At 69.4% G+C, this 57,671-nt stretch carries 38 protein-coding genes (1 of these 38 running past the window's edge); 19 read left to right on the forward strand and 19 right to left on the reverse strand.

Features of this window, described 5'->3' with window-relative positions:
• Positions 1 to 560 precede the first annotated feature (560 nt).
• The gene (locus tag ACH4EB_RS33360) at positions 561 to 2,708 is read right to left on the reverse strand and encodes a hypothetical protein (RefSeq protein WP_398351992.1); all 2,148 of its coding nucleotides are present in this window, start codon (positions 2,706 to 2,708) and stop codon (positions 561 to 563) included.
• Between the two features lie 340 nt (positions 2,709 to 3,048).
• Positions 3,049 to 4,164, reverse strand: coding sequence for a hypothetical protein (locus ACH4EB_RS33365; protein WP_351879705.1), 1,116 nt, complete (start codon positions 4,162 to 4,164; stop codon positions 3,049 to 3,051).
• A 1,130-nt stretch (positions 4,165 to 5,294) separates the two neighbouring features.
• Between ACH4EB_RS33365 and ACH4EB_RS33370 the strand changes: the two genes are divergently transcribed.
• The 4 genes from ACH4EB_RS33370 (at position 5,295) to ACH4EB_RS33385 (ending at position 9,258) form a co-directional block, all read left to right on the forward strand.
• Positions 5,295 to 6,422, forward strand: a complete 1,128-nt coding sequence (locus ACH4EB_RS33370; RefSeq protein WP_398351993.1) for a DEAD/DEAH box helicase family protein — start codon at positions 5,295 to 5,297, stop codon at positions 6,420 to 6,422.
• Positions 6,304 to 7,203: a DEAD/DEAH box helicase gene (locus ACH4EB_RS33375; RefSeq protein WP_398351994.1), complete on the forward strand. Its 900-nt coding sequence runs from the start codon at positions 6,304 to 6,306 to the stop codon at positions 7,201 to 7,203. The genes ACH4EB_RS33370 and ACH4EB_RS33375 overlap by 119 nt, the downstream gene beginning before the upstream one ends.
• Positions 7,145 to 8,467, forward strand: coding sequence for a hypothetical protein (locus ACH4EB_RS33380; RefSeq protein ID WP_398351995.1), 1,323 nt, complete (start codon positions 7,145 to 7,147; stop codon positions 8,465 to 8,467). The genes ACH4EB_RS33375 and ACH4EB_RS33380 overlap by 59 nt, the downstream gene beginning before the upstream one ends.
• Before the next feature lie 98 nt (positions 8,468 to 8,565).
• A complete protein-coding gene (locus ACH4EB_RS33385; RefSeq protein WP_398351996.1) occupies positions 8,566 to 9,258 on the forward strand; it encodes an AbiV family abortive infection protein in 693 nt (230 codons plus the stop codon).
• Between the two features lie 69 nt (positions 9,259 to 9,327).
• Here the strand turns inward: ACH4EB_RS33385 and ACH4EB_RS33390 are convergent, their stop codons facing one another.
• Both ACH4EB_RS33390 and ACH4EB_RS33395 read right to left on the reverse strand, forming a co-directional pair.
• Positions 9,328 to 13,593: a hypothetical protein gene (locus ACH4EB_RS33390; protein WP_398351997.1), complete on the reverse strand. Its 4,266-nt coding sequence runs from the start codon at positions 13,591 to 13,593 to the stop codon at positions 9,328 to 9,330.
• A 181-nt stretch (positions 13,594 to 13,774) separates the two neighbouring features.
• Positions 13,775 to 13,960 carry a hypothetical protein gene (locus tag ACH4EB_RS33395; protein ID WP_388841739.1) on the reverse strand — a complete coding sequence of 62 codons (186 nt, stop codon included), beginning with the start codon at positions 13,958 to 13,960 and terminating at the stop codon, positions 13,775 to 13,777.
• A gap of 373 nt (positions 13,961 to 14,333) precedes the next feature.
• Here ACH4EB_RS33395 and ACH4EB_RS33400 point away from each other — a divergent pair, with 373 nt between their 5' ends.
• The gene (locus ACH4EB_RS33400) at positions 14,334 to 15,320 is read left to right on the forward strand and encodes a PIN domain-containing protein (protein WP_398351998.1); all 987 of its coding nucleotides are present in this window, start codon (positions 14,334 to 14,336) and stop codon (positions 15,318 to 15,320) included.
• Positions 15,321 to 15,623: 303 nt separating this feature from the next.
• On the opposite strand, the gene ACH4EB_RS33405 is transcribed toward ACH4EB_RS33400, so the two are convergent.
• From ACH4EB_RS33405 to ACH4EB_RS33415, 3 genes are all read right to left on the reverse strand, one after another.
• Positions 15,624 to 18,062: a Helicase associated domain protein gene (locus tag ACH4EB_RS33405; RefSeq protein ID WP_398351999.1), complete on the reverse strand. Its 2,439-nt coding sequence runs from the start codon at positions 18,060 to 18,062 to the stop codon at positions 15,624 to 15,626.
• A 156-nt stretch (positions 18,063 to 18,218) separates the two neighbouring features.
• Positions 18,219 to 18,863 carry a hypothetical protein gene (locus tag ACH4EB_RS33410; protein ID WP_388841730.1) on the reverse strand — a complete coding sequence of 215 codons (645 nt, stop codon included), beginning with the start codon at positions 18,861 to 18,863 and terminating at the stop codon, positions 18,219 to 18,221.
• Positions 18,864 to 18,911: 48 nt separating this feature from the next.
• Positions 18,912 to 21,287 (reverse strand): Helicase associated domain protein, encoded by a 2,376-nt coding sequence (locus ACH4EB_RS33415; protein ID WP_398352000.1) that lies wholly within the window; start codon positions 21,285 to 21,287, stop codon positions 18,912 to 18,914.
• Positions 21,288 to 21,463: 176 nt separating this feature from the next.
• On the opposite strand from ACH4EB_RS33415, the gene ACH4EB_RS33420 reads away from it, so the two are divergent.
• Complete coding sequence (locus tag ACH4EB_RS33420; protein WP_398352001.1) at positions 21,464 to 22,501, forward strand: TniQ family protein; 1,038 nt, start codon at positions 21,464 to 21,466, stop codon at positions 22,499 to 22,501.
• 41 nt (positions 22,502 to 22,542) lie between these two features.
• Here the strand turns inward: ACH4EB_RS33420 and ACH4EB_RS33425 are convergent, their stop codons facing one another.
• The 5 genes from ACH4EB_RS33425 to ACH4EB_RS33445 form a co-directional block, all read right to left on the reverse strand.
• Entirely contained in the window at positions 22,543 to 23,373 is an 831-nt protein-coding gene (locus ACH4EB_RS33425; RefSeq protein WP_398352002.1) for a hypothetical protein, read from the reverse strand.
• Between the two features lie 298 nt (positions 23,374 to 23,671).
• Positions 23,672 to 24,247, reverse strand: coding sequence for a transcriptional regulator (locus ACH4EB_RS33430; RefSeq protein ID WP_398352003.1), 576 nt, complete (start codon positions 24,245 to 24,247; stop codon positions 23,672 to 23,674).
• On the reverse strand, positions 24,248 to 25,804 hold the full coding sequence (locus ACH4EB_RS33435) for a helix-turn-helix domain-containing protein (protein ID WP_398352005.1): 1,557 nt from the start codon (positions 25,802 to 25,804) through the stop codon (positions 24,248 to 24,250). It abuts the gene before it with no gap.
• Positions 25,801 to 26,088, reverse strand: coding sequence for a helix-turn-helix domain-containing protein (locus tag ACH4EB_RS33440; protein ID WP_356865570.1), 288 nt, complete (start codon positions 26,086 to 26,088; stop codon positions 25,801 to 25,803). The genes ACH4EB_RS33435 and ACH4EB_RS33440 overlap by 4 nt, the downstream gene beginning before the upstream one ends.
• 128 nt (positions 26,089 to 26,216) lie before the next feature.
• Entirely contained in the window at positions 26,217 to 26,618 is a 402-nt protein-coding gene (locus ACH4EB_RS33445) for a hypothetical protein (protein WP_388841712.1), read from the reverse strand.
• A gap of 234 nt (positions 26,619 to 26,852) precedes the next feature.
• Here ACH4EB_RS33445 and ACH4EB_RS33450 point away from each other — a divergent pair, with 234 nt between their 5' ends.
• Positions 26,853 to 30,755 (forward strand): hypothetical protein, encoded by a 3,903-nt coding sequence (locus ACH4EB_RS33450; protein ID WP_398352008.1) that lies wholly within the window; start codon positions 26,853 to 26,855, stop codon positions 30,753 to 30,755.
• Positions 30,756 to 30,865: 110 nt separating this feature from the next.
• On the opposite strand, the gene ACH4EB_RS33455 is transcribed toward ACH4EB_RS33450, so the two are convergent.
• The 4 genes from ACH4EB_RS33455 to ACH4EB_RS33470 form a co-directional block, all read right to left on the reverse strand.
• Positions 30,866 to 32,356 carry a UvrD-helicase domain-containing protein gene (locus ACH4EB_RS33455; RefSeq protein WP_388841706.1) on the reverse strand — a complete coding sequence of 497 codons (1,491 nt, stop codon included), beginning with the start codon at positions 32,354 to 32,356 and terminating at the stop codon, positions 30,866 to 30,868.
• The gene (locus tag ACH4EB_RS33460; RefSeq protein ID WP_398352010.1) at positions 32,353 to 32,808 is read right to left on the reverse strand and encodes a hypothetical protein; all 456 of its coding nucleotides are present in this window, start codon (positions 32,806 to 32,808) and stop codon (positions 32,353 to 32,355) included. Before ACH4EB_RS33460 ends, ACH4EB_RS33455 begins: the two co-directional genes overlap by 4 nt.
• A complete protein-coding gene (locus tag ACH4EB_RS33465) occupies positions 32,805 to 33,665 on the reverse strand; it encodes a DUF6083 domain-containing protein (RefSeq protein ID WP_398352012.1) in 861 nt (286 codons plus the stop codon). Before ACH4EB_RS33465 ends, ACH4EB_RS33460 begins: the two co-directional genes overlap by 4 nt.
• Positions 33,666 to 33,834: 169 nt before the next feature.
• Positions 33,835 to 34,098, reverse strand: coding sequence for a helix-turn-helix transcriptional regulator (locus ACH4EB_RS33470; RefSeq protein ID WP_014043978.1), 264 nt, complete (start codon positions 34,096 to 34,098; stop codon positions 33,835 to 33,837).
• A 192-nt stretch (positions 34,099 to 34,290) separates the two neighbouring features.
• Here ACH4EB_RS33470 and ACH4EB_RS33475 point away from each other — a divergent pair, with 192 nt between their 5' ends.
• The 4 genes from ACH4EB_RS33475 (at position 34,291) to ACH4EB_RS33490 (ending at position 40,118) form a co-directional block, all read left to right on the forward strand.
• Positions 34,291 to 35,301: a hypothetical protein gene (locus tag ACH4EB_RS33475; RefSeq protein ID WP_388841696.1), complete on the forward strand. Its 1,011-nt coding sequence runs from the start codon at positions 34,291 to 34,293 to the stop codon at positions 35,299 to 35,301.
• A 408-nt stretch (positions 35,302 to 35,709) separates the two neighbouring features.
• Positions 35,710 to 36,468, forward strand: a complete 759-nt coding sequence (locus ACH4EB_RS33480; RefSeq protein WP_398352015.1) for a hypothetical protein — start codon at positions 35,710 to 35,712, stop codon at positions 36,466 to 36,468.
• Positions 36,469 to 36,486: 18 nt separating this feature from the next.
• Positions 36,487 to 38,841 (forward strand): transposase, encoded by a 2,355-nt coding sequence (locus tag ACH4EB_RS33485; protein WP_398352017.1) that lies wholly within the window; start codon positions 36,487 to 36,489, stop codon positions 38,839 to 38,841.
• Positions 38,842 to 38,966: 125 nt separating this feature from the next.
• A complete protein-coding gene (locus tag ACH4EB_RS33490; RefSeq protein ID WP_388841687.1) occupies positions 38,967 to 40,118 on the forward strand; it encodes an AAA family ATPase in 1,152 nt (383 codons plus the stop codon).
• Positions 40,119 to 40,186: 68 nt separating this feature from the next.
• Here ACH4EB_RS33490 and ACH4EB_RS33495 read toward each other — a convergent pair whose 3' ends face one another.
• Positions 40,187 to 40,561 carry a hypothetical protein gene (locus ACH4EB_RS33495; protein ID WP_398352019.1) on the reverse strand — a complete coding sequence of 125 codons (375 nt, stop codon included), beginning with the start codon at positions 40,559 to 40,561 and terminating at the stop codon, positions 40,187 to 40,189.
• Between the two features lie 81 nt (positions 40,562 to 40,642).
• Between ACH4EB_RS33495 and ACH4EB_RS33500 the strand changes: the two genes are divergently transcribed.
• From ACH4EB_RS33500 to ACH4EB_RS33535, 8 genes are all read left to right on the forward strand, one after another.
• A complete protein-coding gene (locus ACH4EB_RS33500) occupies positions 40,643 to 41,458 on the forward strand; it encodes an SAVMC3_10250 family protein (protein WP_388841680.1) in 816 nt (271 codons plus the stop codon).
• A gap of 647 nt (positions 41,459 to 42,105) precedes the next feature.
• Entirely contained in the window at positions 42,106 to 43,476 is a 1,371-nt protein-coding gene (locus ACH4EB_RS33505; protein ID WP_388841677.1) for a Wadjet anti-phage system protein JetD domain-containing protein, read from the forward strand.
• Positions 43,469 to 44,749 carry a hypothetical protein gene (locus tag ACH4EB_RS33510; RefSeq protein WP_398352022.1) on the forward strand — a complete coding sequence of 427 codons (1,281 nt, stop codon included), beginning with the start codon at positions 43,469 to 43,471 and terminating at the stop codon, positions 44,747 to 44,749. The genes ACH4EB_RS33505 and ACH4EB_RS33510 overlap by 8 nt, the downstream gene beginning before the upstream one ends.
• On the forward strand, positions 44,739 to 46,016 hold the full coding sequence (locus ACH4EB_RS33515) for a hypothetical protein (protein ID WP_388841671.1): 1,278 nt from the start codon (positions 44,739 to 44,741) through the stop codon (positions 46,014 to 46,016). Before ACH4EB_RS33510 ends, ACH4EB_RS33515 begins: the two co-directional genes overlap by 11 nt.
• Positions 46,013 to 49,165 carry a hypothetical protein gene (locus ACH4EB_RS33520; protein ID WP_398352024.1) on the forward strand — a complete coding sequence of 1,051 codons (3,153 nt, stop codon included), beginning with the start codon at positions 46,013 to 46,015 and terminating at the stop codon, positions 49,163 to 49,165. Before ACH4EB_RS33515 ends, ACH4EB_RS33520 begins: the two co-directional genes overlap by 4 nt.
• Positions 49,166 to 50,072: 907 nt before the next feature.
• On the forward strand, positions 50,073 to 52,535 hold the full coding sequence (locus ACH4EB_RS33525) for a hypothetical protein (protein ID WP_398352026.1): 2,463 nt from the start codon (positions 50,073 to 50,075) through the stop codon (positions 52,533 to 52,535).
• Positions 52,532 to 53,062, forward strand: coding sequence for a hypothetical protein (locus ACH4EB_RS33530; RefSeq protein ID WP_350871727.1), 531 nt, complete (start codon positions 52,532 to 52,534; stop codon positions 53,060 to 53,062). The genes ACH4EB_RS33525 and ACH4EB_RS33530 overlap by 4 nt, the downstream gene beginning before the upstream one ends.
• A gap of 117 nt (positions 53,063 to 53,179) precedes the next feature.
• Positions 53,180 to 54,835: a hypothetical protein gene (locus tag ACH4EB_RS33535; protein ID WP_398352028.1), complete on the forward strand. Its 1,656-nt coding sequence runs from the start codon at positions 53,180 to 53,182 to the stop codon at positions 54,833 to 54,835.
• Between the two features lie 165 nt (positions 54,836 to 55,000).
• Here ACH4EB_RS33535 and ACH4EB_RS33540 read toward each other — a convergent pair whose 3' ends face one another.
• Both ACH4EB_RS33540 and ACH4EB_RS33545 read right to left on the reverse strand, forming a co-directional pair.
• Positions 55,001 to 55,672: a hypothetical protein gene (locus tag ACH4EB_RS33540; RefSeq protein WP_398352030.1), complete on the reverse strand. Its 672-nt coding sequence runs from the start codon at positions 55,670 to 55,672 to the stop codon at positions 55,001 to 55,003.
• 141 nt (positions 55,673 to 55,813) lie between these two features.
• Positions 55,814 to 57,671, reverse strand: the 3' portion of a protein-coding gene (locus ACH4EB_RS33545; protein WP_398352032.1) for a Helicase associated domain protein. 560 nt of this gene lie beyond the right edge of the window; 1,858 of the gene's 2,418 nt are visible here — the last part of the coding sequence; the start codon falls outside the window, past its right edge; it ends in the stop codon at positions 55,814 to 55,816.

The raw sequence follows: 57,671 nt of genomic DNA on the forward strand, positions 1-57,671 counted from the left end.
CGCGCGGTCTGCTCCGCAGACACGACGCGCCGCTGCTACGCAGCGGGAGGCAGCTGCTCCGCAGCTGCCCGGCCCACTCCGTGGGCCGGGCACTCCACTCCGTGGAGCGCAGTGATAGGTCGGTGCGAGAGGAACCCGATCGCTCCGCGATCGGGTTCCTCTCGCACCTTGTCTCGTTGATTCTCTTCAGCTCAGATGCCCCGCTCCGCGGGACACCTTCTGGCTGGCTACGGGTCAGGGGGATCCCGGCGCTTGAAAGAGGTGACGGGTCCTCGGATGGCTTCATTAGGAAGCAAAAAACTATTCGAGTTTATGAGAACTCGTCATCCTGCTCTCGATGCCGCGAAGCGATCACGATGGGTACGCCAGTCTCCGGACAAACGATCCGTTGATGCTCTGAGGGGCCGGGCTGGTTGCGCCTGTCGGACAAGTACGGCAACTGTCCACGGTGGCTCAGCTTGCCGCTCTGCAGCGGCACTTGACCGAGCGTCGGGACGAGCCCGCTGGCCTGCTGTCCGCCTTGGGGCATTCTCACTAGGGCGTTCGTGATGCACAGCACTTCACGTCAGGCCGATCTGCCCCAGCAGGCGGCGGGTGTCGGGAGACGTGTCGTTGAGCGTGTGGCCGTGTTCGAGGCTCTTGAAGATCACGGCGTCCTTGGGGGCGCGGTCGGCGTGGAAAGTGGACCAGGTGCGGCAGGTTGGGCAGTCTCGGCCGATCAGGAACGGGCGCAGCAGGTGCAGTGCGCCGTCGGTGTCGCGGAGGTAGAGGCTGTTCGTCTCCAGGTCGTTGCTGGGGTAGGTCGTGGTGCGGGTGGGGACGACGGGGTGGTCTCCGGCCAGTTCCCGGTATTCCACGTGCGCCGTGCGGGCAAAAGCGTCCCAACGGACGTTGGTGATTTCCAGCAGGGCCAGGTCAGCGAGGAATCTGGCCCGTTCGACCAGGAGGGTCAGGTCGGCGAACGCGACGTCGATGGCGTGGGGCAGGTCGATCGGGTCGACGCGCCGCAGGTGGGCCTGGTTGTTGCGGCGCTCGCTGAGGGCTTGGCGGGCTTTCTCGGCGTCCTGGTGCGCCAGCAGGGTCCGGATGTCGTTGAGGGGGTGGGCTTCGGGGAGGTTGTTGAGCTGCCGGCTGGCCGCGGCTTCGTTGAGTACGTTGGCCCAGTCGCCGAAACCCGGGCCGCTGCGTCCGCCGGCGAGCTTGTCCCGGATCGCCGTCACCGCCCCGAGCGTGATCTGCCGGGCGTGGGTGAGGGCGAGGACGAGTTGGGCGACGTAGCAGAGGAGTTCCTCGGCGGTGTCCAGGATCGCGGCGTAGGCGGCGTGGTCGTCACCGGCGCTGATCCGGGCTTCGGTCTCGCGCCAGCAGTAGGCGATCGGGTAGGGGAAGCGGGTGCGGACGCTGTGGCCGAGGTCGTCGAGCAGTGAGGCTGCTTCGACGCGTAGCCGCAGGGCGCGGCCGGAGTCGATGACGCGGACGCGTGCCAGGGCCGCGGTCTTTTCCAGGAAGACGGACTCGATCACGGAGTCGGCTTCTTGCTCCCACCGTTTGAACTGCTGCTTGGCGGACGTCAGTTCGTCAAGGGCTTTGGTCAGCGCCTCATCGGGCTGCGGAACAGGCAGCTTGAACAGCGTTTCCATGCTGGTGATGGCCAGTCGTGGCCCGGCCAGCGTCAGAGCGAGCGGGGTGCGCAGGAACATGGTGATCAGGCGGGTCTGCGGCCTGGAGAGCGGCTTGATGGGCCGTAGGACCACCACGTGGTCGGATGCGGCGGCAGGGAGGTGTTCGTCGGTGACTTCGGCGGTGAAGAAGCCGTACGGGGGGACCGTGACCGGGGCGACCATGCGGCGGATCACGAGGTCCCCGGCGGCGAGTTGCAGTTCTGGGGGAATGCTCGCCCACAGGGTCTCCTCCGACGGCGGGGCGATGGTGCCGTCTCGGCCGATGTCACGCGGCTTGACCATGCGTACAGCGCTGGGGTCCTTCGGTGACGTCAGCTGGTTGTGTCTCTTCAGGGCCGCCTCGCTCAAAGCGGTGCGGTGGAAAGTGAAGAGATCACCGAGCGCGTTGACCGCGCCGAAGCCGGCCAGGTCCTCGCGGCGTTGAAGAACGTGTGGGTCAAAGCGGTCAAAGTACAGGCCCTGGTGCGGGCCGGGCGGTTCCCGTAGCACGTAGCCGTGTTCTGTCCTGCCGCCCTGACGGGCCAGCAGTCGCTCGAAGTCCTTGACGACGTCTGCGTCATCGGAGCGGCGCGGGACCTGGAAGACCTTGAGCACCGGTCTGGTCTGTGCCCGGGCCCGCAGGAAGACGAGGACCGATGTCGCGCTCCAGTGAAGCTGGGTCAGCGCGCCCGGGCTGTAGACGACGAGCTGGGTGTCCCAGCGCTCGGCCACCTTCGTTCGCATCTCGGCGTACCAGGGCTGATCGGACTCCCACGCCTGCGCCGGCAGCAGCACTGCCATCACGGCGTCAGATGACGGCGGAACGCACGCGGCCAGAACCTCGGCAAAGTAGTCGGAGGGACGCGCTGGACGGCGCTTGTCCGGTGTCGCCTCGCGCTCCCACGTCGGCACCAGAAGCAGCGGCCCCTCGGCAAGGATCTCTTCGGAGCGCGTGGCCAGTTGTTCCCATGACGGCTCGCGCACGCTCTTCCAGCCCTTCGGCGCGCCGAAGGGCAACTCCCCCGCGAATACAGAACTGCTCAGCACGGTCGGCGTCCTCTGGGCAAGTCGCTCGAAACCGATGCCAACCAGCTGCTCGCTCAACGACGACAGCTGCGCGGTCTTTGCCACGTTCCCCCCAGCCCGGCATGTTCTCGTCTGCGGAAGGAAGCCTAAAGGCTTGCAGATCGCCGGATCTCTCATCCTCAGGTTCTGGCCCCGGGGAGCTGTGGGGAGTATGCGTCTGCTCCACGAGCAGAAACCGCTTCGCCCCGGCTCCCTTCTCGCTCTGAGGCCACGGTGACAGAGCCGACGGGCGGCGGCTGAACGGCGGTGAGATCGGTGGGCCCTGAGACGGCTCGACGTGAGCGAGCGGCCTCCAGACCAGTCATCGGTATTCCCGTAGCCGGGTGAGGAAGTGTCGGACCAGAGCGTCCAGCTCAACGTCGGCACTGGTCTCCTCGACCAGGATGCGTTCGATGTGGACGATCCCGCTGTTGCGCCAGTGCCGGTCGCGTGTAGTGTCCGCGCCGAAACGCTTACGGTGGTGCGGGCCATCAACCTCGATGATCCCTACCCGTCCGGCCGCGGTGATGAGGAAGTCCGGTGTCCAGGAGTTGCCGACGCCGACGCGGCCCATCGGCAGGGGGAAGATGGAGATCGTGGAATCCTGTGGCAGCTTGGCCTGGGCCCTCTTCAGTGCCTCGTAGACAAGTACTTCTTCCCGGGAGTCGAAGACGAAGCCGTCGGTGCTGAAGGTGGGGACGGCTTCCCTGGCGCGCGTCCTGGATGCCTGGTTGGACGCTGTTCCCTTGGCCAGTCGTTGCTGCAGGGTCTGCCGCCAGTCGTCACCGATGTCGGGCAGCGCGGGTGCGGCAGTAACAGCACCGATCTCCAGGCCGTGCCGTCCGGCCACATGGTCGAAGACCGGCTGGATCGCCGCGATGACCTCGCTGGTGAACCGGGGAACGAGGTAGGGCGGCACGATGAGGACGGCGTCCTCCCAGTCTCCGAACCGGTTGCCCGGGACCAGTTCCACGTCTTCGACGTCTGTCAGCAGCGCGGCGGCCTGGCTGTTGCCCTGCTCAAGCATCAAGAACGCGGTCTGGGCCACAACGAGGTGCGCGGTGTCCGCCGTCGGGCCGGGCTTCTGGGGAGCGGGGTCGGCGGCCGTGACAGCGACAGACACCTGGACCTGTGCCGTCTGGCCGTCAGGCGCTAAGCGGTCAGGAGCGGACGGCGGCTTGCCGTCCACGAGCAGTTCGACGGCAGGACGGGCGTCGAGGACGTGTGCGAGCGCCTCGTCGAGGACCGCGGGGGCATCCGTGGACACGAAGTTGTCGTAGACCCCCTGGTTGGCCATGCTCAGGGTCAGTGTGGTGCCGTCGTAGGCGAACACCGTCGCGTTCTGGCTCAGCAGGATCCAGGTAAATCGCCGCCGTTTCTTGACCGCGTCTAGCAACTGGGGCCACAGGCTTTGCATGGCCGCTGTCTCGTCCGTCATTGCGCCCCGCCTCCCCGGATGCTGCTCCTTACAGCAGCGTAGGAGCCGGCACCGACAGCAGGCTGGAAAACGGACCCCACCGTCCATCACCGCGGCCGGGCTTCCTGAGGATCGGTTCCCGCCGCGAGCCGTTGCCCAGCCGGGCGACGATGGACTTCACGGCTGTTCTTTCGGCCGGCGCCGGGGGCGTGCTCGGAGTCCGGCGTGCTCCGCGGCGATCGGGACCGGGTGCGTCTTGGTCCGTGTCGCTGTGACGTGTGCAGGCAGCAGTCGCCTCAAGTGCTGCCTGCCGTCCCAAGGCACCGTGCCTGGCGCTGGTGTTGTGCCCGGTTCGCGCTCTACGCATACCCCCGACCGCTGCGGACTCTGATCGGTATGGGGGTTTTCGGCGAGGGGCCGGTGCTGCCGGAACAGCAGCCGGGTGAGTCGGGCGCGGAGTATTGGGGCGAGTGGAGCATCTGACGGATCGGGCGCAGGCCCCGGGGGAAGGGGCTGATGCGCCTGCGCCTCTGGCTGCGATTCCCCGGGGCTGGCACCGCCCGGAGCATGGCAGTTACGGTTGCTGTGCACCCACTTGCCGTCCTGCCAGGTGACCGTGTCCATCAGTCGCCCGTAGAATCTGTCTATCGGTACGCCGTAGCGGCCCAGCAGCCCCACCAGTACCGCGGCTGATGCGTTTTGCATCTGCCTCAGAGTAGAGTTGTGCGTCGTTGGAGGCGGCGAAGCAGCGACAGACTTCCGTTGCCGGCCGGCCCCGGCGGCAGTGCCGAAAAGCCCGCGTGCTTGGTCGGACATGAGGTGTTCCGCAGGAGCGTCTTGAGCAGCGCGGGCCTGGCCACGGACGGACACGAACCGCTGTGGAGCGCAGGCTACCGGGAGCGTTTCCGCTCACATGCGATCGTTCGAGAGTCTTGATGCGCACAGTTCGGCAGCCTCAACAGCCAATTCTGAGCATTTTCCGCGTTTGATCTTTATATCTGTTGTCACATGTGGACCATGGGGCAGCTCCTGCGCATGCGTTCGGCACCTCCCCCACGGCCCCCGCAGCTCACAGGGCCCTGCCGTCGCGCGCTCCGGCACCCGGCCTGCGGCGGTGTACCGGAGCGGGGTGCTGTCGAGGAAGCAGGTCGATGGTGGGGTTGCAGACGCCGCAGCTGTGGGCGGTTCCGCAGCAATGGGAGGGCAATACGGCCCGTCAGCTTCTGGTGCCAGCCGGGCCGCTACAAGCGAGCGAGAGCCGTGAGGGCCGCTGCGTGCACAACGCCTTCGGGCGCTGGGAGGTCGGCGATGCGGGGGCGGCGGTGCTGAGCGCGCGCCTGCCCGTGGACGGTGAGGGGGCGGTGAGCTGGTGCGGCCCGCAGGAGTTGCTGGCGCCACAGGCGGTGCCCGAGTCGTACGCGGGCGCGGTCGAGCTGCATACCGCGGTCCGCGAGGGGGGTTTGAGGCCGCCTCAGGCCGGGGCCCTGCACGCGGTGATCGGGTACTGGTACTCAACGCTTCCCGAACCGGGCCTGGTGGTCATGCCGACCGGCACGGGCAAGGCGGAGACCATGCTGGCCGTGCTGGTGGCCTGCCGTCCTGAGCGGCTGCTCGTGCTGGTGCCCAGCATCGCGTTGCGTGACCAGATCGCGGCGAAGTTCGAGTCGCTGGGCATCCTGCAGCGGCAGGAGGTGGTCTCCCCTGATGCACTGAGGCCGTGCGTGGGGCGGGTGACCTGCCGGTTCACCGAGGCCGCCGAGGCGAAGGCGTTCGCTGCGGCCTGCAACGTGGTCGTGACCACGCCGCATGTGTTGCACCACTGCACGCCGGAGGCGCGCGACGCGCTGCTGTCGGAGTTCAGTCATCTGATCGTCGACGAAGCGCATCATGCCCCGGCCTCGACCTGGACGAGTGTGATCCGGCAGTTCGAGGGCCGCAGGGTGCTGTTGTTCACCGCTACCCCGGTTCCGGGAGGACGACAGAAAGATCCCCGGACGAACCATCTTCCGCTACCCGCTGCGCCAGGCCCAGAAGGAGGGATACTTTACGCCCGTGGACTACCGGGCGGTGCTGAGCCTGGAGAACAACGACCGCACGATCGCCGAACTGGCGGTGCAGCGGCTGCGCAACGATCTCGCGGCCGGGTACGACCATCTCCTGATGGCGCGGGCCAACACCGTCAGGCGGGCGCGGGAAATCTGCGAACTGTACCGGGAGGCGGCTCCCGACCTGAATCCGGTGGCGTTGTACGACGGGCTGGCGCCGGCCGCCCGCAGTAAGGTTCTGGCAGGCATGCGCTCGCGGGGGTGCCGGATCGTGGTGTGTGTGAACATGCTCGGCGAGGGATTCGACATGCCCGAGCTGAAGGTCGCGGCGGTGCACGACGTCCGCAAGAGTCTCAGCCCGATGATCCAGTTCATCGGCCGTTTCACCCGCGGCGCATCGGCCACGTCCACCCCGATCGGCACCGCCTCGGTGTTCGTGACCCGCGATCCCGCCTCTGCGCTGTCGCCGCTGCGTGACCTGCTGAAGGAGGACGCGGACTGGAACGTCCTGCTGCACGACATCACGGAGCGGAGCACGGAGCGCGGCGAAGAGCTCAGCGAGTTCGATGCCTCCTTCGCCAACGTGCCGGACGGCATCGCGGTCAGTGTCCTGGAACCGAAGATGAGTGCCGTGCTACACCGTGCCCCGTCCGGCGTCTGGGACCCGGACGCCGCGATCGCCCGCTATGGCGAGGACCGGGTCCTGGGGCAGAGCGTGGCCACCGGCGCCGACAACCGTGTCGCCTGGTTCGTCGTGGAGCACCGCACGCTGGTCGACTGGGGCGCACCGCAGTTTTTGGAGCAGACTCTTTACGAACTGATCGTCATGTACTTCGACGGTCAGCGGCGGCTGCTGTACGTGTACGGCTCCCACAAGAGGGGCGACTACACGGAGTTGGCAAAGGCAGTGCTGGGCGACGGCAGCCGGCCCGTCAAGGGCATGGACACGTTCCGGGGTGTTCGCGGGTCTGGAGCGGGTGGTGGCCACCAACATCGGCCTGCTGGATTCCCGTGACCACTTCAACCGCTTCTCGCTGCTGGTGGGCAGCGATGTCTTCGAGGCCCTGGACTCGGCCGCCCGCAGGAACCGCAGCCAGACCCACATCATCGCCTCGGGACTGGACGACGGCACCAAAGTCACCATCTGCGCGGCCCTGTCAGGCCGTTTCTGGTCCCCGCGTACCGCCCCGAGCCTGCTGGCCTGGATGCAGTGGTGCGACGAGCAGGGCGCAAAGATCCTCGACTCGGGCGTGGACCTCGAACACGTGCTGGCCGGCTTCATCATCCCCGTCGAGCAGACCGAGCGCCCGCCGATCGTGCTGCTCGGCCTGGAATGGCCCTGGCAGTGGCGCGCCGGCCTCGGCGATGGCCCGCCCTTCGCCTACAGCGGCCGGTCCCACCCGGTCACCGACATCGGTTTCCGTGTCGACGACTTCTCCCCCGACGGGCCGATTCGCTTCTGCCTCGTCTCCCCTTCCTGGGAGATCCCCTACAGCGCCGGCTTCACCGACCAGGGCCTGGTCTACACCCCCGTCGGCGACGACGCTGTGGTCCACTACCAGCGCACGGCACTGCCCGCCGCCGACTGGATCAACCGGAACAAGCCGTACCTGTACTTCGCCGGCGACCGCATCCTCACACCGGACGACCGGCTGCACGCACCCCGCACCGACCTGCCGCCCTTCGACCTGTCCCTGCTGGCCCCACTGGAGTGGGACGGCGTGGACATCCAGGCAGAGTCCATGGAGGCCGAGCGGCTGCCGCACACCGTGCAGCACTACATGTACCGCCATCTGAGCGAGCAACAGAACTTCGACATCCTGCTCGACGACGACGGCCCCAACGAAATCGCCGACCTCGTCGGCATCACGGCCGACGGCACGGACATCACCATCACCCTCGTGCACTGCAAGTACTCCAGCGAACCGTTCCCCGGCCACCGCGTCGCCGACCTGTACGAGGTGTGCGGCCAGGCCTCCCGCGGCGCGAAATGGCGCGAGTACGGCATCGAGGCGCTCCTGCGGACCCTCTACAGCCGGGCGGTGAAGTGGGCCGCCCGCAACCCCGGCAAAAGCCCGTACCTGATCGGCAACATCGACGAGCTGTACCGGATGCGCGAACGCGCTCCCCAACTGCGGCCTCATATCAACACCGTCATCGCCCAGCCCGGGCTGTCGGCGGCCGTCTGCAGCGCCGAGCAGCAGCATCTGCTGGCAGGTGCCTGCTCTTACGCCAGGGCCCTGACCAAGGGGAGCTTCACGGTGTACTGCAGCCCGTAGCCTGCTACCGGCAGGCCTGGGTGCTTCGAAAGTGACATGGTGGCTGGCGTGGCCTGGACATGGGCCGACTGGGCACGGAAGGGCAGGACACGCGAACCATGGTCGAGATGAGTCCACAGCAGGCGCGGGAGTTCTGGAAGGCGTTGATGGACAACGCCTCCTGCCTGATCACCGACGCCCACACACTGCTGTCCGCCAGCTCTTTTGGGCGGGCTCGGTCTCTCACCGTCTTGGCGCAGGAGGAACTCGGCAAGGCGCTGTGGATCTATGATGCCTTCCAGATCGCGTGGAGCCAGGGCGACGGAGCTTCTCGAACGGTCGACGCGCTGACTCAGCGCGGGCGAAGCCATACGAAGAAGTACCTTGAGGCGGTCGTCTTCGGCAGCGAACTCGCTGAGTTCTGGGGTGACTACAGTGCCGTACCCGAGGTGGGATCAGGCTATGAGGTATGGGAGGAAGCACACAGACGGCGGCAGGAGGAAGCCGAACTCGCCGCCGGGGAGGCCAACCTCGCCAAGCAGCGTGGTTTCTATGTAGACCGCGACGCGAACGGCACCGTCCTGTCTCCCACGGCCATCGAGGCCGGGACGACGGCGGACGACCTGCAAACGGCCGCACGCGTGATCGAGATGCTGCTCATCAACGACCACACCCGGATGAAGGCGGCCGCCACCCCGTACGACAGCACGCATGCACAGCAGTTTCGGCTGCTGCCGGTCTCGCACCCTGAGGACTGGGCGGCGGCCGCGCAGTCATCAGTGGACCCGCCGGCCGAAGAGGAAGGCCGCTAGCGTCAGTAAAACCCGCCGCCCTGATGGCCTTCTGATCGCCCGACTTTCCTAAGGCAGTGCCGGGCGTATTCAGGGCGAGGAGTCGGGCTGTGTGGGTGTTCTGCGGCGCGACCAGGTGCTGGGGGTCGGCAGGTTGCCGTTGACGACGATGGCCGCGACGAGGGACGGCGCCTCGGGGTTGGTCAGGCCGTGGAGCGCCGGCTGGAGGGTGAAGAGGTAGTTCTCCGGGACGCCGACGGGGGATGTCTTGCGGCTCATGTCCAGGATGCACAGGATCGACAGGCGTGCGCCGTCGGCGGCTGCGTACTGGGTGGGCTGCCCCATGTACTTGGGGGCGCTCTGCTCGGTGACCGGGGTTTTGCGTTCCACCTTCAGTTCGGCGGTGATGCCGTCGTGGCGGGCATCGAGGTAGCCGAGCGCGAGGGGGCTGCCGCGCTCCAGGCGGCCGCCGAGTTCCGGCTCTGCCAGCAGTTCCTTGTAGAGGTCGTCGTGGAATTTGCGTTCGGTCACGTGGCTGCCGCGTTTGTACTGCTTGTTCCACGTCATGGTGAGCCCGGTGCGGCAGATGGCGGTGAACAGGCGGCAGAAGGCCTGGAGCTGGTCTTCGTCATAGCCGGCGTGGTGGAGACGTTCGTAGAGGGCGAGCAGCCGTTCGTCGAAGACGGGGAAGTTGGTCAGGAAGTCGCGTGAGGCGTCGAAGGGTCGGCAGCGGATCTGGCGGTGTCCGGCGACGTCGAGGTTCTGGGTGACCGGTTTGCCGTCCCGGCTGCCGCGCCAGCGCAGATTGACCGAGAACGGTGGGGCCGGGCTGCCGGCGGGGAGGCCGAAGCGGAGGATGAGCGTGCCGGTGGCGCTCAATGTCACCGGGTCGTCCGGGCGCGGTGGGCGCGGCCAGAAGTAGGAGGGCGTTTCCGCCTCGCTGGGGGTGAGATGGCTGAGGAGTTCGGCCTCGAGAGTCTCGGCCCACTCCGGCCAGGGGCCGGTGCGTACGTCCAGGCGGAGTTCATAGACCGTCGAGGGGCGCAGGACCTGCGGGCCGGTGATAAGGCGTCCGTCGACGCTGGCCAGGGCGACGGCGACGGTCGATTCGTCCTCCGCGGGCCCGGCAGGTTGGGCGTTGTCTGCGGCCGTGGCGCGGGAGGCGCGGCGTGTGCGGCGCGGGCCGTGGGCGATCACCAGCGGCAGGGGCAGAGCGGCCCAGTCGGCGAGGAGGTCCGCGACACCGTCGGCGCCGGTGAGAGCCTGCACCCGTTCCAGGGCGGCCGTCAGCTCTCCGGCCAGCGGGTCAGTGTCCGTGAACCGCTCTTGAAGCTCGGCGGTGAGGGCGGCTGCGCGCCGCCGGGCCGCGGTGGCAAGTGCGGTCATCTCGGTCGTGTCGGCGTCGAGTTCGGCCGCGTCGAGCTTGATCAGGAAGGCGGCCACCTCACAGAGCTTGGCGAAGCACCGCACGTAGGCAGCGGTGGCCGTCACCTCCTGAGCCTGGTCGGTGAGCGTCTTGGCCGCGGTGTGCAGCCGGGTTGCGCGGGCGCGCAGCGCGGCCGGGTCGTCGCCGCAACGGCTGCGGCGCTGGTCTGCGTCGTACTGGTCCGGGCCGCCGACCGGCACCAGTTCACGGCCCGCGAGAAGGCTGCGGACTGTGACACGGATGCGGGCCTGTTCCGCCAGAGCATGGGCGCGGCCCTCCCCTGTGATGGCTTGAGCGGCGTGCGTCAGCGCAAGCGCGGCCGCACCCGTGTCGCCCCGGGCCGCTGCGGCTGCGTCGAACGCGGCCGCAGCGGCGACCAGCGAAGCCATCGCCCGGTGGACGGCGAAAGCGGGCTGGTCCGGGAGCCGGTCGAGGACAGTATTCATCACGGCTGCGGCGTCAGAGGGGCGGGCTGCCCGCCAGGCGACTTCGGCGTATTCGGCCGCGCCGGGCACACCGTGCGGCCCGAGTTCCAGGGCGGCCGCGCGCAGGTCCGCAACCGGCAGGCCGGCCAGGCCCGGCCCGCACTCCAGCAGCGCGCACAGTTGCCGGTTGTCGTGAGCGTTGAAACGGTCGTTGATCGCCGGGTCGCGTACCTGGCGCAGGCGCAGTGTTGCCATGGCCACGGTGGTGACGGTCTGGGGCAGCCAGTCACGGCTCAGGGCGTCGCGCAGGTGGTAGCGGTCCAGGTCGGCGGCGCGCCCGAGAATCGTCTGTTCCGTGCGGGCCCTGAGGGTTTCGCTGCTCCGGGAGAGCCTGGAGGCGGCGGCCATGGCTTTCTTGACGGTGTCCGGGAATCGGTCGGCGTCGACGTGTTCGCAGACAAACAGGGCGTAGGCCAGCAGCGCGGCGGTGTCCTGGGGGCTCCATTCCAGCCTCATGGCGGTATCTAGAACACCGTCGATGACACCGAGGTAGGGATCGGCGAGCAGGGCCGGCAGGAGGTCGGACAGGCTGGAGGGCAGACGGTGGGCTGCGCCGATCTGCGCCCAGGCGCTCAGCGCGGCCGACCGGGAGGCGACGTCGGAGTCGACGACGTAGGTGTACAGCAGGGGGAGGAGCAGCCGCAGGAGGCCGGGGTGGTCGCCGTGGCGTCGGCCGAGTTTTCCCAGCAGCGGCAGCAGTTGGGCCACGATGACCTGCTGGCGCTGGCTGTCGCGTTCGTCGGCGATGGTGTCGATGACTGCGCTGCTCACGGCCGTCGCGTCGAGGGCGGCGATGTGTTCGAGAGCGTCGAGGAGTCTGCCAATGCTGGAGGCGAGCGACTGGCGGTAGGTCATCCGGTCGAGGAACCGCAGCTCCGGCGAAGCTGTTTCGGGGGTGGCCAGGAGCGGGGCGGGGGCGGTGTCCGCCGACTCCAGGGTGTCGATGGCGGTCAGGGCCGTGCCCAGCAGAGCGGTGAGGTGCGGCTGGGCCCAGGCGGGGTGGGTTTGGGCCAGCTGTTCGGTCAGGATTGCGGCCGGGACGCGTACGTCGTCGCCCCAGTCGCCTCCGATACGGGTCAGGCAGGTGGAGAGCAGGTATTCGAAGACGGCCCGCTGCCGGCTCTCATCGGGCTGGGGATCGCTGGCGGTCCGGAACCTGTCCTCGGGGTCGATGAGGCGGCCTGCTTGTTCCAGGGCCCCGAACAGGCGCCTGCGCACGGTGTCCGCGGCGGCTCGGCCGGCCCGCTCGAGGTGGGCAGGGACATCGCCCACCTCCAAGACGAGCAGTGCGGCCAGGGCCTGCTGGATGGTGCCCACCGGCGCGGGGTCGTCGTGATGGCCGTCGTCGACGCCCAGGTTCAGCAGCATGGGCGGCACCAGCTGGCCCGCCACGTCCGCGTGTGTGAACGCCAGAGCCCTCACGGCGGCCGCGGCAGCGCGCCGATCGGTCTCGGCCTCGCTTGGCGTCCGGGGTGTCGGCCCCACTCCGGCAGGCAGCACAAGCGACTCGGGCGGCCGGGGAGCGGGCAGCATGCCGGCGAGCACCGCGGCCACGGCCCTGGGGGCCGCTCCCGCCGCCGCGCGCAGAGCACTCGCGTCTCCGGTTCCGCCTTCGTAGACCCCGAAACGCCGGGTCCGCGGCTCGGCCAGATACACCAGGGACCGGATCACTGCCTCGTCGAGCCGACCGGCGTCGTTGGGGGTCAGCAGGTCGGTCACACAGCGGCCGGCCTCCTCAACAGGGCCGCGCCTCAAGGCATTCAGAGCCGCCTCCAAGACGTCCGCGGCGTACTCGCCACGGACGCGGGCCACATGACGCAGCGGCGTCAGCAACGCCGAGAGGCGCACCTCGGCCACCAGCACCAGGGCCAGCTCGATCACCGCGACGCTGAAGGTCTCCGGTGCCCGCTCCGCCAGCGCGGTCAACCGCCGCAGCGCACCATCGAATGCCTCGCCGTCCCGCTCGACACCAGGCTCCCGGTCCAGGACCCCGATATCGTCGAGAGCACTCGCCATCGCCGTATCCGAGGACGTCTGCGCACCACGGCGGTGCTCGACACGCTGCTCCCACTCGCGGCGCCGGCGTGCCGTTTCAGCACGCTCGGCCTCCTCGGCCCTGGCTGCGGCTTCCTTCTGCTCCTCCATCATCGTGGCAAGATTCGGCACATCCCCCGTGGGACGGCGATGAACACACCCCACGCAGTGCTCCGCATAGAACTCTCCGGCGATCCAGGCCAGATTCCCGCTGGCACCGCCATGAGCCACCAGACAGCCCACCTGCCGCATGTTGATCGGCAACCCGGTGGTTCCCTCAGCCCACCCCCGGCCACCGAACTCGGTGAACGTCATGTTCAGACAGTGACGCCGGGCCATTTCCACGGTATGGGCGTTCTCGCGGCCGGTCCTCACCGCGTCTTCGAAGACTCGCTCCGCATCGCTGGGCATACCCCCACTGTCCCAGGCACCACTGACAACGCCGACTTCGTCCACCTTGCCTCGCTCCCGGGGGCGTGCAGTGGCTGCACGCGCGCCAGAGCCCCTATCCGCTTCCCCCCTGCCACCGCGTGATCACAAGGTTCCCTCCGCGCTGGGACGCGACAGCCGCCGCCCCACCAACAGCACACGCTCACCCCGGAAGGCAGAACACGAACCACTTCACAAGATCAACGATCAAGCATTCCCCCCTCCCCCAAAGCCGGGGAATCCTCCTAGTTACGACATTCTCCGCGTATCTCCAAGCGGCGAACTGGGCGAACTCACCCTCGCCACCGGTCCAGACGGCGATCCGCTCGGCCGCTTCGGCGTCGTCCATTCCGCACCCGCTGCCGCGCGAGAGCATCGCGCACTCGCGGAAACCCGCCTTCCAGGCGTGATACGGGGACTGGTTGATCCGGGCGGTGTCGGCGGTGAACTCGCATCGGCCGGCAGCGTGGCCAGCACGTCGACGGCCTCGCCCATCTGCCGCAGGTCCGAGCGGCGGATCAGCTTCAGCCCGCCGTAACCGTAGAATCCCGCTCCAGCGCGCCGAGCTGCTCAAGGAGGCGGTCTTGGTAGGTCGGCGGGAGGGGCTTCTTCTGGGGCATTCTCCGATGATGGCCTGCCCCACTGACATCGCGCCCCGGTTGGGTGCTGCCATCGCGGAAAACCTGTGAGCCAGGGCCCTGTGAAGGGCCTACGCTCCCGTCATGTATAGCAGTGCCTATACCCTGCCGTTGCCCGGCGGCTTCCGGCCCGGAGTCTTCGACACCTCGGTGCTCACCCAGGACATCACCGCGGCGCTGAAGCGGGGGCAGCCGTCCTCGATCCTCGCCGGAATGCAGCACGGGACGCTGCGCGGGTTCATCCCGCACTACGTGTGGGCGGAGGTGCCCCGGGTGCTGGCCGACCGCAAGCGTGAGGGCGGCAGCTTCGATCTCGTCCGGGCAGAGCGGCTGTGGTGGCAGCAGTACGTGCCTGTGCTGCACGTCGTCTGCGTGAACGGGCTGCCCATGACGCCGGCCGCCGACAAGCTCGCCCACGAGGACCTGAGTGACGTCGGCATCCTCCAGCTTGCCGGCGTACTCGCCCCCGTCGTCCTCTTTGCATCTGACCGTGACCTGATCCGCCAGGGTGTCGCCGTCCCGAACTGGGAAGCGGTACGAGGTGTGCTGGGGAGGATCGGCAGAGCGGAGGCGGGCATGGAGGGCAGCACCGCCACCATCGTGGCAGCCGGATACGGCCTGGCCGGAGCGGTCCGGATCGCACGGGCCCACCCGGTGGCCGCCGCAGCGGCGGTCACCGCCGCCGGCGTCTACGCGTACCGCAACCGCAGCCGGTTCTCCAGCGATACCCGCGCAAAGCTCGTCCGGTTCGGAGCGGAGGCCTTCAAGATCCTGGGCGAGCCGTTCGTCCAGCACGAGGTGCACGGGCGTGAATGGGCCCAGGCGCGGCGTGGCACTGGTGGGGATGACCTGTTGTCGCGGGTCGCGCGTCTGCTCGCCCGTTCGCCTGAGCCGATGACACGCACCGACATCCTCGCCGCGCTCCCGGCTTCGGTGCAGGAACCGCACCGTCGGCAGATGGAGGGGCTGCGGCGGCTGTTGCACCGCTTCCCCGCCTTCCACCAGGCAGCGCCCGGCCGATGGCAGCTCGGCAGAAGGAACATGCAGATCACCGCTCCGCCGTCGGCGTAGGTGGGGTATGTAGGGCGGTGTGCCGCAACGGGCAGGTGGCGCCGGGTGCGGTCGGCGAAGACGTTGTGCCCTCGCCGGCGGTCAGAGGCTCGCGTTCGCTCGGCGTCATGCGGGTCTCGACGTGTTGACCGTCACGAGCCGGGCGGGCGGTCCGTCGTGCGGTCGCGGAGCCTGTCAGTGACCGCAGGTGTCGGCTTGTGGTTCTGTTCCTGTGCGCTGCCCCTCAGCCCGGCCTTCCTTCCATGCCTTGCACGGGAAGCTCGTGCTCGAACGGGGTAGTCGTCGGCTTCGGGCCGGGCGCTGTTACTCGGTTGTGGGGGCGGTCCAGTCCGCCTGGAGGATCTGCGCCATCAAGTCGTCCTGTTCCTGAGTGAGTTGGTGGGCGTTGCGTCGGGTGCGGGCTTTGCACAGCCACGGTCCGATCATGATGCGTTCTTCGTCGACGTCGATCCATTCCCGTGCGCCGGGCGGGCGGTTCCAGTGCTCGACGAAGAGCCGCAGGATCTGCGCGTTCTGTTCGAAGGAACGGCGGATCCGCTTCGCCGCGGGCGGGCTCGCCCGCTTCACGGGCGGCAGGGGGGTGGCGGGGGTCAGCTGCAGGCGGGTGAGGAGGTCGCGTTGGGCGGGGGCGAGGCGGTCCCAGATGGAGAGCTGGCGGTGCAGCCAGCTTCCCATCTTCACGTCGTCGATCACTGTGCCGCGGTGCAGCGTGCCTGGGCTGTAGCCGGCTTCGATGTGGCGTCGCAGGAGGTGGTATTTGCGGTGCCAGTCGGGGCCGTGCGGGAGGGTCCAGTTGGGGTCGAGGGCGGCGAGCCGAGCGAGGCGGCCCGGGTCAAGGCGGTTCTCGCGGGCGAGGGCGCGCTGGACGACGAGGAAGCGGCCTCCGGGCAGGTGTTCGGGAATGGCAAGGTGGCCGTGCTCGGCGTGGAAGGCGGTGACGGTGGTGAGGTTGCCCTGCCAGGCGGCTTCGTGGTCGTCCCAGATCATGTCGAGCGCATCGAGTTCGGCGACCCAGTCGTCGGTGAGGAGACCCTGCCTGCGGGCGGTGCGCTGGCCGGTGACGAAGGCGCCGAGCCGGTATCCGTAGGCGTCCTCATAGTCGGCGGGCACGCGCAGGTGGCGGTGTTCGGCATGGAAGCGGGTCGCGGCCGCCAGGCCCGCCCGGCGGGGGGCGGAGAGAGCAGCGGCGTCGGCGGGCCAGGCGATCAGGTCCATGGCCCGGGCGATGCTGTCGGGGTCAAGGGTGAAGTCGAAACGGAAGCGGCGGGCCAGGAGTGTGCGGGTGCTGTGTTCGAGGCGGCGTTTGGTGGTGGTGCGGGGAGCGCGGGCGGCGATGGTCTGGTCGTGGTGGCGTAGGGCTGCGGTGACGAGCCAGAGAGCTTCGTAGGGGGTGCCCAGGAGGTCGGTGGGGTCGGCGCCGCGGGGGATGTAGGCGGGGACGACGAGGCTGGCGGTCTTCGTGGCCTGGGTGGGGGGTTTACGCAGGGCGCGGCCGAGGGCCTGGACGATGCGGCGGACGCTGGCGGTGCGGTCGGCGAAGACGACGGCGTCGACGGCGGGCAGGTCGACGCCCTCCCCCAGGACCTGGGCGTTGGTCAGGACGGCGCGGTCTGCGCCGGCGAAGTCCGTGAGGATGTCGTGGCGCTGGCCGGGCCTGTGGGTGCCGTTGATCGACTGGACGACCAGGTCGTCCGCCCACGGGGGGCGCTGGTCGTCGGTGAGGGTGCGCAGTGTGTGGGGGAACTGGCGGGCGAAGTCGGTGGCGTCGGCGACCTGCTGGAAGTACACGATCACGTGATGGAGGTCGTGTTCGGTCATCGCCTTGAGGACCGCCAAGTGCAGTGCGGTGGTACGGCGGGCGGCCGGTCCGAAGCCGGAGTGGACGTCGGGGGTGGCGAGGACGGTGCGCAGGTGGGTGTCGGTGATGGTGGGGACGACCAGTTGGTAGTCGGCGAGGACGCCGTCGTCGATGGCGTCGGCGTGCGAGTAGGTGTGCAGGCGTGGGCCGAAGGTTTTGGTGTCGGCCATGGAGGCCACGAGAGCGGGGGCGTCCCAGGCGGGGGCGGTGACTGCGGTGCGCTTGGGCTGAGGGCGGGTGGTGGGTGCTTCCGTCAGGCGCGGTGGGTCCCATTCGTAGGGGGTGGCGGTCAGGTAGAGGCGGCGGTCGGCTCGGATGCGGGTGTGGTCGTGCAGGACGGTCCAATCCTTGTCCCAGCTTCCCGCGGTGCGGTGTGCTTCGTCGACGATCACGAGGTCGAAAATAGGGACGGGAGCGCGGGTGTGCAGGGTTTGCTCGATCTTCGGGAGGGAGTCGAGGGTGACGAGGACGGTGGCGTGCTCGTGCCGGGCCAGCCAGGTCGCCAGGAACTCCGGGGAGTTGGTGCTGTGGACGCCTGCTCCGGCCAGGACCGGGTGCTTGGCCGCAGCCAGGGACGAGACGGCCATCATCGGCTCTGGGCGTCCGTCGTTGCGGGCTGCCTGGGCCCACTGCGAGATGAGGTCTAGGCTCGGCACGGCGATCAGCAGGTGTCGGGCGTCGAGGGCCTCGGCGGTCCGTAGCGCGGTGAGTGTTTTTCCTGTGCCGCAGGCCGACACCATGTGCCCGCGGCTGTGTGCGCGCGCGAGGTGACGTGCCGCGCTGTCGACGGCCCGCTGCTGGTCCGGGCGTAGTGCGTGCCGGGCGGGGCGGGTGCGGGAGGCGGTGACGGCGGTGATCTCGGCGATGGGCTCCTCGGAGGGCATGAAACAAGATCCTCAGTGCGCGATGGAGCGGTGGCCGGCGGGATCCATCGTGTCGGGTGTCCTTCGCTGAGTGGTGTTGCGGGAGGAGTGGGCCGGGTCGGTGGTTGCGGGTCGTGTCCGTGCAACGTTAGGGGATGTCGTGGGGCTGGTCTGGGGTTAGGCGAACAGGGCTTCTACCAGGACTGCTTGGAGCCTTCCTTCTTTTAGGGCGGTCGTGATTTCGGCTGCAGAGGGGTCTCCGGTGAGGCCGGTGCACAGGATCGCGCAGGGCTGCTCGTTCTGGGTCATCTTCCACATCGCGTCGGACAGAACGGTGGCTGGGACGCGGAAGGTCTGCGTCTCTTCAAGGGTGGGGCCCTCGTAGTAGATGCCCCTGAAGGTGCGGTCCTGGGTAGCAAAGACGGCCTTCCACTTCTGGTGGGCCTCGGGGATGGTGTCTCCCTGCCAGGTCGGCCAGATGAAGCGGCTTGGATCGACGTCGGTGTCGGCCAGGTGGGTGGCGGGGCTCACCACGATCACGATCACGTCGGTGCCCAGAGTGACTTCGTTGATGAGTTCTGTCAGGCGGTTGACCTGTACCTGTGAGGTGGGGAGTGTGACGTGGGTGAGGCCGATGTTGAAGGCAGGCAGCCGGCCGGGCGAGTGGGGCGGTGTCGTCATGATGCCGTACTCCTGGTTGAGGTCGTTCGGTTCTTTCGTGGTTTGGGCTGCGGTACGTCTGGTGATGTCAGCCGGGCTCGGGTTGCGGGTCTGTTGGACGGGCGGCGGGCGCTGCCGGGAGGATCCGATGCAGCTGTTCATGCGGGGGCGGAGCGCCGTGGTCCCGTGGTCTGCCGGTTGGTCGGCGGTTCAGGGTGTGCGGTGCCGGTGGCGTGAGATCCAGCGCATGTCGAGGGCTTCCAGGGCGTCCAGTTGTTCTCGCGAGAGGGCCTGCGGAAATCGCCGTTTCTCCGCGAGCCACCTTCCCAAGGCGAAGCCGTCTTCGCAGGTGTAGTTGTAGGGAACGTCCAGGTGATGGTGGCGGCAGCGGTAGGCGTAGGCGGCCTTCAATCCTCGGGCGAAGGCCCGTTGGGAAGCGCCGCGCGGGCGGCGCAGCAGGAGGGCCAGGGGGTGCTCGATGGGGAGGTCGCCCATGAGGTGGCGCTGGTAGTCCTCGAGCTTGTCGAGGTTGTCGATCTGCTCGGCCAGCCATTGGGTCAGCACAGGGGCGGCGCCGGTGAGTTGGTGCGGTCCGGGGAAGACCAGGGTGTTGTCGCGTGCGGCCGCGTGGGCGCGGGCGTAGGTGCGTTTCCATTCGGGTCTGCCTTTGGCGTTCCACCAGGGGTAGATCTCGTTCAGGGCCCGCTGGTAGCAGTGGGGCAGGCGGCGGCTGTTGGCTTCCTTTCGGCTGTCGGCGAGCCAGCGGCCCAGGTGCATGCCTTGGTGGTGTTCGGCCCACCGGGGTGCGAGGTGTCCGTGGCGGGCGACGTAGTCGCGGGCGATGAGGAGTTTGCGCTCGATGCTGTGCGGGGGGTGCTCCCAGATCATGCCGAGGGTGTCCAGTGCTGCGATGCGTTCGGGCAGGAGCAGGCCGTTCTTGCGCATGGAGCGCTGTGCGCCGATCCACCAGCCGAGGTAGAAGCGGCCGTCGTGGAGGCAGCGGCTGGGGACGTCGAGGTGGCCGTTTTGGAGGTAGAAGTCTGTGGCGACCTCGAAGGCGGCCTCCCATACGCGGTTGGGGGCCATGACATCGTTCAGGTCGAGGACCGGGATGATCTCGTCGGCACGTTCCGGGCGCGGGGCGATCTGGGGGATGGCGGTGGGGTCGCCCGGGTACCGGAAGTGGTCGACGAGGTGGAAGGTGTGCTCGTCGTAGACGTCGAGGTCGATGAGGACCCGGTAGATCAGGTGGAAGGCGGTTTTCTTGACGGCTTCCTCGAGGGTTTCGCCAGGTGCCATGTAGATGGGGATGACGATGGTGGAGATCTTGTTGTCGCCTGGGGTCTGGCGCAGTGCGCGTCCGATGGACTGGATGATGTCGATGCTGCTGGTCTTGGGGTGGGCGAAGAGCAGGGAGTCGATGGCGGGGATGTCGACGCCTTCGGCGCAGCAGCGGCAGTTGGTGAGGACGGCCCGGCGGGGCGGCTGCTGTGAGGCGGGGGTGTTGAGGGGCGCGGAGGCGAAGTCGGTGTAGTTCTTGTGGCGTTCGAAGGGGGTCTGCCTGGAGCTGACGGAGCCGACCTGCATGGGCGTGTGGTAGGCCGGGGGCATGAGGGTCGCGGTCTCGTGGAGTGTTTCGGCGAAGACGTCCGCGGCGGCGATGCAGGGGTGGAAGGTCAGCGTGCGGCGCAGGTCGTAGCGGTGCTGGGCGACCAGCAGGGCGACTTGGGCGGCTGCGGCGCGCAAGGCTTCGCCGGTCCAGGTGTGTGCGGGGAGCCGGTTGAGGAGGCCCCGCAGGTCTTCGTCTCTGATCACGACGCCGGCGATGCGGTAGTCGGCGAGGAGCCCCTCGTCGATCGCCTCTCTCAGGGAGATGCGGTAGACGACGGGCCCGTAGATGCTCACGTCGTCCATGGAGGCGATGACGGTGTCCGCGTTGATGCCCTTTTCGCGGGCTTTCTTCTCGTCGAAGACACGGGGCGTCGCGGTCATGTAGAGACGGTGGCGGGCGGGCAGCTTGTCGTCGTGGTGGATGCGGGCCCAGGGCTTGTCGTAGTCACCGGCGGTGCGGTGGGCTTCGTCGGCGACCACGACGTCCCAGCGGGGCAGGTGGAAGTCGCGGTGGGCTTCGACGACCTTGTCCAGGGAGTCGTAGGTGCAGAACACGTTGAGCGGTCCTGGGGTGTCGGCTGCCTGCCAGGCCAGGTCGTCGGCGGTGTTGACCATGGTGAGGACGCCAGCCAGGTACGGGTCTGCCGGGTGGCTTGAGGAACAGACACCGAGGTAGCGGCCGGGACGTCCTTCGCTGTGCCATTTCGCGGCGGTCTGCTCAAGGAGTCGCAGGGAGGGGACTGCCACCAGGGAGGCGCCTTCGGGTGCGGTTTCCTGGACGACGTGCAGGGCCACCAGGGTCTTTCCGGTGCCGGTGGCCATGTAGACGCTGACACGGCGGTAGCCCTCGATGAAGCTGCTCGCGGAGGTGTCGACGGCGATTTGCTGGCCTCCGCGCAGGCGGGTCTTCAGGCGCGAGGCGGTCGCGGGGGCGGGGGCGGTCGTGTCCGGGCGGATGCGTGTCGTCGTGGCCATGGTCCTCCCCCGGGTGACGGTGTGCACAGGCGCCTGGTCCACAGGGTGGAAGGAGTGTGCGAGGCCGTGGCTGGGCGTTCGCCGTGGTTCACCTGAACGAGTGTCGGTGTTCTTGACCGCCTGCTGGCGGGCCGGTCACGGTGATTCTTGGTGACGGCTTCGGCGGAAGGGCAGCGGTGCTGGACGTTCCCGGTCTGTACGGGCCTCGCTGGCCGCTGCCGCTGCGTGTGGGGCCGGTGGCGGGTGAGTCGACGGGGTCGTTCGTGAACCGGCTCGCGCACGCCAACGGCCTGAGCCTGGCTGCTTTCCTCGACCGCGTCGGGCAGGGCGAGGCATCCGCGTACCCCGAGCGGGTGGAGAAGTACCCGCAGTCCACCGAAATGTATGTGAACGAGGCGGGGCTGCGCTATCTGGCTGTCCTTGCTGACCGTGCGGCTGGTCTTCTGCAGCAGGATCTGCCCAGCCTGGGCGCGGAGCACCTGCTGCCAGGCGAAGAGGCGGCGCAGTGGAGGTGGCGCTGGGAGCCTGTGGCGGGGCACCTCGTGCGGTACTGCCCGCTGTGCGCTGATGCCCTGGGTGTCGGTGAGACGGTGTGGCTGATGTCGCCGGACAGCTGGCAGGTCTGCGTGCGACACGGTTACTGGTCGGACGACTCCCGCGGCCGCGGTCCGGACTTCGTGCAGCTGGCCGAGCTGCCCGAGACGGTGACGGCGCACCAGGTGCGGCAGCAGCTGGCCGAACGGTGGGGGCCGGCCGGCGAGGAGTTGTTCGCCGATGCCTTCCAGGTGGCGGTGTACTGGTGGACGCGGATGCCGGACACCGTGTGCTGGGTGCGGCGGGCCTGGACGGCTGGGCTGGACGCGCGGGAGATGCGGGCGGCCCCGCTGGTGATCTACCCGGAGGCCGCGGAACTTGCGCACGCCATGGTGGACTTCGAACGGGCGGGGCGGCGGGACGCGGCGGACCGGTCCCGATGGCTTGCGGGCGTGGAGCAGTTGATGGCCGGGTGGGGAGTGGACGTGACTGAAGGGCGTCAGGCGCTGCTGATGTGGCTGGGGCGCCACCATAGGGGGCTGCCCGCGCCGTCCGGTCCGGCGGGCGGAAGCGGGCTGGTGCTTGGGGTGGGGCACGGCCGAATCGCGTCCCAGACCGGTCCGGTGAGCCAACGCTCGTGCCTGACCTGGCAGTTGGGCATGGCAGCCGCCGACATGTAGGCCACATCCGAGCGGGGGCTCAGAACCGTATGGTTCTGAGATTATCCGGGCAGGTTGATGTCCATGCGCACCGCCGCAGCAATGGGGGCACCTCGCTGACTGAAGACGCGTCGCAGTCCCTCATTGTCCGTTGCGTCGTCGACTACGTAGCCATCGAGACAAGATAGCACTCTGTCAACCACGAATTCGGGAAGACGATAGCCCACTTGTCCGTGCCCATCTCGCAGCTCCCCATAAGAAGGGGCATAATTCCGTGAAAATTCACGAGTAAGTAGCCGAAGGGCCTCTCCTGAGAGTACGCGCGCCCCCACATCTGGTGGAGCAATCGGACGCTCCAGCGGGATAGCTACCGGGATAGATGCTTGCGTCGGTATCGAGTGAGGGTGATACAGCAGATAATGAACGGGGAGATTGTACTCTTTTTCATAGTGCGAAATCGCTTGCCACTGGGTGTCGCCCACCTGAAGGGCTTTGTATCGGCAAGCCTCGTCAAACCGAAACGTACGTGACCCCAGAGAGGCGGGGAACGAAGGGCGCATCAGCGATCCGAAACCGCCAGGGCGAGTGATCCCTTCATCCTCGATAAATTCAGATTCCCTGGGATAGAGGCGCTTGCTCTGCAGTAGCACCACCTTGGTACGTAGGAGAGTGTTATCGAGTCGGAAAGTGACGATGAAGCCGATATCGGCAACTTCCCACCGATCCCAATGTCGGCCACCGCCAACAAAGTGAACATCAATATCGACGAGGGTACCGGATGGCAACAGATGAGGGCCCTGCGCTTCGGCGACTGCGTCTACGAATGCGAAGTCGAGGGTCTCCTCATGCACGGTCGGCATGCGGTCGAGCCTCGCCGTTACGCGTTCGTTCACGTCGAAAAAGACACCCCGTACGTATTCGATGACGTCGGGCGATAGCGGAATGGGTGTTGCCGTTGGCATAGCCCTCCAGAAGCGGCGAGCGCCGAGGTTGCCTCGGCCGGTCCTGGAACCAAGGGTAGATCCAGAGGCGGCCGCAAGCAGCGCTTCTCGCTGCTTCGAGCGGTAGTTCGGAGAAGACCTCTGGGCTATGAGCCCGGCGAGCTACCGAGTTGCTCCACCCCGCGCCGGTGAGCACCGCCGGACGTCAGGGCGGCGGGTGCTGGAGACCCCTTTTGCCGGGCGCAGGCTGCTACGCGGCGAAGCCGATGTTTTTGACGTACTCGTACTGGCCCCACTGGGAGCCCAGGTCGGGCAGGACATCGGCGGTCCAGGCGTCGTCCAGGCCCTGGTGGTCGCTGGCCGCCCAGGACGCGACGATCTTGTCCCAGCGGCGCACGTTCATCGTCCGGTGTGCCACGACCCGCTGGAGCTGGCGCGGCACGCCGGACTGGTCGAGGGGGTGGATCTCCACGCGAGTGCCGCGGCCCTTGCGGTTGAGGCGGGCGGTGAGGTGGCGGGCGACGTTGCGGCGCCGCACCGCCCGGTAGGCGGTGTCGATGCGTTCCAGGTTGGCCTTCGAGGGACGGCGGGTGCCCTGCATCCATGCCTTCAGCGTCCGGTCGCTCACGGTCAGTCCGGCGTCCTTGGCCGCCTGCCAGGCCCTGTCCGACGTCGTCAGGTAGTGCAGGCGTGCCATCAGGCCACGCCTGGCGGTCACCGGGGTGGCGATGTGAGCGGCGAGCCAGTCGAGCTGGCGAGCGACGGCTTCGCTGCCCTTGATCCCGCTCGCGCCGAACTTCCCGAAGTCGATGTTCTTCTCCGGCATCTACTGCATCTCCCCCGTGCTGGCTTCGGCATCGGTTCCGGCGGTGTACGTGTCTTTGACCTTGACCTCGGTAACACCGCGGCCTTCAGGGAAGACACGGCGCCAGTCTCCGATGACGTGGAGCTCGTCGGTGCCCATCGCCCGCACGACGGGCAGTCCCGCGTCGTGGGCCTTGAGTGCCTTCATCCAGAGGTTGGCGAAGGCCTGGGAGCGGATGATGTGCATCCAGTCCGGGCGGTAGAGCTCCCGGTTGTAGTTCGACTCCCCCATCGTGGAGACGAACTTGGAGTACATCGCCTTCACGTACTCCAGCGTCAGCCCGTCGCCGTCAGCGATCGCGGTGTCGCGGGCGTCCTTGAGGGCGATCCGGAACTTCTCCAGGAGGTTCTCGGTGGCGCCCGAGGTGTAGGACTCGTGGATCTCGGGCGGCTCGCACAGGCGGTGCTTCGGGCCGGACAGGCGCAGCAGCAGGCGCAGGGTCGGTTCGGTGACCCACAGGGGTCCTGGTTCGTCGCGCTGGCCGATCGGGTTGGGCAGCACCGCGTCGTGCTCCCAGGCGGGCGGGGTGATCAGGTGGACTCCGGCGCGGCGCCGGTCGTGTGCGAAGCCCGTGGAGTGTTCCAGCTGGCCGAGCGGGAGGTGGGTCTTGAGGGCCGAGAGGTAGGCACCGTTGATGTCGAGCGCGGTGACCTCGTGCTTCCCGGGCGGCAGTTCGGTCCGCGTCCACTTGGGGCGGGCCTCCCAGATCTGGTCGGCGCCTCTGGAGGTCTGCTTCTTGAGGATGTCGGGGATCCAGGGGTGGGCGATCACGTCGTAGCGGGCGCCCTTACGGGTCTCGTCCAGCAGGCGCATCGCGTCCGGGATCGCCCGCTTCAGCAGTACGGCGCTCGCGGCCTCAACATCGCCCTGGTGCTCGGCGAGCACGGCGTGCACCGCTTCGTGGATCAAGCCGGCCGGCCCGGACGGCTCCTGGAACTCCCGCCCGCGCGGGACCGTGTCTTTACCGCTGGCCGGACGGGGCGGGCGGGCCGTACGCGGCACTTGGGCCTGGGCAGATGGCGCGGTGGGCGAGGGCTTCGGGGTTTGTGCAGGGGCTGCCTGGCAGCCGGAGGGGTCCAGATGCTGAGCGAACCCCGCCACACGCTGCTGGGCCGGACGCCCGCACAGCACACACGGCTCGGGCACGGCGAGCGACTCCACCTCGTCCTCGTCCTGGCCGGGTTCCGTCGACGGCGTAGAGGCGACGGCCGCCGCAGCAGTGCCTGATGCCGCGGACGGCTCCTCAACCGGCTCCGCCGTGGTGGTTTCGGTCTCGGTGGTGAGCTTGGCGTTCAGCCCGTCCAGCAGATACGCGTACTTGGTGCGGACCTCACCGGCCGGGTCCCGGCCGTTCTCCCATCCACTGAGGGTGGACGGGCTCACCCCGAGCGCACGGGCTACCTGCGCCTTGGACAGCCGGGCTCGCTCCCGCAGCTCGCGGCGTACCTGGCAGGGCGGGAGTTCGGCCTGCGGGCCGACGGCGTCGAGGAGCGAGTCGATCGCGTCGAAGTCACTCACCGGCTCGCCCCCTTCGTCTCGGCCCGGACGGAACGGTGCCGGTCGGCGGGCAGCGCCTCGCATGCTCTGGTCGGACCCGCAAGCAGGTCCAGGGCGCCGATGCCGTAGTGCTCGGCCAGGACATCCACGTCGCGCAGGCTCCACGAAACGGCACCCGACTGCCGGCGCGACACCTGCGTCTGCGTCAGCCCCAGCACTGCCGCGACCGACCGCTGCGAGTCACCCGTCACCTGCATCAACGCGGCCACCGTCAGCCGCAACGACTCTTCCAAGGTCAATCCCACGCCCTCATTGTATCCGAGTCGATGCAAATTACGCATGAATATCAGCGAATTGCTTTCAGTGATGCACAGAAGCTTCATCACCCTGCTCGCGCGGGCCCTTGCTACGGGTCTCTCCTCAGGCCTGCAGGTCAGCGATACGGACCGTCTTGTTCACGCGGAATCCGGCGGGCCGCGCGCCGGGCGTCCCGCCTCGCCTGACGTGCCTCTTCGACCGCGCGGTCGGACAGACACCGCGGGCACACGAGGTCCAGGACACGGCGGCGCAGGGCCCGGCGCAGCCGGGGCCCGGGAGGCAGCGACCACCCGCGGCAGTGACGGTGCACCGTACGTGCGCGGGTGCCCAAGAGCGCGGCGACCACGGACGCGTTGCGGGTGTAGGCGGCCAGGAGGAATGCCATCTGCGCCTGGTAGCCGGCCGGGAACCGCGCGGCCAACTCGGCCTGCTCCTCCGGATGGAGGAAGGCATCATGGCGCTCGCAGCGCGGCGCCTTCCTGTTGGTGCGGGCGATGCCCGGCGAACTGGTGTTCATGGCCTCAGAGCCTGCCCGGGGCCGTCTGTGGACAGCGGGCGGCCGGTGCGGCCGTTCTGCATGCGGTGGGTGACAGGGATTCCGGTGCGTCACCCGGGCTGATGCTGGGTGGCTGTCCGCATGGTGCCCAGGTTGGCGTCCGGGTTACGCCTGTGCCGTTGTGGCGCGATGATGGCGTTGCGGTGCGGCAGAGGTGGCCGTGCGTACAGCCCTCTTACGTTTGCGGAGTCACCCGTGTACGAGACTGCGAGAGCCGCCCTGCAGGAGCTCGAGAACGATCAGGTCTTCGAGCGGGTGGCGTTGCATGTGCTGCGGGTTCGTTTTCCGCAACTGCGAATCACCAGTTCCACGGGGGATCTGGGTCGGGATGCGTTCGGCCGTCCCTTGTTCGGCGAGAACGACCAAGTCGTGCTGTGGGCGAGTCTGCAGCAACGGTGGACGGACAAGCTGAAGTCCGAGCTGGTGAAGAACGCCAAGCACAGCAGGCGGGCCAAAGCGATCTACGTGATGAACCGCTCGACCAACGAGATCACCAAGGAGAGGTGGAGACAGAAAGCACGCACAGAGTACGGCGTTGATGTGGAAATCGTCACTCTGGCCGAACTGGTCACCGAACTGGAAACAGACGGCTTGCGGTGGGTGGCCGAGCTCGAGCTCGGTGTGCTTCCGCGGGCTCCGCGCAGGCTGTCGACGTGGGCGCAGTACATCGACGCCCTGTCCGTGTCGGTGCCCGGGATGACCGCGCCCTTGGTGGGACGCGAGGCGGAGATGCAGGCGCTCAGAGCGGCATTGGCTGACACGAATCCGGCAGCGCGGGTCGTGGTGGTGGAGGGTGCGGGTGGGGTCGGAAAAACCCGTCTGGCGATCGAGGCGTCGAAGTCGGTGTCTGCGGTTCTCGTCGCGCCCACCGGTGTGTCGTTGGAGGCCGGCGCGTTCACGGAAGCACCGGTCGATGCTCCCCTGGTTGTTCTCATTGACGATGCCGACCGCGCCCCGGATCTGAGCGGACTTCCCGCGCTCCTGCACGACGGCCGTTTCGACCGCGTGCGTCTTGTCCTGACGGTGCGGCCCGGCCGTCACCTGGGGGTGCTGCAGCGCTGGAACATCGAACGCTGGGGCGGTGCTGTCGTCCCGCTTCGTTCCCTGGACAGAGGAGGCATCGACGCGCTTGTCACCGGGCGGGGGATCACGAATCCGGCCTTCCGTGAAACCGTCATCAATATGGCTCAGGGCAACCCGCTCATCGCTCATGCAGCCTGTGAAGCGGGGCTTGCCGCAAACCGGTTCGACTGGCCGAGCGCGGCCGATCTGCTGCGGGTCACCGTCGGGAGGCGTCTACCGGCCGACGACCCCGCACAGGAGCACCGGGCCGCGGCGGTGGCGCTGGCGGTGCTGGGCACGGTCACCAGTGGGGAGGATCTCGCCGTGCTGGCTGGTGCGGTGTCGACGCTTCCGCCGGAGCCGCACCGGTTGTCCGTCCTGCTGGATGAGCTGGCCGATGCCGGGCTGGCCGATTCTTCGCCGTACTCGGTGCGCCCTGCCCTGCTTGCCCCGGTTCTCCTCGCCGACGCGCTCGATCCTCACGCCCGGGTCCGGCTGGACGTGGACCGGGTGCTGCAAGCAGTGGCGGGAATGGCCGGGCTCGAGCTGGACGGGCAGTCCGTCACGTCCGCTGGCCGACACCTGGAATTCGGTGCGTCCCGGCTCGGTCCTCAGCTGAACGTCCTGGCCCAGGCAGCACACGACCGGGCAGACCATGTGGTGGGTGCTCGGCTGGCTGCGGCTGTCCGCGCGCTGCTGCCGTCCGAGGCGCATCTGGGCGAGTGGGCGGCTGTGGTCGGACTGGCCGGTGAAGTGGCCGTGGCCGCCCCCACTATCTTCGCGGACCTGCACGAGATGTTGGTGAAGCGGTGGCCGCCGGATCCTGCACCCCGCTTGCTGGACGGCGGAGACCCGGTTGCCCACTACCGGTACGGTCTGCAGCACTTGGGCGAGCGGTTCGCTCAGCTCGCCCACCGCATCGGGCTCGATGCGGTACCCAGTCCGGTCAGCCTGCTGCTCGATGTGGCCTGGTTGATGGAACCGGCCCTCCACGTGGAAAACTCTGACCGGCGCGAGGGGGTTCTGCGTGCCATCGGGCAGTGGTGCTCCGCGCCGGCCCACGCCCTGCCGCAGCAGTTTGACGCACTGTTTGAGCGGCGTCGCGAGGTCCTGCGGGTCATCGCCCGGTGGCACCGGGACCGGGCTGCCTACCCTCCGCAGGAGCTGGACGCTGGGGAGAGCGCCATCCGTGGCCCCCTCAGCCTGGCGCGCGTGCTTCTGGGAGCCCTCCAGCCGCTGCTGCGCCTGACTGTGGAGAGCACTGGCGGCACACCCGAGTCAGCGAGCACCATCTCCCTGCACGCCACTGTGCTGCCTGACCGCCCCGAAACCCTCACCCTGTTGCGCGAGGCGCTCATGCTGCTCGCCCCGCTGCTGGACGAACCCACAATGCGCAGTGGTGAAGGCTTGCCCGTACTGCACACGCTCGTCTCCCTGCCCGGTCAGTTGCGTGGCGAAGGAGCGCGGCCGATGGCGTTCTCCGGCGTGCCCCTGGCCAGCCATGCGGTCGCCGTATTGGACATCGCGGCGGGAGAGTTCGGCGAACAGATCGCCGCGCGGTGGGACTCGCTTCCTTTGGCGGTGAGGCGCAGCGCAGCCCAGGCTGTGCTGGGACCTGACCCCCGGCCTTGTTCCCTTGCCGGAGCAGCGGAAGCCGGGGATGCGGTGGCAGCCGTGGCACTCGCGGACACCCGACTTGGCCGTCTCCTTGTGCTGCAGCCACTGCGCAGCCACGCTCCCTGGCGTGAGGCGCTTGAAGATCAGCAGCGCGCCGCACAGCAACTCGGCAGCGAGATGGATCTGCCGGAGGCGCTCCGGCTGCTGGAGGAGACCGGCCCGAATGTCACGGGCGTAGCAGTCAGCGCGCTTCCTGCCTTCACTCGGGCGGTCGGAGCTGCGGCCCCGGATCCCCAGCCGGCGTTCGAGCGGATAGCCCAGGCGCCGATGGCCGGCGAAGGTGCTCTGCTGGCGGGACTCGCACAGCGTCACCCCGATGCCGTGTGGTCCTGGATGGAGGAACGGGTGGGCGATCCGCGTCTGGCCGCTGCGGCGCTGTCTTTCGCCCACGAGCACCCAGCGCGCGAGCCCCGCCTGTTCGACTTGATCCTGCAGGCTGCCTCGGCGGCAGGGGGTGAGGGCGCGGCCCGCTTGGCGGGGAGCCTGACGTGGCATTTGGTCGCGTGCAATCAGCCGCTCGCCCAACGCATGGCCGTCCTTGCCTTGCTGGCGGAGCAGTGCCCTGCCCCGGCTCTTCCCACCACGCTCGAGGTGATCGGTTTCTTGCTCCAGGAGGCGCGCAAAAGCAGCCTTCGCATCGATACCGCCGTCGCCGCGAAGTACGCGGATGGGCTGCGCCGTCGGTTCAGCGAGTCCGATCAGATTGCCGCGACCGTCGACTTCGACGAGGACACGGCCTACGGTGCCGCCGAGATCGCCTCCTCCCTGCCGGAGGAGTTCGCCGCCGTCGCATCCGGGCAGCTGCTGGCCGTCGACGGCAGATCCGGCCTCCCGCTCGCTTGGAAGCGGTCACTCGAGAAGCTCCCTCCGTCGGCGCGCGAACGGCTCGTCATCGCCTTCCAACGGAGGATGGGGGAAGCCCGCGCTGCGGCGGGAGTCAGTGCCCGTGTCGATCTGACGGCCGCTGGGGTTCTGACGGTGCTCGGTAACGGAACGACGGCCTGGGCCGACATCCTGCGGCAGTGGGCGTCCGGGGCACCAGCCCAGCGTCGGCAGGCCGCGGCCGCCGTCCAGCACTCATGGCAGGATCCGCTGTGGGCAGAGATCATCTCGGTGCTTCTGTCCGCAGGCGTCGACGCAGCCACTAAAGACGCCCTGCTGGCGGGTGTCGTCCTGCCCGGTATGACAACCGATCTTCCTGATGCACTTCAGCCCCGCCGGGAGGCATTGTCCCCGCTGCGCACAGACCCGACCGCTGCTGTCCGCGCTTTCGCCGCCGACGCCCTGCACAGCCTCGACGTCCTCGAAGAGGAAGAGCGTCGGCGGGAAGCCGACTTCGACCGCGGATACCGCACCTGAACCATCCTGGGTCGGTGCGGTCCTGCGTCCCGCCTGTAGTTGTCGCGCCCGCCGCTCCGCCCTGCACTCCTCCAGGCGAACCACCGACCGCCAGAGCCCGCAGGGCGTGATCACTGCAGCGACCGAGACCTGGCCAGGACTCCTTCCGGATGCTCGTCGATCCAGGACAGGCCTCCCAGGTCGAGACGTCGGCGGGTGCGGGTGACGGCGACGTAGGCGAGGCGGGCTTCGGCGTCGTCGACGGGGTCGGGGGCGGGCGCCGGTGTGCTTCCTGCCGGGTCGTCGGCGGTGTCGTTCGGGGATCGGGCGAAGTCCTCGGCGATGAGGACGCTGGGCCATTCGCGTCCCTTGGCCTTGTGGGCGGTGGAGACGGTGACGTGTGCGTGCGGTTCGGGGGCGAGTTGGGTGATGGCGGCGAGGATGGCGTCGGCGCCGTGGGTGTCGACGAGGTTGACCAGGGGCTGGAGGTCGCGGCCGGCGGGGTCGTGGGCGGCGTAGTCCCGCAGGTCGCCCCAGCAGGGGAAGAGGAGCAGTTCGGGATGGTGGGTGCGGCGGCCTTCCTTGAGGTGGCGGGCCGCGAGGGCCAGGGCGTGCAGGCTGTCTCCTCCCCCGGCCAGGGCGACCCGGTGTCCGGCTGCCATGTGGGTCATGACCTGGGCCATGGCGCCCACGTTGGTGCGGCACAGGACGGCGTCCGGCTGTGTGACGAGGCCGAGTTCGGTGGGCACGGCGGGGGTGCCGGTGAGGCGGATCGGCGCGTCGGCCAGGTGCAGCCAGCGGTTGGCTTCGGCGGCGAGGTCGGGGCCGAAGCGGAAGGACTGGGACAGGGCGAGCTGGGTGCCGTCGAAGCCGGTCATGATGTCCTTGGCGCCGCGCCAGTGGTAGATGGCCTGGGCGGAGTCGCCGACCATGACCAGCTGGGCGTGGTCGCGCTGGGCGAGGAAGATCTGTTCGACGACGGGGTTGGTGTCCTGGGCTTCATCCAGCAGCAGGAAGTCGGCGTAGATGCGCGGCCGGGTGAGGGCCCAGATCTTCAGGTAGTGGTCGTGGTCGAAGCGGACGGCGCCGTCGTCGGGGTGTTGCAGGTCGGCCCACGCCTTGTGGGCGAACGGCACGATGTGGGCGGCGAGTTGGGTGTGGAGGTCGGTGTCGTCCAGGCCGCGCAGCCGGGGCACGTGATGGGGGGTGATGGCTTCGTCGGCGGTGTGGCAGAAGCGGGCGACGGTGCGCAGGGTGGCGTTGGAGAGGGCTCGTTGCGTCACCTCGCGGTCGCCGATGCGGACGGCTTTGTTGATGCCGAGCGTCTGTCCGGTCTGCCAGGCGGGGCGGCGGGGTGCGTTCAGGCGGTGGGTGTAGCGGTGGCCGACGGCCGCGTAGGCCAGGGCGTGGGCGGTTTTGCACTGCACGGTGTTGGGGAAGCGGGTGCGGGCGTCCTGGGCGATGGCCCGGTTGTAGGCGAGGTAGCGGCCGCGGCGTGTAGTGGTGCGGGCGAGCAGGGCCAGGGTGGTGGTCTTGCCCGTGCCGGCGCCGGCCTGCAGGGCGAGGTGCTGGCCGGCATGGAAGGCGTCGGCCGCTGCCGTCTGTTCGTCGGTCGGGTTCATGCGGGGGCTGCTCCGGGGGTGCGGGTCAGGGCGTGGCCGACGGCTGCCAGGAGGTGTGCGGCCGTGGTGTGGGCGAGCAGTTGCTGCACGGCCCGGTCGAGCCGGTGGGCCTCGTCGCTGGCGTGCTGGGCCAGCGCGCGGTGCAGGGCCAGCTTCACGAAGATTTCCGGGCTCTGCCCCGCTTCATGGGCAGCCTGGCAGATCGCAGCATGGACGGCGGGTGGGAAGGCGAGGTTGAGCAGGACCTGTCCTGCGGCATCCGGGTAGTGGGTGATGATCACGTCCACGGGAAGCCGTGCGGCGAGGCGTTGGCGCAGCCGGTGCGCGGCGCGGTGGGGGGTTTTGGCGCGTACGAGGGTCATGAGGCGGGTGGTGTCGTGGTTGGTGGCGAGCGGCAGCACGCGGACGGCTTCGCGGAGTTCGGCTTCCAGGGCGTGGTGCGGCATCATCACCGCTCTCTGCTGTCGTGTGCCGGTGGATAGGGCAGATCGGTACGCACGTGCTCGGCGTGCAGAAGGGGATCAAAGACCTGCCATCCAGCCAGTGCCAGATCGGCGGTGCCGTGGGGGACGGCGTGCGCGGAGCAGCGCTGGATGCGCCAGCGTCGTTGTTCGGCGTGAGGCAGCCGGCTGAGGTCGTAGACGGCCATCGTCTGTTCGGGCAGAGCAAGCTCGCCGCGCCGGGGGCCGACAGGCAGCAGGCTCCAGGATCCGGCCGGGCCGTCCGGGTCGAGGACGGGGCGGGGGCAGCGGCGGCGGTGGTTCGTCTGGGCTACGCAGCGGACGGCCTCCACGGGGCCGTCGGCGAGGTAGAGGCACAGCAGCATGCGTACGACCGGGTGGTCGGGGGAGCCGGTGCCGGTGGGCGCTGTTGTGGTGGGGGAAGCCGTGGGCGTGAAGGCGCCGGTGTCGATCAGGCGGCGGGTCCGTACGGCGAGTTGGCGGCGCGCCGACTCAAGAGGCCGGCTGAGCCGGCAGATGGGGGTGCGCTGCGGGCAGAGCACGGCGTGCGGAATGCGGCACCAGGTACGGCCGTCGTCGTGCGGGTGGGCGATGCTGGAACTCAGGTGCCAGCGGCAGGGGGCGGGGACCTGGGCAGTGGCGAGTTCGGCGGGATGCAGGGCGATGGGCCGACCGTCCGTACGTGGGTAAAGGTCGATGCGGTTGCCGCATTGGTGGCAGCGGCGGCTCTGGCCGGCGCGCAGCAGGCGGCTGGGGCTGGTGGTGGCCACCCGCAGCGGACGGCGCACCGGTGCGGTGCGGGGGCTACCGTCCCAGTGGCAGCCGGTGGGGGCGGTGTTGGGGCGCATGGCGAGGACCGTGCCAGGCGCCCCCTGCCGGAGGCGGGGCAGGCGGGCCGGCAGTCCCCCGGCCGGCCCAGCGGTATCGAACGGTGACGCGGTTCTGCGAGTGTGCGTTCCATGCGTGCTCGCCGGTTCGGGTGATTTATGCCGCGCTTCAGGCCTGGCGCGACCGGAGTCAGGCGCCCTTGGATCCGGGCGGGGTGTGGCCTTCACAGAGTGAGCCGAGCAGCTGCTCGATGGGGACGTCGAAGGCGTGCGCGAGGGCATGCCAGGTGGTGACGGTGCCGGCGGCTCGGCCGTGTTCGAGGTCGATCAGCGTGCGCCGGGCCAGGCCGCTGCGGCCGGCGAGTTCGTCGAAGGTCCACCCGCGCTCATTCCTCAACCGTGCCAGCGTCACACGCAGGGCGTCGCGGTCCGGGTCGGGGGGCAAGATCGTCACTCCACCATCCGACGGTGCAGACACCTGCCCTGTCAGTGCGGATTTCTGCACTATCAGTGCAGGTGAGCGCACCGGGCCCGCACTTCTGCGCGAGTGCAGGAATCTGCACTACGGTGCGGGCGGCTCCCGCGTGCGCACCGGGAGACCACCGCGCGACGCCGGCGCAGACCAGAGCGGAGGGACAACGAGCCGATGCGGCTTGCCAGCACACACGCCACGGTGCAGCGCATCTGGACCGTGCGCCTGCGCCCGCAGACGGGCGGACCGGCACTGGCCTGCCCCCGCTGCACGCACAGCCCCGTCCTGCAGGCCGTCTCCGCCCGCTCGGCCGCCCTCACTCATCTGGCCCGCCATGCTCGCGCCGACGCGTTGCCCGGGCATCTGCGCACCTGCCAGTGCCGGGCGCTGGGCTGCCGCTGGCACCCCCGCCACCGCGGCTGTGCGGGGCCCGTTCTGCTCGCCCTGACCTGCGACCGCGGCGGCCGTACCTGGCGACTGGCCGATGCCTGCGCCGCCTGCGCGGCGGCGATGAGCCGCACCGCCGTCGTACCGCCCACCCTGCTCCGCGCCGACCGCACCCCGACGCACTCCAGTACGTCGCGCTCTGCGCGCATCGCACCGCCATTCGGCCCGGCAGAGCAGCAACGCGTACGCGAAATGCTCACCTACCTCGCCACAGCACTGCCGCGTTTCTCCTCCCCCGCGGCCCGGCTGCTCGCCCTGCAGTGCGCACTGCGTGCTGACCGCCAGGGGCAGATCCGCCTGCCCCACGGCTTCCTGCGCGGCATGCGGCTGCACGGCCGCGCAGAGCTGTGGCTGGAGCTGGAACACGCCGGCTGGCTGCACCGCTTCAGACGCAGATGCTCTCCCATCCAGGCGCAGTTGCTCGATGCCCCCGTCCTCCACCAGGATCCCGGACGCACCGCGCGCGTCCGCGCCGCCCAATGGGCGCTGCGCCCCGCCCCGCTGATCCTCTCGCCCGCCCTGCCCTCCGCTCTACGGCTGGCCGCACTGGCACTGGCCGCCCACAGCACCGCTGGGGCGGGCGGGGGTGAGCTCGATGCTCTCGCCCGCCAGTGCGGGCAGCCACCTCAGCAGTTGGAGGACCTCCTCGACCAGTTGGTCCGCGCCCGTCTCGTGACCACCTGGCGCCTCCATCACGACGGTGACGAGGTGCGGTGGGAGCTGCCCGGGCACTCCTGATCGGGCAGAAGTCGTCCAGCGGGCCGAAGTCGGCTTCTTGGCAGGCGAGTTAAGCAGCCGAGCCGCCGCGCGGGATGGCGACCGGGCAGCGCCCGGCGTCCTTCGTTGCCGCCGACTTGTTCACCCTTTCAGGTGTATCCGGCAGGCGGGAAAGTCCTCGCAGCGCGGAGCGGAGCAGCATGGGCATGCCGGGCTACGGCAGCAGTCATCACCGAAAGAGGCAGGGGCGGGTGAACAGGTGACGGGAGCTTGGCTGTCCGGCTCCTGCCAACCCGTGCCGGTGCGGGGGCAGTCGACGGCGGGCGGGTTTCGTGGGGCGGCCGGTGCAGGTCAGGGACTGGGCCCAAAGGGGCTGCCGACCGGACAGGTATGCGGGACCCTGCGGCGGCACGGCAAGGGGTGGGCAGCGTGAACGCGGCGGAGGGTCCCGGCGGCCTGATGGAAGGCGAGGCCGTGCCGAAGGCGGGGCAGGGTGTCGTGGTTTTGTACCGCGAGCCCTACGGGCCGGTGCGCCTGCGCAGCGCGGCCGGGCTTCGGGGCGTGGCACTGGAGGAGTTCGGGCCGGTGAGCGAACCGGTGCCCTACCGGGGCCGCAAGGGCATCATCACCTACTGGCCGGTGGCGACCCGGGAGCAGACCGTGGTGTGCGGCAGCCTGCGGCAGTGGCGGCTGGCGATAGAGCTGGGCTTCGAGCCGGCCTGGGCGGCGTTCAGCGCCGGCCCGGTGGAACTGCGGTGGCGGGCCGGAGGACGCCTTCGCCGCTGGCGCCCCGACTTCGTGGCGCGCACGGCCGAGGGCGAGCGTGAGGTGCTGGTGCTGAAGCCGCCCCGACAGGAGAGCCTGCCCGCGGTGAGACTCGAGGTGCTTCAGGAGGTGGCGCAGGCGGCCGGGTGGCGGGTGCGGCAGGTGCGTGAACCGTCGGGGCTGCGCGCGCGGAACCTGGGCTGGCTGGCCGGTTACCGGTTTGCCGTGGGCGACGAGGAGGGCCTGGGGCGGGCGCTGCTGGAGGCGTTCAGGGCGCCGACCGGTCTGCGGGCGGGGGTGGCGGCCAGCGGGCTGGACGAGATGACCGGGCTGGACCTCGCCTACCGGATGCTTTGGCAGCGGCGGCTGCTGTTCGATGCCGCGTATCCGCTGCTGCCCGACGCCGTGGCCTGGGCGGCCTGAACGACCAGGAGGGGGCACATGCCGGGAGCAGACGAGGGCCGGTCTGCGGGGTCGCTGTCCATCGGGGCGCTGGTGCGCTGGCACAGGCGCGAATGGGAGGTGGCGGAGTGGCAGGGACCGCTGGTCACGCTGGTGCCTCGGGACGGCGCCGAGGCGCCCCGGGCGGTGTCGTTCCGGTGGCTGGTGGGCGCGGAGGACTTCGCTGTCCTCAGTGGCGGTGCGGCACCGGCCGTGGGTGGGGCGGCTCTCGGCGGGTGGGGCCGGCCGGAGGGGCAGGAGGAGGAGGCCGCGCTGTGGCAGGCACGCATGGTGGAGATCGACACCGGTCTGGCGCCGGGCCGAAGCGAGCATGCGCGGGGATTCGGGCCGGACACGACGCTGGCCCAGCGGTGCGCCGCGATGTCGGCGCGGCTGGCCGCCGACGGCGTCCGCTGCTCCGCCCACACCCTCGCCGACAAGCGGCGCAAGTGGAAGGCGGCCGGGGAGAACCCGGTCGTCCTGCTGCCCGGGCCGCGGGACAAACGCCCGGGGGGCTTCACCGACCCGCGGTGTCTGACCGCCATGCAGGAGGTGGTGGCCCGGCGCGCACACGCGTCGGACGTGACCATCGACGTGATCCGCGAGGAAGTCGAGGACCTGCTGCACTCGCGGTACGCCGAGGAACTCGGCTCGGCTGCCGTGGCGGCTCTGCTGCCCTCCCGTTCCACCTTCTACCTGCGGATGAAGGAGTCCGGCCTGGCCGATGCCCTGGGCCAGCCGACACGAGCCCGGGCCGCTCTGGCCTCCACGCCGCCGCTGCCCCATGGCGGGCGCGAAGTCGTGCTGCGGCCGGGACAGGTGACCCAGGCAGACACCACGCCGCTGCGGATTCTGGCCCGCGGCGACGACGGCCGGCCCACCGCCACGGAGCTGACCACGCTCATCGATGTGGCCAACCACAGCGCGTGCGCGCTGATGATCACGCCCAGCCGTCCCCGGGACGCCGAGAGCGGGCAGGCGGGCCAGGCGACCCGGGCGATCGACTTGACCCTGATGCTGGCCCAGGCTCTCGCGCCCTGGCCGGTGATGCCCGGCTGGGACCCGCTGAGTGCGGCCGCCGCCTCCAGTCTGCCGTTCGGGGCGCTTAGGGCGGCGGACGAGCGGTTCACCGAGGCCACCGCCGCCCGCCCGGTCATCCGCCCCGAGCTGATCATTTACGACCAGGGCAGCCCCTATGTGAGCGAGCACTTCACCGAGGTCTGCGACCGGCTGCGCATCGCCCGCCGCCCGGCGCGCAAGAAGACCCCGACCGACAAGCCGCTCCCCGAGCACTTCTTCGTCACCCTCGCGCACCGCTTCAGTCAGCACGTGACGCACGGCTGGCAGGGCCGCAGCCACAAGAAACGCGGCCGCGGCATCGACCGGATGCCGCTGTACACGATTGCCGAGCTCCAGCAGATGGCCCAGGAGTGGGTGGCACTGGAGTACCAGCAGACCCCCGACGCGGGGCTGCGTGACCCGTTCCGTCCCCACGTCGTGCTGTCGCCCAACGAGATGTATGCGGTCCAGGTGGCCCGCAGCGGCTACCGGGCGGTGCCGCTCTCCCCCGCCCAGAACCGCTTCTTCCTGCTGCGGCAGTGGGTCATCCCCGGCAAGGGCGGATTCATGATCGACTATCGGACCTATCAGCCCGTCGCGCAGGACGCCGCCCACTACCGGGAGATCGTCCTGCGCGGCGACTCGAAGCTGCCCGGCCGGGAGAAGCAGTGGGAATGCCGCTTCAACCCCTACCGTCCCGAGCGGGTGTGGCTGTACGACCACACGGCCGACATCTGGGTGACCTGCGATTTCCGGCTGCGGCACCTGCTGCACGATCCGTGGACCGCGGACATGTGGCAGGAACACGCCGAGCAGCACCTGGCGGCCGGCGGCAGCAAGCAGGACGAGGAGGCGATCGCCCTGTCCCTGGCGCAGCGCGACCGGCGTCGTCGCAGTCGCAGACCGCCACCGAAGCGCACTGGGGCCGAACCGCCTTTCCAGGGGCTGGAGTTGGAGACGGAGCAGCCGTCCCAGGACCCGTACGCGGGTCTGGAGGAGTTCGACCTGTCGACCCTGCGGCCCTACCCGGCGCTGCCCATCTCCCCCATGGCACCCCCCTCTGCGCCCGCCACGTCGTTGCTGCCCGCGGGCAGCGACGACGTGGGGCCGACTTCGGGCAGCGGGCTGGCTCCGCATCCGCTCGCAGCGCTCTTCCCCGACGACGGCGACGGCAGCGGGCCGCAGGCCCTCACGGCCGAAGCACCGGCATCTGTAGACGAGGTCGTCGACGCAGAGCTCCTCGACGACTCCGATCCGGACGATGACGAGGCCGAGAACGACGTATGGGATGTGTAGGCGCCCTGAGGAAGGGGCCGTGAACGACGCAGCCGCAGTCCGGCCCCCGTGCGGGCGGACGCGTCCTCCGGCCCGGTGCCGGTCTGCCGGCGTCGAGGCAGGAACCGTGACGAGGGAGAAGCGTGATGAAGGCATCCGTCGAACTGCGTGATAAGCGTGAAGCCCGCCTGCGCCAGCAGCTCAGGGACACCCCGATGCGGCCTCTGCCGCTGTTCCAGCTCACCGGCTGGACCCACTTCGTCGACGAGGAGGTGAACCCGCCCGTCCTGGCGCCAGGCGACAGTCCCGCCGAGGACAGGAAGACGGACGAACAGGCCATCGCCTACCACCGGCACCTGCGGATGGTCCCCACCGACGCGATGACGCACATGCAGAAGACGGTCGTCGAGGCGGTCCACCGCAACAGCGGGAGCCGTGAGGGCCTGATGGACCATGTCATCGACGGGCCCGCAGGCACCGGCAAGACCTGCCTGCTGCGAGCGATCGGACGCACCGCCCAGCAGGAGATCGAAGTCGCCACGAACGGCCGGCAGCCCAACACGATCCCGGTGGTGCACATCACCACCCCCGCGGACCCGGAGCTGAAGGTGAACTGGATCTGGGAGATCGGCTCCTACCTGGGTCTCAACCCCGAGCCGAAGAGCCTCACGGAAGTCCTGGAGATGCGCAGGCACCAGGACGTGACCCTGTCGGTCAACTACGTCCTGGAGACGGCGCAGACCCGTCTGCTGCTCGTCGACGACATCGACCGGTCCTCGCCACAGCAACTGGCCAACGTGCTGCCCTACTTCGACTACCTGCGCGACAAGCTGGGCATCTCGCTCATCTTCTGCGGCACCGGCGCCAGCCACCTCCTGCACCAGGCCCGCATCCTGGCCCAGGACCTGACCCGGGTCAGCGCGGAGAACCGGGTACGGCTCGAACAGGCGGGCCGCCCCGCGGATCCCGCCTCGCCCTCCCCCACCGCGCTGCTGCCCGTGACCTGGCTGCACCCCCTGCCCCTGGGCCCCAAGGCCGAGGAACAGGAGATGTTCCGGCGCGTACTGGCCAGCTTCGAGGCCGACTTGAGGCTGTACCGGCTCGAGGAAAACGCCCTCAGTAAGCACGCCGCCCAACTGCACCAGTTTACCGGCGGCTACTTCAAAGCCCTCACCTACGTCATCTCCACCGCCGCCGTCATCGCGATCCACAGCGGCAGCGAGAACATCACCGAGAAAGAGCTCAAAGCAGCGACAGCCCAGCTCGGCCCCTGGCAACCAGCCGCAAACCAGCCATGAACCCGGGCCGACCTCGACCCCTGAAACGAGCCAGGGCAGGCAGCGGGCCGTTCGTCTCGTGTCATGCACTACCCGGTGGAACCGGTTTCGTCGCCGCCCGCCCGAGCGCCATCTGCCGGCACGGTGGCGTAATCGACCCCGGGAGGGAGCCGGATGCGGCTCTCATCGACGCGGACCCTGGCCAGCCGCGGAGCGTCGTCCGAGAGGCGGCACAGCACGTCCGCTTCACGGCGGCCGTCCCTGGTGGTGTGCCAGGACCGCAGCTCGCCGAAGCGACGTTTCCCGTCGGCGGTCTCCACGAGCACGAGCGGGGCAGGTGCGCGTCCCGGCCCCACGGTGACCTGGGCAAAAAAGCCTTCCTGGCGCAGCCGGGTACACAGGTCCACCAGCGAGGATGCCTGGGTGCTTCCCAGTTCCATGCCGATCTCGAATTTGGGGTGCATGATGCCGGAGTTGGGCCCGGTCCACCGGTACAAGGACCCGGCATCACTACAGCGATGGGACGGCATGAGAGTGGGGCGCCCGTGCGGGAACTACAGTATCTGTCCGCAGCCAAGCTGGACGACTTCTACGAGCCGCCTCGCAGCGGGCTGGTCGGCCGGTCCATGGAAGCGGAAGCTGGCGCACTAGGTATCAGTGCCCGCCTCGCGCTTGGCCCGGGAAACGCTGTGGAACCCACGGTCACCGAGAAAGATGCCAAGCGGCTGGAGAAGGTCCTGAGGCATCTTCGGGAGAAGAACACGGCGCACATTCAAGAGCCAGCAACGTGCCAGGAGCTGGGCGCGGGCGCCTGGCTGGAGTTCTGCGGACGCTTCGTTTACGGCGCGGCGGCAAGAGATCTCGGGCTCCGAGACCACGGCGTTTTCACCTGGAGGTCGCTGGAAGAAGGCCACTGCCAGCACCGTGACGACGAATTCTGCAGCCATACCCAACTGTTCCTCTGCGGGTCGATCCAGCACGTGCGGGACCACCGTGATCATCCGCCCAGCAGGATGGGGTCCGGCTCGGACTGGCTGCACGATCTGGCAGCGGATCTGGTCGCCCGTGAGGCCCGCGACGATACGTCGCTGCCGAGCCTGCTGGACTCCACCGGGATCAATGACCAGGAGTTCGCGGCTCGTTCCGCGTTCGCCATGCTCTCCAGCCACCGGACCGCTGGCTATCTGAGCGGGCACGCACGGGTACTGTGCAACTTTCCGCCGGAGCGCCTGCGGCACCGGCTGATCGTCGCGACCCCCTTGTACGTGGAGACCGGGCTACAGCCTCCGTCAGCGGGGGTGACCTCGGCCGCGCCACCCACGACGGGGTGGTTCGGACGCTGGCGCCGTCGTCGCGCATGACTCATGTAGGCGCGCAACGGGCCCTGGCCGCTTCGCGGAGCGGGGAGGGAGACTCCTCCCCCACCAGGATCCCGACCCCGATGCTGTGACCAGTCCGGCTCAGGCTCCCGACACGCAGCAAGGTAGGAATCGAGCAGATGCTGGGGGGCCTACTCCCGCGTGAGGGGTGACGCGGTTCGGGGGCAGCGACTTCTCTGGGCGAATAATGACAAACTAGCGAAGCAGGCGTCTGTTTGAGGAGGAAGTCCTGCCGGATGTGCGCCAAGAGCCGATCGAGGGTGCTCCGGACTGCCTCGTCGTCGGACCAGTCGAACATCAGCCCGGTGCTGGCAGCTAGCCGGACCTGGCTCCGACCCTCCCAGATGCAAATCTGCCCAGGGCCGGAATCAGAGGGACGGCATGCGGACGGTGCCTGGCCCGTGACAGGTACAGCGTTGATTCTCCTCGCGGGCCGCCTGTGAGGCAGAGCCAATAGCAGGTGACGGTACGTCATTGTGCCCACTTTGGGCCGGTGTTGGATTGAACTCACTTTGTCTGTTTGTGGGGCGCAAGAGGCCTTGTGTATGCCTTCCTGACAGAGTGGATCTGCCTGGGTCCAAGATCCGATGTGTCTCTGGGGAGGGCATGTGAGTGCCGGGGCGGGCGCTATGGCTCTGTTGTTCAGTGAAGCGGAAGGCCGCATCCGGGTATCGCTGGCTGAAGTGCCGGAGGGCACACATGCTCTGTCCGTGCCGGTACGTCGTGAGGGGATGAACCGCGCACCGCGTAATCGCCGGGGCTTGCTGCGCATTCGGGAAGTCGACCTGGTGACTGCGCGGGAGCAGCCTGTTTATGAACCTCCGGAGACTTTGGATAGTCGGCATCTGGTGTGGGCGCTCTCGGCGCAGCGGCGCTCTTGGGCCACGGTGGAGTCCCGTTTCGGAGACAAGGCGTGGGATGTAGCTCTGGCGCTGGTGCGGTGCGGAGGTGTGGTTCTGCGTTGCGCGGTTGATGACGATCTCGAGCTCGCCGGTCCGATGGCATGGCGCCTGTCTCATTCCTGGGCATTGCAGGCGGATGAGCTGTTGCAGGAGCTGCGCGGATGGCGGGATCCCGATGAGGTACGCAAGGAACTGCTTGCGTTGATGGCGCCGGTACCGGAGTTGGAGCGGGAGCAGGTGCTGCTGGAGGCCTGTCCGGCGGGTTCGCCGCTGAGGGTGCCGCAGGACAGTGCGGTCGCGACCGAGGCGTGGACTGCCTATGAGGCGGCGGTGCGCGCGGCGTCTGTGTGGTGGCCGGCGTACCGGGACGGGGAGCGGTTGTCCGCCAAGGAGTTGGCTGGCCTTGCGTTGAGCGGGTCGAAGAAGTGGACCCCTCCACGGCAGGCGGCTTTCGAGAACCTGGTCGGGATGAGCTTTGACCTGGCGCTCGATGAGGCTGACGTCGATATTCGGGTGCGGGGGCCTTTGCGGTGGCGGGTGGGGTCGGTGGCTGCCGACGCTGCGGTGGCCAAGCCGTGGATCGCTCTGCCTGCTGGCGCTCTGCGGCTGGTGGGGGAAGTCGAGCACGGCGGGCGGGGCGTCTTCTTGGTTGAGAACTCCGACACGTTCGAACGCGTGTGCGCGATACCGGAGGTCACGTCGCAGTGGCTGTGCATCTGGGGCAAGGGGTACGTCACCAACAAGCTGGTTGCCCTGCTGGAGTGGATGCGTCCGGAGCGGATGGCCATCTGGGGAGACCTGGATGCCGATGGGATTGCCATCATCGATGATCTGTCCCGGCGCTTGGACCGCAAGGTGCATCCGGTGGGGATGGAAGTGGAGATGTGGCGTGCCGGCCCCTACCGGGACCAGGAGCCGGAGCAGTATCCGAAAGCGCGCGCGCTGGCGGAGAGGATGGCGGCGGAGGGGCCGGTGGAACTGCGGGCCCTGGCGGCGGAGATCGCGGTCTCGGGCGAATCGTGTGAGCAGGAGCCGTTGCACCGGAAGGTGCTGCCTCGCTTGGTTGGGCTGTTGGAGGCGGTGCCGGCCGGTGGGTGAACAGCTCGCGTTCGGGGACGGCGATCGGGAGGATCTGGCGGCGGCTGTTCAGCTGGCCAACTGGCGGGCGTTCATGGCTCCCGTTGCTGAGGATGCTGGTGCTGTGGCGCAGCATCCGGAGGTGGCGCGGGTGGCGCTTGCGATCTTGAAAGTGTTTGCCGAGCATGCCGGGGCGCACGGGCTGTCGAAGGCTGAGGTCGTGCAGGCATTGAAGGGCAATCCTTCGGGGTGGCCGGAGGAGCTGATCGAACGCCGTTTGGCTGTCCTGATCCGGCTGGGGTTCCTTGAGCCCTATCTTCTGAAGTCCCATCAGGACCGGTATGTCGTGCGGCCTGCAGGGCTGGCGGGTGCTCTGGCGGCTGAACGGCTGGCGGAGCACGGGGGTGTTGATGAGTTGATCTTGCTGTTGGATCGGGCGAGGGCGGTGTTCGATCGCAGCAATCCCGACCCCGAGGCGGCTCTGGACTATCTGGTGTCGTGCCGGAACGCGCTGCGGGTTTTCGCTCTGGATTTGCAGCGGCAGATCGCTACCGGCACGACGGCCGAGTTGATGGAGTCCCATCGACAGCATGATCATCAGGGGTTCACGCGCCAGGTGAAGGAATTGAACAAGCTGGTCACGGACCGGTTCAGTGGTGACTGGGCGCTGGAGGAAGCTGGTTCGGCTCTGATCGAGGCGGAGCAGTTCTACCGTCTGCAGGTCATGGCCGCCGCGGACAAAGTGCTTGAGCAGGGCGGCGGCAGTCTGAACTTTGACGTGCTGACCGTGAAGGAGTACGACCACGCCGCGGTCCAGGGTGACGTCGGGCTGCTGTCGCAGGTAGGTACGGCACTGGTCGCCGACGTGCCGGCAGTGTGGATCGAGCCGGCTCAGCTTCTGGAGACAGTGGAGGGGTTCGCCCCGCGCTCGCGGGCACGCGTGCGGCCTCTCGTGGTCGAGGGCGACGACGAGGATGAGGACGATCCTTTGCAGTGGGCCGAGGATGCACACGCGCATCTACGGGAGCGGCGTCGGCTGCGGGCCGATGAGTTGTTGGCGGCAGACGAGGAAGTCGATCTCACTCAGGCGCTGTACGAAGCGGGATGGCCTGCGGCTGCGTCGATCATCACTGATGTGCTGGCGCTGAGTGACGATCCTGGCGAGCCCTATACGGTCGTGGTGGAGGACGGTTTGCTAGCCGATCCGGAGGCCTCCGTCACCTATCTGCATCCCCTGCATCTTCGGCGTCAGAATGTGGCTCAGAGGTCCGATGGGGGTTCGGATGGCTCCTGAACAGGACGCCATCCGTGCGGCGGATGAGGACAGAGCGTTTCAAGCAGCGTTGCTTCTGGGGCGGTTGCGGGCCGCCGGAGTGACGTCGGCCGAGACGACCGGTCCCGTGGTGTTTGCCGCCGCGGCAGCGGCCGCCCGGATCGGACGCCGGGTGATCCGCGTGCACGGGGTGGGCCGGCTGGCCGATGTGCTGGTCTTGGGGTGGGACGGTGAGACAGCACCGGCTGCCGGCCTGTCGCCGGCGTTTCGGATTGGTTTGTCGCCGGTGCCGACCCTGGTGTGGGCGGCGTGCCTGCGCGCGGCGTGGCCACGGCCTGAGCGCGCGCCGTTTCCGGGCGGGCCGTTTAGGCGTGCCGCCATTGTGGCGTTGTGTTCTCAACTGGGCGCGGACCGCGAAGCGGTGGAGCGGGCACTCGAGCGGACCTTGCCGGAGGCCGGCCTGATCTCCGTGGACGGGGACGAACTACGGCTGGGGGCAGCCGTTGCGGCGTTTCCTGCTGTGGTGGTGGAGGGCCTGCGTCGCGGACACCATCTGCTGCCAGCTCCCGTGGCGGATGAGCAGGCGAGCGGGGGACCGGATTCGGCGGTGCCGGCGCATGAAGTCCGGGCCGACGCCGAAACGGCGCTTGAGATGTCCGAGGGATATGTAGTGCGGTCAGTGATCGCCACACTGGAGACGGCTCGTCGGCCGGTGCCCCGGGCTGAGCTGCCGATGCTGGCTGATCCGGCGATACGGGCCGCCGTGGATCAGGCCTTGCTGCCGTGCGGGCGGCAACTGCTGCAGACGGCGGAGGGCAACTGGGTCACCGCGTTTCGTGACCCGCTCGCCGATGCCCTGGTGGCCGAGGAGGTCGGGACCCTCGCCGCGGTGGACCGGGCCGTGCTGGCCCTGGTCCTGTTGCACACGGTGGCGATTCCGAGAGCTCGGGGGCGGCACCGGCACAGCCGTTGGACGGGGGAAGCCCACACCGTCACCCTGGCGGAGCTCGCCTCCAACCGGCGGATCTCCAAGGCCGCGATGAGGACGGCGCTGCGCAGGCTGCGGGCGGCGGGCATGGTCGCGGAGACCACCACGGGCCGTTACCTGCCCGGCCCCGCGCTGGAGCGCATGAGCGAGGCCCGCAGCAACCTGCTCTGGGAGGACCTGATCCTGGTCGGTCGGCCCAGCGGGCAGCTGGCCGCCGCCATCCGTCGGCGGCGTGGCCTCGAAGTCCCCGCGTCTCACGGCGAGTTATCTGAGATCCCGACAGAGACGGACCGCATGTGAGTCAGCAGATCCCTAGTGCACGTGGCAAGCGGGGAGTGATCGGTACCCGTCAGCTGGTCGCTGTCCAGACGTTCTCCATTGCCCGTTTGACCTCCCACCCGGTGGCGATCGTCCCCGGCACCTTCGTCGCGGTGACCGGGCGGGGGCCGAAGGACTCCAATGAGTCGGGAAAGACCAGCTTCCTGTCTGCCCTGGCCCTCTTGCTGGGAGACCCGGAATGGCGCATGACAGGCGGTGGCTCCGTGCACGCACCCAAGCTGCTGTTCGAGCCCGTCACCGCCGGCGCATCGCCAGAGGTGAACGAGGCCGCCTCGATCGGCTATGTGGTGGGCGTCTTCGCCGAACCCGAGGATCCGCTGGGCAGCGCGCACACCGTGTGGCTGCAGGTATCGGCCAAGTCACCGCACATCGAGGTACGGCACAAGGAAGGGGTGCACCTTCTACTCGGCGGAGACGATCGCAGCCAGCACGAGCTGGCTCCAGGGTTCTTCCGCGCGCTCGGTGGTAAAGCCCTGGGGGCCACGGACTACGCGGAGGTCCTCTACGGCCGCGCCCCGCGTCTGCTGGCCTACATCATCAGCCGCGGCGGTATGCGGTCGCGGCCCTCTTTGCTGAAGCTGGATGCGGGCACCTTCACGCCCGTGCAGATCGGGGAGGCGCTGCTCGATCTCACCGGCAAGGCCGGCATGCTCGCCACGGACGTACAGGCCCGCAAGAATCTGGCTAGGACGCAGAAGAACCTGGCCGACAAACTGGCCGACGCCGAGAAGTCCTGGCACGAAGAGGAAATCATCCTTCACTCTGTCGAAACCCGGCAGCGGGCCCGGGTGGAGGCCGGCCGGGCTCACCGCTTCTGGCGCCTGGGATCGGCACGCGCCACCCTTGATGCCGTTGTCTACGAGCGCCGGATCGGCAGCAGCCTCGCCCGTGTCGAGGATGATCTGGCAGCTCTGGCTGCGCGGCATGGTGCAGTGCAGGGCCAGCTCACCAAAGCCCGCGACATCGGCCAGCTCCGGCAATCGGCCCGTTCCGCACAGGTGCGCAGCGACGAGCATCAGCGGGAGGTGGAGGAGGCCAACGAGAAGGTGGGACTGCTTCGAGGCGACTTGAAGCGGGCGCAGCAGGATCACCGCCAGGCGCGGCAGCAGGCCGAGGACTACGCCGGCCCCTCCCCCACCGAGCTCGCCCAGCACGTCAGCGGCCAGGAGGCACGTCAGCTCGAGGTGAAGGCGGAACTCCTGCTGGCCGAGGAACGTGTCAGGGTGCTGGAGGGAGAGCTCGCCGAGGCCCGGGAGGGGCGCACCGGCCAGGCGGGGGCGGCGTTGCGGGCCCTGGAGGGGGCAACGTCCCACCGGAGGGTGGGGCTGATGGCCACCACTCGCGTCCGTCCTGAGGCGCGGTCTCAGTGGGAGGCCCGCCTGGCGCCGTGGAGGGAGGCGGTGTGTGTCGCCTCCGATGCCCTGGAGGATGCCAGCCGTGCGGTGAGCACTCTGCCCGGGACCATCCTCATCTGCGGGCCGTCGAGCGAACCGGAAGCGGCAGGTTCCGGCGCCCCGGATGGCTTGCCCGAGGGCATCCTGGACGCCGATCCCCTGGCGGTGCCGTTCCTGCATGCCCTGGCCGATGCCACCGAGGTGACGGTTCCTCCGCATGCCTGGCTGTCTGGGCTGGGGGTCCGCATCATCGGAGGCTTCGAGAAGCCGATCGCTGGCCAGAAGGACATCTGCGCCCACCTTGAAGGGCGGCGGGACCAGGCCCGGGCCCAGTGCGCTGCGCTGGAGACCGCAGCCGACCTGCACCGTCGCCGGATCGCCGAACTGCGCCGGGACATCAAACGGGCCGAGGCCCAAGAGCTCGCACAGCGGCTCGTTCCCAAGATCCGCGACCTCGAGGACACCCACGCCCAGTGCGTTGCCGCGCTGCCCGGGCTGCGGACGTTGGCCAAAGAGGCAAGCGAGACAGCGCATGAGGCTCAGACGGCGTTCCTCACCGCGAAGGAGCGCGCTGACAAGCTCGAGGGCGAACTGCGGAAGCTGAAGGACGACAGGGCGCAGGCGACGCGGAGGAAGGAGAAGCTGGAGGAGCTCCGCAGAGGGTCAAGCACCGACCGGGCACGGATGATCTGGACGGGCTCTGAGGAGGAGGCTTTGGAGGAGCTCAACTGGAGCTGCCTGCCCGAGGATGAGCCCGGCGCGGAGCCGGCCGACGGCATCAACTCCTACGCCGTCGTACCGCGGGACACCGAGCGCCCGCCCGAGGTCCGCACCTGTGCGGACCTTCGCAGCGAGAGCCGGTCCCGGCTGACGGCGGCGCTGACGAGGCTCGCCGCAGACACGGCAACCACCGGTGTGGCCACCGTGGAGATCGCCGACGCCCTGCACCATCACGAGGCGCACACCCACGATCCGCACGACACCATCTTCCGTGGCTCGCTGACCGCGCTGAAGACGTGGCTGGATGAGTACGAGGAGCGGGACGCAGGAGCTCGGGAGCAGGTGGAGGTGAAAAGACGGGAGCGGGAGGACGAACAGAGCTACCTCCACGACCTCGTCGAGGAGTCACGCCAGGCCCTCGAAGAAACCCAGGAGTCCATCAAGGAACGCGTGCACAGTTCGCTGGAGCGCATCAGCAACCAGCTCAACCTGCTGCACAAAAAAGATGGGTACGCAGCCGACCTGCTCTACAACGTAAGCGCGCCGGAGAGCGCCGAGGGCCAGTGGATCTGCCATGTCGTGCCCCGGTGGCAGCGCAACCCCGGCGGCTCCTTGCTGGCCTACGATGCGCCCACCAACACCGCCCAGGAGAAGCTGTTCTCCATCCATCTCGTCCTGGCCGCCTTGCTGGCCGCACCCGACGCGCGGGGCCGCGTCCTCATCCTCGACGAACTCGGAGACTCACTCGGCGCGGAGCACCGTCGCGAAGTGATCGCCGCGCTGCGTGACGCCGCGCTAGAACACGGCATCACCGTGTTGGCCACCTGCCAGGACGGCCTGATGGCGGACGTGGGGCCGATGTGTGGCCAGGTACTGCAGTTCCGCTACTACTCGAAATCCGACCCCTTGAACCGGCCCACTGCCATGTACGGCTTCGACGCCAACCGGCGCCGCGTCAAGCTCACCTTGAATGATCTCGTGGTCAGCCGATCCTGAACGACGTGTGAGTATCCGCCGACGGCCGTTGGCCCGCCCCTCGGCACCCGCAGCCGGAGCACGGCTTTCGTCGTCGTCTTCGTCCTTGCACTCCTCGTCACCCGTCGCCAGTGTCCTCGAGGTCGTAGGGCTCCGCGGCATGCCCGTGACCGTAGTGCACTGCAACCGGACTAAATCGACCATGAGTTCACCGACCGCGCCCGCAGCCACGCGCTATGACCCACCCTCGCTCCCCCAAGCCTCCAGACCACCCTGACCAGCGCAGACTCGCTCCGCCTGATCTACTCGGCAATAGAGAATCCTTCGACGATCACTGGATTCCGGAACGATCACTGAACTCGCACTTCAGAGGGTTCTTGGGCTCTTGAACCTGCACGGAAACCCCAGCTCAGATCAATCCGCCACGACGGCTCGGGATCCTGCGACGATCACTAGATCAGCAGCTCAACGCATCACTCATACAGTGATCCTTCGTGGATTTGTCAGATGTGAGCAGGCATCCGCACATTGGTGATCTTGTGGTTCTATGCGCGTCTTGCATGCAAGTTGTCTGATTTCCATTGGGCCTGACAGACTGTTAGGGCACGTCAGTGGTCTCAATGACCTGCCAGCCCCGTACCGCCGTCGGCGGAGGGGGCGTGAGCCGTACGCCGCGGAACTGCCCACTATTGATGGTGTTGCAGTGGTGATGTTCCGGTGGCGCGCACAGTCTCCGGTGGTGGACTCGAAGAGGCAGACGGTCTTCGCCGGTACGCGCCGCAGGTGCGTGGCGGTGGCGGCGGCCCTCGCCGGTGCTCCGTGGAAGGAGTGCCTGCGGTCCGGGTGCGTGCCGTATTCGGCATCGCCGGATGCGCTGGGTCGCGCCCGGGGCCATGAGGGCTCCGGGAGTTAGGACTGTCTGCTTCTCATGTCTGCCCGCAAGGCCCCCGAGGGGCCCTTTCCGTATCCCACCCACCCGACCTGGGCTCTGAACCTCTACGAGGCCATCGTTAACACCTGCGGGGTCGAGGGCTTCGCGCCCGTGCCCCAGCAGGCCGTGCTCGACGCTCTCGCGCCGGCGCTCGGCGAGGGCGAGGCCAAGCACGTCACCGAACGCCGGCGCGAGAGCCGTTTCCTGCGCGCCACCGCTTACCACGTCGAGCAGCGCGACACCGACGGGGCGCTGCTGGTGCTGAAGGCGAAGCTGCACGGGGCGGCGACGCTGCCCTGGGTCAACAACGACCGCACGCGCAGCGCCTGGCTGCACCCCTCCGCCGAGAACCAGCAGCGGCTGGAGGAACTCGTCGACCAGCAGCGGTCGGTGGCCGTGCGGACCGTCGCACTGGAGCGGGCGCGGTCGGCGCTGCGGACCCTGTCCCCGACCGCGACGGCGGCGGAGAACAGCGCGGCGGCGGCCGCGGTCGAGGCCGCCGAGGAGGAACTGGCCCGCGCCAAGCGGGAGCTGGAGGTGTGCGAGCAGACGCTGGGCAAGCGGCGCCCGCTGCCGGTGGTGCGGGCCGTCACCGAGGACGGGATCCCGCTCGCGGCGCTCACAACGGAGGCCGTCCGCACGGAGGTAGCCGCCGAGGTGCAGCGCTATGCCGTGGAGACGCTGCGGCAGCGGGCGCGGCAGCGCCCCTACGACCTGGCGGAGTCCCTGGTGCAGGAGGGCCAGCGGGATTCCACGGTGGTCGTGCTGCAGCGCACCCCGGTGATCGACCAGGACGGATCCCGGCGGCACATCTGGCGGGGCCAGCAGGCCACCGGCGCCAACCGGACCGATGCCCGCCTGGAGACCTTCGGCATCACGCCCCAGCACCTGCTGACCGGTGTGCCGCAGTCCCTGCTGCGACTGCCCGGGGAGGAGGACAACCGGCGGATGGTCGTACGGGGTCTGGGCGAGATCCTGCGCCGGATCAGCTCCCTGCTCAACGCCGAGTACGCCGACCCCGACCAGGATCTTGAAGGGCGTGCGCAGCGGGCGGCGCGGATCGCGCAGGTGCCGGCCCGGATCGTGGTCGGCGCCAAGAAGCCGGAGCGCCTGGAGGAGTCGCTGCGCCAGCTGAACGTCCACGAGCACCTGCGCGGCCAGCTGGACTACGAGGACATGGACCGCTCCCTGGGACTGTGGTCGACCCTGGTCAAGGCCTACCGGGCCAAGGGGCTGCTGGGTGAGCTGCTGGCCCAGGAGGTCGCCCACGGCCGCATCGCGGCCAGCGAGTTGGACGAGGAGGCGATCGCCGACGCGCTGGTCGGGGCCCGGGCGCTCGACGAACTCACGGTGCTGCTGCCGCCGGGCGACGACGTGGGCCCCATGACCCTGCGGGACGTGGCGATCCGCTGTGCCACCGTCCTGGTGTTCCCGCCGGTCCCGCCGCGCCCCGAGGGCCTGTCGGCCCGGGCGCACATGCCCACCGGCCGGTACTGGCCGGTGGTGCGCGCCGCCCTGCAGGAGGCCTCCTGGACGCAGAGGAACGGGGACAAGGCCAAGCGGCGCACGGAGATCTGGGCGGCCGTGGTCGCCCAGCACTTCCTGCGCCCCGGCCCCCTCGCCGCCGCCGAGGGCCTGTTCGGCAGGGCCGAGGTGCAGTTCGGGGTACGCACCGACGCGCGCAGCCTCGCCTCGCTGCTGATCGCCTGCCGCCAGGGAGACCCCGCGGCCTGGGAAGCCCTAGTGCGGCGGCACCTGGTGCCCGGCATGATCAGCGGCGCCGAGCCGTTCATCACGCCCAACCAGGGCTCACTCACCAGCGCGCAGCGCAAGGGTGTGCGGCGCGCGCCGTCCAACGCGGTCCAGTCGCTCGTGGAGGCCTACACCAACCCGCCCGAGGGCGTCACGCGTGCGCTGCTGCTCGCGTTCGCCGAGTCCGTGCTGCGCGCCCCCGACTCCCCGGCCGGCGACGGCCTGGCACCGGGCACCTTCTGGGCGCCCGACGCACACGGCGATCCGTGCGAGGGACTCCTCGCCGACAAGGAATGGTTCGACGCGCTCTTCCCCCTGACCTCATTTCCCAGGTCCAAGCGGCCGCAGCCACCCGCAGACAACATCGGTGCCGAGGACGGGGACATCGGCGAGAACAGCGGCGAGGACACCGTGGAACTCGCCGAGGAGATTCCCGAGGACCCACTCGTGCGGCTGACCCGTCTGCGCATGGAAGTGTCGGCCGTGGTCGACAGCAGCACGGTGGGCGCCGCCGCCCTGGCCGAGCAGATCGCCCGGCTCCTGGTCACCCTTGAGGACGCTGTGCGTGCCCGTGAGGAGGCCGGCGCCGCAGAGGAACCGGCCCAGGTGCAGAAGCTGTACGTAGAGGACTTCAACAAGATCAAGGCGGAGTGCGCGAAGATCGCCCCGCTGCTGGACAAGGCCACCCTGGCGGTGATGTCGCTGTGAGCGGGGACTGCTGCCCGGAGCCGGTCGCCGGACCGGTGGTCGACGCGCGGGTGCTGCGCCACGCGTGGACGGCGCTGGGCCCCCTGGCGCGCGGCGGCTGGCCCGCCTCGCGCAGCCTCCTCCTACCGCACCGGGCCGAGAGCCTCGCGGCGCTCGGCGAAGTGCTGGCCGGGCTGTATCTGGCGGTCGACGCCGAGGGGCGGCTGCGGTGGCTGGGCAAGGCGCACCGCGGCAGCGGGGTCAAAGCCCGGCTTGAGGATCACTTCCGTCATCCCGAGCGGGCCCGGGTCTACGCGGGGGTGTTCGTCGTGGAGGCCGACCCGTTCAGCCCGGCGAAGGCGATCGAGGCCGCCGAGGGCCGGGCCGCCGACCTGATCGGGCTGCGCGGCCGAATGGGCCCGCGGACATGGCCCGTAGTCACCCCGGCGCAGTGGCTCGCCCAGGTCACCTCGCACCCGGCCACCCGTATCGGTCCTCCCCGCCCGAGCGCGGACGGCTCCGGCGACCGGTCCGCGGCACCGGCCTGACCTATCCCCGCTCGGGTCCCGGCGGATTGTCTGCCGGGACCCGAGCGGGCGACACGCAGGAGCGGTGCGACAGCCGGATGGGGTTCTGGTGTCAGTGGGCGTTCGTAGGGTGGGTGAGTGGTGAAAGTTCCGTGGGACAGACTGGCGGCCGAGAGCCCGAAGGTGTCCGAGGCACTGGTGACGATGCTGGTGCTGCGTCTGCGCGAGAGAGCGCGGGCGGTCGACGGCAGCGGCGGGGACGGCGGCCGGGACCTGTTCGAGGACACGGAGGACGATGAACTCGTCGTCTACGAGGCGAAGTCGTTCACCGGCCGCATGACCGCGGTCCGGCGGCGGCAGGTGGTGGGCTCGCTGGTGTCGGCGGCCCGCCACCAGCCCGACCACTGGGACCTCCTGGTGCCGATCGACCACAACCCCGCCGAACTGCTGTGGTTCGAGGGGCTGCGCGAACAGTTCCCGTTCGTACGGCACTGGCGCGGGCGCAGCTGGCTGGACGAAAAGTTCGCCGCCCATCCCGATCTGGTGCGCTACGCGCTGCAGGAGTCCAGCGCCTACATCCTGGATCGGGTCGCCGAGGCGCGCGCCGAGCGGGACGTGCTGCTGGGCGGGCTGCCCGACTATCTCGAGCGGGCGAGCGCGCTGCATGCGCGGGCCCAGGAGATCTCCCCGCACTACGCGCTGCACACGACGCTGGGCGCGGACGGGCAGACGGTCGTACACCTGACGCCCAAGGGGCCCACCCCCGACGGGCAGACGGCGATCCGCTTCACCGGCCGCGTCCGCTTCCCCGCCGGCGATGAACAGGAGGTGCAGCGGCGGCGCCAGTTCGAGGAGACCATGCGCTTCGGCGGCGAGGTGGAACTGACGGCGGACAACCTCGCCGAGACGCGTCTGGCCGGGCCCGCAGGGCTCGGACTGGATCAGCTCACGCTCGCCAGCGTGCGCATCACCTCGCCCCGCCAGGAGGTGACGCCGCCGCTGCGCGGGCGGGTCATCGTCCAGCAGCCCTCCGGTATCCCGGTCGCCTCCCTGGCTGTGGCCTTCACGCACCGTGTCCTGGGCACGGACGGCGGGACCCTGTACGGAAGCGACATGACCGGCCTGATGCGGGTGCAGGTGCGCTTCAGTCGGCACGATCTGTCCGGCCAGCTCAAGTTCTCCTTCGTGCCGCCCGAGACCGCGATGCCGGCGGCCCTGGTGCCGGTGCTGCAACTGATCGCCGAGAGCCGCCCTGGCCGCTTCATGGCGCTCGTCTTCGCCGGGGACTCCAGCGACGGGCTGCGCGCCCCGATCACCACCGGCATGACCCCGGCCGGCTGGGAGGCGGGCGAAGCCCGGTTCTGGGCTAACGCGTACGACGACCTGGCCCGGCTGCAGAGCAGGACCGGCCAGTACTTCCCCGTCCCCGACGACTTCACCCAGCAGGACGTACGCGAGGTCAAGGAGATCCACGCACTACTCGACGGAGAGGAGATCGTCCTGCGGGGCGAGACCGTGTCCGTGGAGGTGATCAGCGCCGAGGGCCTCGACCAACTATCTGACATCCGCGGCGGCATGTTCCGTCTCACCGCCGGATACGAGTCCATGCTCTTCACCCTCGGCGACCACCAGATCGACCTCGGCCCCTGCACCGAGACCTACACCATGGACAAGATCCTCAACATGAAGGAGGCCCAGCGCGAGCTCGCCGAGCACGGGCACGCCAAGGTGATCATGCGCCTGTCCGAGCGCTTCCCGGCCGTGCGCTACCTGGGAAACGAACGGCCGGAGTAGTCGCGGGGGTTCCCCGCGGTCCAGGCGCCGGCCTCGGCGGGCAGAGGACCTGTACGGTACGGGGCCGCAACCGCTCTACCCAGCCGGTGTTGGGCTCGGGTGCGGTGCGGTCGATGAGGGCGTTCAAGCCCGCAAGGTTGGGACGGGCGGCGGCGACCTTGGCGGTCAGTGCGCGCACCGAGGGACGACTCGCCTCGCCTGGCGAGGTGGCCTCGACCGGCGTAGTTGGTCGAAGGCTCCGGCGCTGTCGCCGGCATCGAGCAGGGGGCGGGCGGTGTCGGTGACGGCCCGGGCGCGGCGATCGCCTGTCGGCAGGGCCCGCAGGTCGAGGCGGGCTGCGTGGGCGAGTGCGGTGTCGACGTCTCCGAGGTGGCGGTGGATCCCGATCCGGTAGAGCGTGCACTGGGCGGCCGCCAGCAGATGCCGGTGGGCGTCGTCGTACGGGCGGTGTGCGAGACGCCGGGTGGTCTGGTCGGTCGCGTCCTCGAAGTGCCGCGCGAGGGCGGCCTCGTGGGCCTGCGCGGCGGTGTAGGCGACGGTGAGCTCCACCATCCCCGCCGCGTCCAGCTCGGCCGCGGTGGGCCGCGAGGCGGATGTCAGCCGGTCGTGTGCCTCCTGCAGCAGGGCGAGGGCCTGTGCAGTGCGGCCGGTGCGGCGCAGCGGGGTCGCGCCCGCGCGGGCCGCCGCGGCGAGCACCACCGCGTCCCCGCAGCGGCGGGCCGCGGCGCTGGCCAGGCCCTCGTATGCGCCGGCCGGCTCGGTGCGGGACTGTTTGAAGCATCCACACTCCTGCCGCGCGGGCGGCGCCCGCCAGGCCCGCCCCGGCCCGGCCCTCATCCCGGGCCCGGCCCAACGCCGGGGCGCCCTCACGACGGTAGGACCGTCTGGGCGGGCGCCGACAGGGGCGCCCGCCGACCACACGCCCCCACCACCGTGCTGCGGGCAGAGCGAGAAAACCGCAGCGGGTGCGGTGCGGCCTCAGCCGTCCTCGGTCCAGTCGACAGGCACGGGCGCGGCCGCTGTTTCGAGGCCGTGCTCGGCGAGCACCTGGGAGAGCAACTGCTGCTGTCTGGCGGGAAGCTGCCCGGCGTTCAGCTTGGTGCGGGTCTTGGCCAGCCAGGGGCCGATCATGACGCGTTCGCCGTCGACCTCGATCCATTCGCGGGCGCCGGGGGTGCGCTGCCAGCGCTGAAGGAACAGGGCGAGGATCTGCACGGTCTGGGCGAAGGAGCGCCGCCCGGCCGTTCTGTGCGGGTGGTCGAGGTCGATCTGGCCGGGGGTGAGGCCGATGTGGGTGAGCAGGTCGCGCTGGCCGGGTTCGAGCCGGTCGAAGGTGGCGAGTTGGCGGTGGAGCCAGCTGCCCGCCTTCGTCTCGCCGATCACGGTGTCGCGGGTGAGGGTGGCCGGGTGGTGGCCGGTTTCGAGGTGGCGGCGCAGGGCGTGGTACTTGCGGTGCCAGTCGGCGCCGTGCGGCAGGCGCCAGTCTGGGTCGAGGGCGTCCAGCTGGGCGGCGCGGGCGGGGGTGAGGCGGCCTTTGCGGTCCAGGGAGCGCTGGTCGGCGAGGAACTGGCCGCCGGGGGCCTGGGCGGGGATGGCGAGGTGGCCGTGTTCGGCCTGGTAAGCCTCGACGGCGGCCAGATGCCCCTGCCAGGCGGCCTCGTGCTCGTCCCAGATCAGGCCGAGTGCCTCGAGCTCGGCGATCCATGCGGGATCGAGGGTGCCGGTGCGGTGGGCGGTGCGCTGGCCGGTGATGAAGGCGCCCAGCCGGTAGCCGTAGGCGTCTTCGTAGTCGGCCGGGACGCGCAGGTGGCCGTGTTCGGCCCGGTAGCGGACGGCGGCGGCGAGGCCGGCGCGGCGGGGGGCGGACAGGACGGCGCCGTCGGCGGGCCAGACCATGAGGTCCAGGGCGCGGGCGATGGCGGTGGGATCGAGGGTGTGGTCGAAGCGGAAGCGGCGGGTGATGTAGGTGTGGGAGTCCCGGGCGGGGCGCTGGTTCTTGGCGCGGGGGGCGCGGGCGGCGATGGTCTGGTCGTGGTGGCGTAGGGCGGCGGTGACCAGCCAGAGGGCTTCGTAGGGGGTGCCGAGGAGGTCGGTGGGGTCGGCGGCGGGCGGGATGTAGGCCGGGATGACCAGGCTGGCCGTCTTGGCGGTGAGGGTGGGGGGTTTGCGCAGGGCGCGGCCCAGGGCTTGGACGATGCGGCGGACGCTGCCGGTGCGGTCGGCGAAGACGACGGCGTCGACGGCCGGCAGGTCGACGCCCTCGCCCAGGACCTTGGCGTTGGCCAGCACGCCCCGCTCGGCGTCGGAGAAGCGGGCCAGGATGGCGGCGCGCCGGGTGGGGCTGTGCGTGCCGTCGATAGAGGCAATGCTCAGGTGGTCGGTCCAGTCGGGGCGCTGGTCGTCGGGCAGGGTGCGCAAGGTGTGGCGGAGCTGGTGGGCGAAATCTGATGCGTCGGCGATCTGCTGGAAGTACACGAACACGTGGCGCAGGTCGTGTTCGCGCATGGCCTTGAGGATGGCCAGGTGCAGGGCGGTGGTGCGGCGCGCGGTGGGCCCGGCTTCCGGATCGGTGAGCGCGGTGCGCAGTTCGTCGTCGGTGACCGTGGGCACGACGAGTTGGTAGTCGGCCAGGACGCCGTCATCGATGGCGTCGGCGTGGGAGTAGGTGTGCAGGCGGGGGCCGAAGATCTTCGGCTGGTCCATGGTGGCCAGCAGCGTGGGGTCGTCCCATTCCGGGGCAGTCGCGGTCGTGCGTTTGGGAGTCGGGCCGGTGGTGGGCGGCTCGGCCAGGCGCGGTGCCTCCCACACGTAGGGGGTGGCGGTGAGGTAGAGACGG

It is taken from the genome of Streptomyces sp. NPDC018045 (genome assembly GCF_044327445.1).
Lineage (GTDB): Bacteria > Actinomycetota > Actinomycetes > Streptomycetales > Streptomycetaceae > Streptomyces.

What these genes read in the sequence shown, in the direction of transcription:
- ACH4EB_RS33410 (WP_388841730.1), bottom strand. Translation starts at nt 18,863, where the DNA reads ATGAACAGCTGCATCGGATCCTCCCGGCAGCGCCCGCCGCCCGTCCAA.
- ACH4EB_RS33415 (WP_398352000.1), bottom strand. Translation starts at nt 21,287, where the DNA reads ATGGCCACGACGACACGCATCCGCCCGGACACGACCGCCCCCGCCCCC.
- ACH4EB_RS33475 (WP_388841696.1), top strand. Translation starts at nt 34,291, where the DNA reads ATGCGGCTTGCCAGCACACACGCCACGGTGCAGCGCATCTGGACCGTG.
- ACH4EB_RS33365 (WP_351879705.1), bottom strand. Translation starts at nt 4,164, where the DNA reads ATGACGGACGAGACAGCGGCCATGCAAAGCCTGTGGCCCCAGTTGCTA.
- ACH4EB_RS33525 (WP_398352026.1), top strand. Translation starts at nt 50,073, where the DNA reads ATGTCTGCCCGCAAGGCCCCCGAGGGGCCCTTTCCGTATCCCACCCAC.
- ACH4EB_RS33490 (WP_388841687.1), top strand. Translation starts at nt 38,967, where the DNA reads ATGAAGGCATCCGTCGAACTGCGTGATAAGCGTGAAGCCCGCCTGCGC.
- ACH4EB_RS33515 (WP_388841671.1), top strand. Translation starts at nt 44,739, where the DNA reads ATGGCTCCTGAACAGGACGCCATCCGTGCGGCGGATGAGGACAGAGCG.
- ACH4EB_RS33505 (WP_388841677.1), top strand. Translation starts at nt 42,106, where the DNA reads ATGGCTCTGTTGTTCAGTGAAGCGGAAGGCCGCATCCGGGTATCGCTG.
- ACH4EB_RS33405 (WP_398351999.1), bottom strand. Translation starts at nt 18,062, where the DNA reads ATGCCCTCCGAGGAGCCCATCGCCGAGATCACCGCCGTCACCGCCTCC.
- ACH4EB_RS33430 (WP_398352003.1), bottom strand. Translation starts at nt 24,247, where the DNA reads ATGCCGGAGAAGAACATCGACTTCGGGAAGTTCGGCGCGAGCGGGATC.
- ACH4EB_RS33495 (WP_398352019.1), bottom strand. Translation starts at nt 40,561, where the DNA reads ATGCACCCCAAATTCGAGATCGGCATGGAACTGGGAAGCACCCAGGCA.
- ACH4EB_RS33375 (WP_398351994.1), top strand. Translation starts at nt 6,304, where the DNA reads ATGGCGCGGGCCAACACCGTCAGGCGGGCGCGGGAAATCTGCGAACTG.
- ACH4EB_RS33485 (WP_398352017.1), top strand. Translation starts at nt 36,487, where the DNA reads ATGCCGGGAGCAGACGAGGGCCGGTCTGCGGGGTCGCTGTCCATCGGG.
- ACH4EB_RS33445 (WP_388841712.1), bottom strand. Translation starts at nt 26,618, where the DNA reads ATGAACACCAGTTCGCCGGGCATCGCCCGCACCAACAGGAAGGCGCCG.
- ACH4EB_RS33465 (WP_398352012.1), bottom strand. Translation starts at nt 33,665, where the DNA reads ATGCGCCCCAACACCGCCCCCACCGGCTGCCACTGGGACGGTAGCCCC.
- ACH4EB_RS33455 (WP_388841706.1), bottom strand. Translation starts at nt 32,356, where the DNA reads ATGAACCCGACCGACGAACAGACGGCAGCGGCCGACGCCTTCCATGCC.
- ACH4EB_RS33395 (WP_388841739.1), bottom strand. Translation starts at nt 13,960, where the DNA reads ATGGACGACGCCGAAGCGGCCGAGCGGATCGCCGTCTGGACCGGTGGC.
- ACH4EB_RS33390 (WP_398351997.1), bottom strand. Translation starts at nt 13,593, where the DNA reads ATGCCCAGCGATGCGGAGCGAGTCTTCGAAGACGCGGTGAGGACCGGC.
- ACH4EB_RS33370 (WP_398351993.1), top strand. Translation starts at nt 5,295, where the DNA reads ATGGTGGGGTTGCAGACGCCGCAGCTGTGGGCGGTTCCGCAGCAATGG.
- ACH4EB_RS33400 (WP_398351998.1), top strand. Translation starts at nt 14,334, where the DNA reads ATGTATAGCAGTGCCTATACCCTGCCGTTGCCCGGCGGCTTCCGGCCC.
- ACH4EB_RS33540 (WP_398352030.1), bottom strand. Translation starts at nt 55,672, where the DNA reads ATGAGGGCCGGGCCGGGGCGGGCCTGGCGGGCGCCGCCCGCGCGGCAG.
- ACH4EB_RS33385 (WP_398351996.1), top strand. Translation starts at nt 8,566, where the DNA reads ATGGTCGAGATGAGTCCACAGCAGGCGCGGGAGTTCTGGAAGGCGTTG.